At 62.7% G+C, this 57,313-nt stretch carries 47 protein-coding genes; 28 read left to right on the top strand and 19 right to left on the bottom strand.

Features of this window, described 5'->3' with window-relative positions; genetic code table 11:
• Positions 1-191 precede the first annotated feature (191 nt).
• Positions 192-2,069: a sigma-54 interaction domain-containing protein gene (locus tag ACQRA4_RS09385; RefSeq protein ID WP_427822815.1), complete on the top strand. Its 1,878-nt coding sequence runs from the start codon at positions 192-194 to the stop codon at positions 2,067-2,069.
• A gap of 9 nt (positions 2,070-2,078) precedes the next feature.
• Here ACQRA4_RS09385 and ACQRA4_RS09380 read toward each other — a convergent pair whose 3' ends face one another.
• Both ACQRA4_RS09380 and ACQRA4_RS09375 read right to left on the bottom strand, forming a co-directional pair.
• Positions 2,079-3,434, bottom strand: coding sequence for an aspartate aminotransferase family protein (locus ACQRA4_RS09380; protein ID WP_427822814.1), 1,356 nt, complete (start codon positions 3,432-3,434; stop codon positions 2,079-2,081).
• A gap of 253 nt (positions 3,435-3,687) precedes the next feature.
• Complete coding sequence (locus tag ACQRA4_RS09375; protein ID WP_427822813.1) at positions 3,688-3,885, bottom strand: NAD(P)(+) transhydrogenase (Re/Si-specific) subunit beta; 198 nt, start codon at positions 3,883-3,885, stop codon at positions 3,688-3,690.
• Positions 3,886-4,545: 660 nt separating this feature from the next.
• On the opposite strand from ACQRA4_RS09375, the gene ACQRA4_RS09370 reads away from it, so the two are divergent.
• The 7 genes from ACQRA4_RS09370 (at position 4,546) to ACQRA4_RS09340 (ending at position 12,057) form a co-directional block, all read left to right on the top strand.
• Positions 4,546-5,601, top strand: a complete 1,056-nt coding sequence (locus ACQRA4_RS09370; protein WP_427822812.1) for an RluA family pseudouridine synthase — start codon at positions 4,546-4,548, stop codon at positions 5,599-5,601.
• A gap of 60 nt (positions 5,602-5,661) precedes the next feature.
• Positions 5,662-7,023, top strand: coding sequence for a ribosome biogenesis GTPase Der (gene der / locus ACQRA4_RS09365; RefSeq protein ID WP_427822811.1), 1,362 nt, complete (start codon positions 5,662-5,664; stop codon positions 7,021-7,023).
• Positions 7,024-7,147: 124 nt separating this feature from the next.
• Complete coding sequence (locus ACQRA4_RS09360) at positions 7,148-8,278, top strand: branched-chain amino acid ABC transporter substrate-binding protein (protein ID WP_427822810.1); 1,131 nt, start codon at positions 7,148-7,150, stop codon at positions 8,276-8,278.
• A 169-nt stretch (positions 8,279-8,447) separates the two neighbouring features.
• Positions 8,448-9,356: a branched-chain amino acid ABC transporter permease gene (locus ACQRA4_RS09355; protein ID WP_427822809.1), complete on the top strand. Its 909-nt coding sequence runs from the start codon at positions 8,448-8,450 to the stop codon at positions 9,354-9,356.
• Position 9,357: 1 nt separating this feature from the next.
• On the top strand, positions 9,358-10,578 hold the full coding sequence (locus ACQRA4_RS09350) for an ABC transporter permease subunit (protein WP_427822808.1): 1,221 nt from the start codon (positions 9,358-9,360) through the stop codon (positions 10,576-10,578).
• Positions 10,575-11,360: an ABC transporter ATP-binding protein gene (locus ACQRA4_RS09345; RefSeq protein ID WP_427822807.1), complete on the top strand. Its 786-nt coding sequence runs from the start codon at positions 10,575-10,577 to the stop codon at positions 11,358-11,360. Before ACQRA4_RS09350 ends, ACQRA4_RS09345 begins: the two co-directional genes overlap by 4 nt.
• Positions 11,353-12,057: an ABC transporter ATP-binding protein gene (locus ACQRA4_RS09340; protein ID WP_427822806.1), complete on the top strand. Its 705-nt coding sequence runs from the start codon at positions 11,353-11,355 to the stop codon at positions 12,055-12,057. Before ACQRA4_RS09345 ends, ACQRA4_RS09340 begins: the two co-directional genes overlap by 8 nt.
• Positions 12,058-12,234: 177 nt before the next feature.
• Here ACQRA4_RS09340 and ACQRA4_RS09335 read toward each other — a convergent pair whose 3' ends face one another.
• Positions 12,235-14,238, bottom strand: a complete 2,004-nt coding sequence (locus ACQRA4_RS09335; protein WP_427822805.1) for a sigma-54 interaction domain-containing protein — start codon at positions 14,236-14,238, stop codon at positions 12,235-12,237.
• Between the two features lie 309 nt (positions 14,239-14,547).
• Between ACQRA4_RS09335 and ACQRA4_RS09330 the strand changes: the two genes are divergently transcribed.
• The 6 genes from ACQRA4_RS09330 to ACQRA4_RS09305 all read left to right on the top strand — a co-directional run bounded on the left by ACQRA4_RS09330 (position 14,548) and on the right by ACQRA4_RS09305 (position 20,740).
• Complete coding sequence (locus tag ACQRA4_RS09330) at positions 14,548-15,633, top strand: mandelate racemase/muconate lactonizing enzyme family protein (RefSeq protein WP_427822804.1); 1,086 nt, start codon at positions 14,548-14,550, stop codon at positions 15,631-15,633.
• A 102-nt stretch (positions 15,634-15,735) separates the two neighbouring features.
• Positions 15,736-16,743, top strand: coding sequence for a TRAP transporter substrate-binding protein (locus ACQRA4_RS09325; protein WP_427822803.1), 1,008 nt, complete (start codon positions 15,736-15,738; stop codon positions 16,741-16,743).
• Between the two features lie 184 nt (positions 16,744-16,927).
• Entirely contained in the window at positions 16,928-17,452 is a 525-nt protein-coding gene (locus ACQRA4_RS09320; protein ID WP_427822802.1) for a TRAP transporter small permease, read from the top strand.
• Position 17,453: 1 nt separating this feature from the next.
• The gene (locus ACQRA4_RS09315; protein WP_427822801.1) at positions 17,454-18,743 is read left to right on the top strand and encodes a TRAP transporter large permease; all 1,290 of its coding nucleotides are present in this window, start codon (positions 17,454-17,456) and stop codon (positions 18,741-18,743) included.
• Between the two features lie 9 nt (positions 18,744-18,752).
• The gene (locus tag ACQRA4_RS09310) at positions 18,753-20,024 is read left to right on the top strand and encodes a dihydroorotase (RefSeq protein ID WP_427822800.1); all 1,272 of its coding nucleotides are present in this window, start codon (positions 18,753-18,755) and stop codon (positions 20,022-20,024) included.
• Between the two features lie 17 nt (positions 20,025-20,041).
• Positions 20,042-20,740 (top strand): AroM family protein, encoded by a 699-nt coding sequence (locus ACQRA4_RS09305; protein WP_427822799.1) that lies wholly within the window; start codon positions 20,042-20,044, stop codon positions 20,738-20,740.
• Between the two features lie 65 nt (positions 20,741-20,805).
• On the opposite strand, the gene ACQRA4_RS09300 is transcribed toward ACQRA4_RS09305, so the two are convergent.
• Positions 20,806-21,891, bottom strand: a complete 1,086-nt coding sequence (locus ACQRA4_RS09300) for a glycosyltransferase family protein (RefSeq protein ID WP_427822798.1) — start codon at positions 21,889-21,891, stop codon at positions 20,806-20,808.
• 123 nt (positions 21,892-22,014) lie between these two features.
• Between ACQRA4_RS09300 and ACQRA4_RS09295 the strand changes: the two genes are divergently transcribed.
• The 4 genes from ACQRA4_RS09295 to ACQRA4_RS09280 all read left to right on the top strand — a co-directional run bounded on the left by ACQRA4_RS09295 (position 22,015) and on the right by ACQRA4_RS09280 (position 29,160).
• On the top strand, positions 22,015-23,028 hold the full coding sequence (locus ACQRA4_RS09295; RefSeq protein ID WP_427822797.1) for a glycosyltransferase family 2 protein: 1,014 nt from the start codon (positions 22,015-22,017) through the stop codon (positions 23,026-23,028).
• A 67-nt stretch (positions 23,029-23,095) separates the two neighbouring features.
• The gene (locus ACQRA4_RS09290; RefSeq protein WP_427822796.1) at positions 23,096-23,686 is read left to right on the top strand and encodes a tetratricopeptide repeat protein; all 591 of its coding nucleotides are present in this window, start codon (positions 23,096-23,098) and stop codon (positions 23,684-23,686) included.
• 204 nt (positions 23,687-23,890) lie between these two features.
• Positions 23,891-25,171, top strand: a complete 1,281-nt coding sequence (locus ACQRA4_RS09285; protein ID WP_427822795.1) for a metallophosphoesterase family protein — start codon at positions 23,891-23,893, stop codon at positions 25,169-25,171.
• On the top strand, positions 25,171-29,160 hold the full coding sequence (locus ACQRA4_RS09280) for an AAA family ATPase (protein ID WP_427822794.1): 3,990 nt from the start codon (positions 25,171-25,173) through the stop codon (positions 29,158-29,160). The genes ACQRA4_RS09285 and ACQRA4_RS09280 overlap by 1 nt, the downstream gene beginning before the upstream one ends.
• A gap of 522 nt (positions 29,161-29,682) precedes the next feature.
• On the opposite strand, the gene ACQRA4_RS09275 is transcribed toward ACQRA4_RS09280, so the two are convergent.
• From ACQRA4_RS09275 to ACQRA4_RS09260, 4 genes are all read right to left on the bottom strand, one after another.
• Complete coding sequence (locus ACQRA4_RS09275; RefSeq protein ID WP_427822793.1) at positions 29,683-29,994, bottom strand: hypothetical protein; 312 nt, start codon at positions 29,992-29,994, stop codon at positions 29,683-29,685.
• Between the two features lie 91 nt (positions 29,995-30,085).
• Positions 30,086-30,676 (bottom strand): DUF4881 domain-containing protein, encoded by a 591-nt coding sequence (locus ACQRA4_RS09270; protein ID WP_427822792.1) that lies wholly within the window; start codon positions 30,674-30,676, stop codon positions 30,086-30,088.
• A gap of 10 nt (positions 30,677-30,686) precedes the next feature.
• Positions 30,687-31,748, bottom strand: a complete 1,062-nt coding sequence (locus ACQRA4_RS09265) for a sulfite exporter TauE/SafE family protein (protein WP_427822791.1) — start codon at positions 31,746-31,748, stop codon at positions 30,687-30,689.
• A gap of 18 nt (positions 31,749-31,766) precedes the next feature.
• Entirely contained in the window at positions 31,767-32,072 is a 306-nt protein-coding gene (locus ACQRA4_RS09260; RefSeq protein ID WP_427822790.1) for a DVU0150 family protein, read from the bottom strand.
• A 226-nt stretch (positions 32,073-32,298) separates the two neighbouring features.
• Here ACQRA4_RS09260 and ACQRA4_RS09255 point away from each other — a divergent pair, with 226 nt between their 5' ends.
• From ACQRA4_RS09255 to ACQRA4_RS09245, 3 genes are all read left to right on the top strand, one after another.
• The gene (locus ACQRA4_RS09255) at positions 32,299-34,878 is read left to right on the top strand and encodes a sigma 54-interacting transcriptional regulator (RefSeq protein ID WP_427822789.1); all 2,580 of its coding nucleotides are present in this window, start codon (positions 32,299-32,301) and stop codon (positions 34,876-34,878) included.
• Positions 34,878-37,448 carry a PEP/pyruvate-binding domain-containing protein gene (locus tag ACQRA4_RS09250; RefSeq protein WP_427822788.1) on the top strand — a complete coding sequence of 857 codons (2,571 nt, stop codon included), beginning with the start codon at positions 34,878-34,880 and terminating at the stop codon, positions 37,446-37,448. The genes ACQRA4_RS09255 and ACQRA4_RS09250 overlap by 1 nt, the downstream gene beginning before the upstream one ends.
• Positions 37,449-37,616: 168 nt before the next feature.
• Positions 37,617-38,837, top strand: a complete 1,221-nt coding sequence (locus tag ACQRA4_RS09245; protein WP_427822787.1) for an MFS transporter — start codon at positions 37,617-37,619, stop codon at positions 38,835-38,837.
• Positions 38,838-38,908: 71 nt separating this feature from the next.
• Here ACQRA4_RS09245 and ACQRA4_RS09240 read toward each other — a convergent pair whose 3' ends face one another.
• The 3 genes from ACQRA4_RS09240 to ACQRA4_RS09230 are packed head-to-tail and all read right to left on the bottom strand — an operon-like array spanning position 38,909 to position 41,402.
• Positions 38,909-39,568, bottom strand: a complete 660-nt coding sequence (locus tag ACQRA4_RS09240) for a hypothetical protein (RefSeq protein ID WP_427822786.1) — start codon at positions 39,566-39,568, stop codon at positions 38,909-38,911.
• A complete protein-coding gene (locus ACQRA4_RS09235) occupies positions 39,565-40,146 on the bottom strand; it encodes a bifunctional adenosylcobinamide kinase/adenosylcobinamide-phosphate guanylyltransferase (protein WP_427822785.1) in 582 nt (193 codons plus the stop codon). Before ACQRA4_RS09235 ends, ACQRA4_RS09240 begins: the two co-directional genes overlap by 4 nt.
• The gene (locus ACQRA4_RS09230; RefSeq protein ID WP_427822784.1) at positions 40,143-41,402 is read right to left on the bottom strand and encodes a hypothetical protein; all 1,260 of its coding nucleotides are present in this window, start codon (positions 41,400-41,402) and stop codon (positions 40,143-40,145) included. The genes ACQRA4_RS09235 and ACQRA4_RS09230 overlap by 4 nt, the downstream gene beginning before the upstream one ends.
• Positions 41,403-41,884: 482 nt before the next feature.
• Here ACQRA4_RS09230 and ACQRA4_RS09225 point away from each other — a divergent pair, with 482 nt between their 5' ends.
• The 5 genes from ACQRA4_RS09225 (at position 41,885) to truA (ending at position 46,806) form a co-directional block, all read left to right on the top strand.
• The gene (locus ACQRA4_RS09225) at positions 41,885-43,321 is read left to right on the top strand and encodes a carbon starvation CstA family protein (RefSeq protein ID WP_427822783.1); all 1,437 of its coding nucleotides are present in this window, start codon (positions 41,885-41,887) and stop codon (positions 43,319-43,321) included.
• 135 nt (positions 43,322-43,456) lie between these two features.
• The gene (gene thiD / locus ACQRA4_RS09220; protein ID WP_427822782.1) at positions 43,457-44,257 is read left to right on the top strand and encodes a bifunctional hydroxymethylpyrimidine kinase/phosphomethylpyrimidine kinase; all 801 of its coding nucleotides are present in this window, start codon (positions 43,457-43,459) and stop codon (positions 44,255-44,257) included.
• Between the two features lie 152 nt (positions 44,258-44,409).
• Positions 44,410-44,847 (top strand): flagellar export protein FliJ, encoded by a 438-nt coding sequence (gene fliJ / locus ACQRA4_RS09215; protein WP_427822781.1) that lies wholly within the window; start codon positions 44,410-44,412, stop codon positions 44,845-44,847.
• Positions 44,804-46,033, top strand: a complete 1,230-nt coding sequence (locus ACQRA4_RS09210; RefSeq protein WP_427822780.1) for a hypothetical protein — start codon at positions 44,804-44,806, stop codon at positions 46,031-46,033. Before fliJ ends, ACQRA4_RS09210 begins: the two co-directional genes overlap by 44 nt.
• On the top strand, positions 46,033-46,806 hold the full coding sequence (gene truA / locus ACQRA4_RS09205) for a tRNA pseudouridine(38-40) synthase TruA (RefSeq protein ID WP_427822779.1): 774 nt from the start codon (positions 46,033-46,035) through the stop codon (positions 46,804-46,806). The genes ACQRA4_RS09210 and truA overlap by 1 nt, the downstream gene beginning before the upstream one ends.
• Before the next feature lie 76 nt (positions 46,807-46,882).
• Here truA and ACQRA4_RS09200 read toward each other — a convergent pair whose 3' ends face one another.
• The 8 genes from ACQRA4_RS09200 to ACQRA4_RS09165 all read right to left on the bottom strand — a co-directional run bounded on the left by ACQRA4_RS09200 (position 46,883) and on the right by ACQRA4_RS09165 (position 53,710).
• On the bottom strand, positions 46,883-47,299 hold the full coding sequence (locus ACQRA4_RS09200) for a hypothetical protein (RefSeq protein WP_427822778.1): 417 nt from the start codon (positions 47,297-47,299) through the stop codon (positions 46,883-46,885).
• 354 nt (positions 47,300-47,653) lie between these two features.
• Complete coding sequence (locus ACQRA4_RS09195) at positions 47,654-48,670, bottom strand: hypothetical protein (RefSeq protein ID WP_427822777.1); 1,017 nt, start codon at positions 48,668-48,670, stop codon at positions 47,654-47,656.
• A gap of 72 nt (positions 48,671-48,742) precedes the next feature.
• Positions 48,743-49,378 (bottom strand): HAD family hydrolase, encoded by a 636-nt coding sequence (locus ACQRA4_RS09190; protein WP_427822776.1) that lies wholly within the window; start codon positions 49,376-49,378, stop codon positions 48,743-48,745.
• Positions 49,379-49,402: 24 nt separating this feature from the next.
• Positions 49,403-50,014, bottom strand: coding sequence for an acyltransferase (locus tag ACQRA4_RS09185; protein WP_427822775.1), 612 nt, complete (start codon positions 50,012-50,014; stop codon positions 49,403-49,405).
• Positions 50,015-50,785 (bottom strand): 3-deoxy-manno-octulosonate cytidylyltransferase, encoded by a 771-nt coding sequence (locus ACQRA4_RS09180; protein ID WP_427822774.1) that lies wholly within the window; start codon positions 50,783-50,785, stop codon positions 50,015-50,017. It abuts the gene before it with no gap.
• A 237-nt stretch (positions 50,786-51,022) separates the two neighbouring features.
• A complete protein-coding gene (locus ACQRA4_RS09175) occupies positions 51,023-52,009 on the bottom strand; it encodes a glycosyltransferase family 8 protein (protein ID WP_427822773.1) in 987 nt (328 codons plus the stop codon).
• The gene (locus tag ACQRA4_RS09170; RefSeq protein WP_427822772.1) at positions 52,002-52,916 is read right to left on the bottom strand and encodes an NAD-dependent epimerase/dehydratase family protein; all 915 of its coding nucleotides are present in this window, start codon (positions 52,914-52,916) and stop codon (positions 52,002-52,004) included. The genes ACQRA4_RS09175 and ACQRA4_RS09170 overlap by 8 nt, the downstream gene beginning before the upstream one ends.
• On the bottom strand, positions 52,913-53,710 hold the full coding sequence (locus ACQRA4_RS09165) for an HpcH/HpaI aldolase family protein (RefSeq protein WP_427822771.1): 798 nt from the start codon (positions 53,708-53,710) through the stop codon (positions 52,913-52,915). The genes ACQRA4_RS09170 and ACQRA4_RS09165 overlap by 4 nt, the downstream gene beginning before the upstream one ends.
• A 274-nt stretch (positions 53,711-53,984) precedes the next feature.
• Here ACQRA4_RS09165 and ACQRA4_RS09160 point away from each other — a divergent pair, with 274 nt between their 5' ends.
• Positions 53,985-55,964 (top strand): molybdopterin biosynthesis protein, encoded by a 1,980-nt coding sequence (locus ACQRA4_RS09160; protein WP_427822770.1) that lies wholly within the window; start codon positions 53,985-53,987, stop codon positions 55,962-55,964.
• Between the two features lie 306 nt (positions 55,965-56,270).
• Complete coding sequence (locus tag ACQRA4_RS09155; RefSeq protein WP_427822769.1) at positions 56,271-57,182, top strand: EamA family transporter; 912 nt, start codon at positions 56,271-56,273, stop codon at positions 57,180-57,182.
• Positions 57,183-57,313 lie beyond the last annotated feature (131 nt).

The raw sequence follows: 57,313 nt of genomic DNA, 5'->3' as shown, positions 1-57,313 counted from the left end.
GCAGGGTGCTTCCGTTTCGGTTTTTGGGAGACCTAGCAAGAACCATGCCTTGGGGACGGTATGGATAACCCATTGAAATAACAGCGTGATTGACAAAAGACATAGCTAATACTAATGCAATTATGGTTTGTTCAACAAGTCATCTTCCCTATACAATGCAAATATGAATTACTTTTGCGTTGAGGAAGTCTATGAATACCCTTTTTGCATCCCTGATGCCCCTGTTTGATCTGCTGCCCCGCCACGTCTGCCTGCTGCTGTGTGAGGGCGAAGACTGGCAGGTGGAGGCGCATACCACGTCCTTTGCCAGCCTGACGCAACGTCTTGAAGCGGACTGCACGCCCCGTGGACTCCTCCTGCGTCACTGGCTGACCAGGCACAGCGCGGGGCAATTCGTACCCGACACCCCCGGAGGACAGCTTGACCTGTGGCTGGCCAATTCCCCCTGGCATCTGGCCTGGCGGCCGACGGGCCCTGACCAGCGCTGCATTCTGCTCTGGGAAGATGTTGAGAATATAGATATGCAGGCCATGGAGAGTTTCAGCCAGGAGCTGTTTGCCATCACCAACCATATGCATGATGGGCTGTGGGTCATTGACGGGCAGGGCATTACCCTGCATGTCAACGAGGCCCTGCGCCGTATTGCGGCCATTGACCCACAGGAAATGATTGGTAAATCGGTCAGTATCCCTCTTAATGAGGGCAAATTTTCTGCGGCAGTTACACTGGAGGCCCTTGAGCAGAAAAAAATTATCACCCGTTTTGATGACTACCCCAACGGCAGCCGCTGCCTTAACACAAGCACTCCCATCTTCGACAAGCAGGGCAATGTCTGGCGGGTGGTGGCCTGCATTCGCGACATCAGCGAACTGGAATATCTTCAGAGGGGACTGGCCGATGCCGAACGGCTGGGCTACCTGCAAGGCAAAGCCGGTGATTTTTATCACGATGACGAAGATCGCCTGATCGCTACCAGCACTATCATGCGCCGCTGCATGAGCGGACTGGACAGGGCGGCCAAATCCCCTTCGGGTATCCTCATTCTTGGCGAGACAGGTACGGGCAAAACTTACGCTGCCTCGTGGATACACCAGCGCAGTAACCGCGCCGACGGCCCTTTCATTGCCGTGAACTGCGCGGCCATCCCGCCGTCGCTCATAGAGTCGGAACTGTTCGGCTATGACAAGGGGGCTTTTACCGGGGCTAGCCGCAACGGGCGCAAGGGCTATTTTGAGCTGGCCGACAAGGGAACGCTGCTCCTGGACGAGATAGGCGAACTGCCTCTGAATATGCAGGCCAAAATCCTGCATGTACTGGATGGACAGGGCTTTCGCAAGATAGGCGGCGAAAAGGAGATACGGGTGGATGTGCGCATTATCGCCGCCACCAACCGCTCACTTGACCAGCTTGTCAACGAGGGGAGATTCCGGGCCGATCTCTACTACCGTCTCCGTGTTCTGAGTATTCAAATGCCCCCCCTGCGCGAACACCCCGAAGACATTGTGCCGCTGATGATGTTCTTCCTCGGCAGGACGTGCAGGCGGTACAAGATTAGCAAAACTTTCTCCCCCAAGGTCATTGAGTGCTTTTGCAGACATCCCTGGCCGGGCAATGTGCGGGAGCTGAAGGCTGCCGTGGAGTTTTTGGCCAGCATGAGCGAGGGCAGCCTCATCTCCCTGCGTGACCTGCCGTCCTATCTGATGGGCGGGATGAAGGATGTCCGCCTGTCGGAAGAAGAGGTGGACACGAGACAGAGTTGCGGAGAGAATGACGGCAAAGGATGTCAGGCGTCCGTTTACGGCAACACGTCTGCGGCTGCACAGGAGGATGGTGCCCCCGGTCCGCCCGCGGGGGGCTTCCGCCAGGCTGTAGAAGAGCTGGAGCGCAGCCTTATTTCTCGCGCTCTGCGTGAGACGGGCAGCACATATAAGGCGGCGGCACGGCTGGGCATCAGCCAGTCCACGGTCGTCCGCAAGGCCCGGCAACTGGGCGTCAGATTGCACGAGATAAAGACCGGCAACGGCAAAACCGGCGACGTTGCCGCCGCCGGTTCAGACAATGCTCCGTGATGAAAGTACCTAGCCCAGCACTTCTCTGATGGACTCGTCAAGAGCGTTGACGATGATGTCCACTTCGGCTCTGGTGACGATATAGGCCGGGGCCAGGTTGATGATATTGTTACGGCCCGCAAAGCTGCGGTTTGTGCGTCCCACGAGAACGCCACGCTTGGCCATTGCCCCGCAGATGGCGATGATCTTTTCTTCCGGCAGCGGGGTCTTGCTGGCCTTGTCTTCTACAAATTCCACGCCCTGCAGCAGCCCCTTGCCGCGCACATCGCCTACATTGGCATGGGCCAGCAGACCACGCAGTCCTTCCTGCGTATAGTCGCCCATAGCCACAACGTTATCAAGCAGGTTTTCTTCCTCAATTATCCTGATATTTTCCAGAGCCGCCGCCTGGGCTGCCATGCAGCCGCCAAAGGTGCTGATGTCGCGGAAGTAGGCCAGCTTGTCGCCGCCCGCCTGCAAATCTTTGAATATCTCTTCGGTTGTCACCGTACAGGAGATGGGCATATAGGCACTGGCAACGCCCTTGGCCATGGTCACGATGTCGGGCTGGACGTTGAAATGCTGATAGCCGAACCACTTGCCTGTCCGGCCAAGGCCGCAGACTACTTCATCCATGATCAGCAGCAGTCCGTACTTCTTGCAGATTTCGCTGATGGTTTCATAATAGCCGTCCGGCGGCACGATGATGCCGCCACCCGCAGTGATGGGCTCCACAATGACGGCACCCACAGTGTCGGGATCTTCCTTCTGCACCACAATCTCAAGTTCGCGGGCAAATTTTTCGCCTAAGTCAGGTGTACCTTCGGGATAGGGCGAGCGGTAGGCAAGACAGGCCGGGAACTCCACAAAACCGGGAGTAAAGGGGCCGTATTGCTCACGGCGTTCCTCCTGCCCGCAGGAACTCAGGGTACTGATGGTGGTTCCGTGATAATCGCGGTTACGGTAGACGATCTTGTATTTTTTACCGCCGTGCTTGAGCTGCGAAATCTGGCGCACCATTTTATAGGCTTTTTCATTGGCCTCGGAGCCGCTGCTGGAAATATAGACACGCGAAAAGCCAGGCATGTGCGAAAGCAGCTTTTCCGAGAAATCAATGGTAGGCAGGCTGCCGCAACTGGCGGCATAGAAGGGGATCTTCTTCATCTGTTCGGCTGCGGCATTGGCAATACGCTCACGCCCGTAGCCCACGTTGACGCACCAGACACCGCCGGAGGTGGCGTCAAGATATTCCTTGCCGTTGATGTCCTTGATATAGAGGCCCTTGCCCTCGGTGACAATCATGGGCGCGTTGCCCTGATGCAGCGTGAGGTGATGCCAGACATTGGCTATGTCGCCGCTGACATAGTCTTGCGTGCTTTTGGACATGGGCTTTTCTCCTTGGGAATGGGGGTTGCAGTGGTGCCGCAAAGGGCTTGCCGCAAGAAAAGCAATATCTATGCCACGCATGTAACATTGTGAATAAAATATATTTTTTATATGTACATCCTGGCAGCGATGCAAAATAAACTTGTCGTGGACGCAAACAGGGCGTACCGCCTGTGGCGGGACGCCCTGTTCTTCTATCTGGCCTGGCTGTTCACCAACGTGCCGACAGCATCCAGCCTTAGGGCATTTTACTCTATCCCCTGGCCATCTGCACCAGCCGTCCCACGCTGGTGGAGGCATCGCCGGTCATCAGAATAGCATTGTCACGGGTGTAGAGGGGATTGGGAACCCCGGCATAGCCCGGTCTTTCATCATAGTTGCAAATGATGATGTTTTTGCGGTCCTCCTCCCCACACGAAGAAAACCGTACAGGGCGCAGCCATGCCTTCACCAACTTGCGCTCTCAATGCCAAAGACGTGCCAATACCTCCAATCTTAATTGAAACAAGTGTCTTCAAGGATATATGCGCCTTTGCAGCCCGTGAGCGACAAGATTTGTTCCGAATCAGCAATGCAAAATTGCATTGTTCTGCTCAGACAGCCCTGCATGAACCAAAAACGGTTTGTTAGACTGTTTGCCAAAGTCGACCATTGGCGATATGAACAGGATATGTCTCTGAACATTGCACTTGTGGCGCTTGCCGCCGCCCTGCTGCACGCCCTCTGGAACATCATCGTCAGGGGTGGCGGGAACAAAGCTCTATGAAACAGGACTCAACGCCCCTGGCGGCGGGCTGGGGGCCCTGTTTCTGCCCCCGCTGGCTGCACCGCTGTCGGCAGCGGCGCGGTCGTGGCCGGGCGTCTCCCGTCTTTGCCATTTTACCTATTATCTCTGTGTGGCCGCAGCCTACCGACAGGCAGACACCTCCTTCAGTTATACCATCATGCGCGGTTGCGCCCCTCTGCTGACCTCATTGATCATGCTGCTGGCGGGTACGGGCCTGAACTTCTCGTCCTGGTGTGGAATTCTGTTACTGTGCTGTGGCATCCTCTGCCTAGCCGGAGGCGGACCCTCTTGACGGCAAGCGCGCCTTTGGGCCACAATCCGCTTATGCCATCGGACGATCTTCCTCCAGACCCCGCCCAACAGAATATCCCCGTGGTGGGAGAGGCGGAAAGCGGTCAGAAAATACTTCAGTTTCTGCAGCGGCGGCTCAATCTGCCGCCCGCCCTGCTGCACCGCTGGATACGCACAGGCCAGGTGCGGCTCAACGGCGGTCGCTGCAAGCCGTTCGCGCGCGTCCAAACGGGCGATATGCTCCGCCTGCCGCCCTTTGCCCTGAAAATGGCCGCCCAAAGCGGGGCCGCGCCGACCACGGCGGCGACCCAGGCCCCACCTCCGCCCGAAGGGGATCAGGGGCGCATCCCCCCCCTGCCGCCCGTGGTGGGAACGGCAGGGGCCATCTGGGCCCTGCGCAAGCCCGCCGGCCTGCCGACCCATCCGGGCACCGGCCACAGCGACAGTCTGGCCACCCGCCTTGCCGCCCGCTACGACCAGGCGGCCTTCAGGCCCACCCCCGCCCACCGACTGGACAAGGATACTTCCGGCGTCCTGCTGGTGGCCGCCAGCTTCGAGGCCTTGCGCCGGCTTCAGGAAGCCATTCGCGAACGCGCCCTGATCAAGGAATATGTGGCCTGGGTGCGCGGGGGCTGGCCCTGGGCTGAAACCCGGCTGCTGCGCCACCATCTGCGCAAGGAAACCGCGCGCGGCTATGAAAAAATGCGCGCCGTAAACGCGAACGGCGCGGCCCGCGAGGCCCTCTGCCTGGTCCGGCCCCTGCGCGTCCGCGCGGGCGAAAGCCTGTTGCTGATCCGCCTGTTCACAGGCCGGACGCATCAGATCAGGGTGCAACTGGCAAGCCTGGGGCACCCGGTGCTGGGCGACGCCAAGTACGGCCCGCAGGCCCGGCCCGCCGAATCGGGCCCCATGTACCTGCACGCCCTGCGCGTGATCCTGCCGGGCGGCCGCGTGTTCGCCTGTCTGCCGGACTGGGCCGGGGAACATGCCGTGAGCGTGCTGCCGGAAGTCATGGCCGCCCCGGCGAACCTGCCCCCGGAAATTCCCGTGGCCGAAAGCTTTCCTTTGGCCGGAAATGAAGCTATATAATTCCCTTTGCACCGTAACATCCCGGCGGTCGTCAGCCCGCCGCGCCACCAAGGGAACGCCGTGTCCGACTCTCTTCCGTATATCGTGCTGGTGGGCCGCCCCAATGTGGGCAAGTCCACCTTGTTCAACCGCCTGATACGCAGCAACCGGGCCATCACCCATGACAGGCCCGGCGTCACGCGCGACCGCATGGAAGGTCTGGTGCGCCGCAAGGGCCTGCCCCCTTTTGGCATTGTGGATACCGGCGGCATCACTCTGGACGCGCACGCCGCCGTGGCTGAAGGCCCCGAAGGCATCCGGGGCTTTGAGCGGGATATCCTGGCCCAGGCCGAGGCCGCCCTGGCCGGAGCCGCCGCGGCGGCTTTTGTGGTGGACGGACGCGACGGCCTTTTGCCGCTGGACGAGCACCTGGCCGCGCATGTGCGGCGTATGGGCCTGCCCACCCTCTGCGTGGTCAACAAGGTGGACGGCATGGAACGCGAAGACGAGCAGATGGCCGAATTTCACCGGCTGGGCTTTCCGCTGCTGCCCGTCTCGGCGGAGCACGGCTACAACATCAACGCCCTGTGCGAAGACCTGGCCGCCCTGCTGCCCGAAGACGCCGCCGCCGAAGCTCCGGCCCCGCCGGTCTTGCGACTTGCCATGCTGGGCCGCCCCAACGCGGGCAAGTCATCCATGATCAACGCTCTGGCCGGCGAGGAACGGATGATCGTTTCCGATGTGGCCGGCACCACCCGCGACAGTGTGGACGTGCGCTTTCATCTCGACGGGCGGGACTATGTCTTTGTGGACACCGCCGGGGTTCGCCGCCGCACCCGCATCACGGACAGCGTTGAAAAATTTTCCGTCAACGCGGCCATCAAGTCCAGCACCAAGGCCGACGTGACCCTGCTCATCCTGGACGCCACCGAAGGTGCAAGCCAGCAGGACAAGCGGCTCATGGACATGCTGGACACGCGCAAAACGCCCTTTATGGTTCTGATCAACAAATGCGATCTGGCGCCGCGCGGCGCACTGGGCACGCTCAAGGCAAATGTGGCCGAGACGCTGTCATTTTGCAGGCATGTGCCCGTTCTGGCGGTTTCGGCCCTGACCGGGGCGGGGCTCAGAAAAATCCTGCCGCTGGCCCGGCAAATTCATGAGGAATGCCAGGCGCGCATTCCCACAGGGCAGCTCAACCGGGCCATGGAAGAGGTGCTCGCCAGGCATCAACCGCCGGTGGTCAAACGCGTGCGGGCCAAGTTTTTTTATCTTACGCAGGCCGAAACAGCGCCGCCGACCTTTGTCTTTTTTGTCAGCGACGCCGAGCGCGTGCCGGAAAGCTATACCCGCTACCTGGAACGCGCGTTGCGCAAAATCTTCGGCATCAGCCACGCGCCCATGCGCATCCGCCTGCGTTCCAGCCACAAAAAGAAAAGCTGAGGCGACGCGTTACGGAAAAGCCGCGCGGCGTCCGCATTGACAGCATACGCGCAATAATGCAATAGAAAGGCCCTATCCATTCGCGGAGCGCGCTCCGCATGCACATTTTTCGGAGGAGGAGCAGATGAAAAAAGGCATGACCTGGCTTGCGGCAATGGCTTTCTGCGTGACGCTGACCGCGCCCGCCCTGGCCGCGGAGTCCGTTAAAATCGGCGTGCAGGGAGCCCATTCCGGCGACCTCGCCTCCTATGGCGTTCCCAGCCTGAACGCCGCCAAGCTCGTTGTGGATGAAGCCAACGCCAGGGGCGGCGTCCTCGGCCAGCAGGTGGAGGTCATCTCCCAGGACGACCAGTGCAAGCCCGAAATGGCCACCAACGCGGCCACCAAGCTGATTTCCGACAAGGTCGGCGTGGTCATCGGCCCCATCTGCTCCGGCCCCACCAAGGCCGCTCTGCCTCTGTTCCAGGAAGCCAACCTTATTTCCGTCTCTCCCACGGCCACCACGCCCGGCCTGACCGAAGACGGCAAAAATCCGCTCTTCTTCCGCACTGTGGCCAACGACAACGCGCAGGCCAGGCTGACCAGCGACTTCATGCTCAACAAGCTGCACGCCAAAAAAATCGCCTATCTGCATGACAACGGCGACTACGGCAAGGGCTTTGCCGACAACAACCGCGCGCTGATGGAAAAGGCCGGCGCGGAAACCGTGCTTTTTGAGGCCGTCACCCCGGATGCGGTGGACTTTTCCGCGGTGGTGCGCAAGCTGCGCCGCGCCAAGCCCGACATCGTGGTATTCGGCGGGTATCAGCCCGTGGCCTCCAAACTGATCCAACAGATGCGCCGGGATCGCCTGACGACCCCGTTCATCGGCCCCGACGGCGTGAAGGACGAAACCTTCCTGAAAATGACCGGCAAGGACAGCGAAGGCGTCTATGCCTCCTACCCCAAAGACACCAGCACCCTGCCCGAATACAAGAAGGCGCGCGAGGCGCACGTCAAGGCCTACGGCAGCGAACCCGGCTTTGGCTACTACAATGCCTACGCCGCCGCCCAGTGCCTGCTGGCCGCCATTGAAAAAACGGGCGGCACTGACACGGCCAAAATCAAGGAAGCGCTGCGCGCCAACCCGGTGGACACCCCGCTGGGCAAGATCAGCTTCAACGAAAAGGGCGACGCGGCCGGTATGGCGCTTTCCATCTATCAAGTCAAAAACGGCAAGTTTGTGGAGCTGGATCACAGCATCACGTTGCAATAACACTGGCGGGGACGCGGCGGACGCCGCCTCTCTTTTTCGCCCCGCGGCGGCGCGGCGGCCTTCGGGCCATGCCGCGCCCGCCGCGCGGTGATTGCGCGCGATTCACATTTCGGGCGTTTTGCGGCATTCACCAGGCATCCGGCGGGCCAATGCCCGCGCGCGGGTAAGCATGGACATCCAATTTTTTGTAGAGCTCTTTTTCGGCGGGCTGACCCGGGGCAGCATCTACGCCCTGATCGCTCTGGGCTATACCCTGGTATACGGCATCATTGAGCTCATCAACTTCGCTCACGGCGAAATCTATATGCTCGGAGCCTTCACGGCCCTTCTGGTGGCCGGGGCGCTGGGCATATACGGCTTTCCGGCCGGGGGCATTCTGATCGTGGCCGCCCTGTCCGCCGTGATCTGGTGCGCCGCCTATGGCTATACGCTGGAAAAGGTGGCCTACAAGCCCCTGCGCGGCGCGCCGCGCCTTTCTCCGCTGATTTCGGCCATCGGCATGTCCATCTTTTTGCAGAATTATGTGCTGCTGGCCCAGACCTCCGACTTCGTGCCCTTCCCCCGCCTGTTGCCTGAAATGGAATTTCTGGAATACGTCAACTACGTCATGGGGCCCAGCGACTTTCTGATTCTTCTGGTCAGCACGCTGGCCATGGTTTCCCTGTCGCTTTTCATCCGCTACACCCGCATGGGCAAGGCCATGCGCGCCACGGCCCAGAATCGTAAGATGGCCCTTCTGCTGGGCATCAACGCCGACAGAATCATTTCCCTGACGTTCATCGTCGGCTCGGCCCTGGCCGCGCTGGGCGGCGTGCTGATCGCCTCGCACATGGGTCAGGTCAACTTCGGCATCGGTTTTCTGGCGGGTCTCAAGGCGTTCACGGCGGCGGTGCTCGGCGGCATCGGCTCCATCCCCGGGGCTATGGTGGGCGGGCTTGTGCTGGGCCTGGCCGAGAGCTTCACCACCGGCTATTTCTCCGGTAACTATGAAGATATTCTGGCCTTCGGCATTCTGATTCTGATTCTGATTTTCCGCCCCGACGGCATTCTGGGCAAAGCCAAGGTACAGAAGGTGTAGCATGCGGCGCGTATTCAAGGCTGTGCTCACGGCCATCTGGTTCATGGCGCTGACCCTGCCGGTCATGGGCGTCAAGCTGAACACGCTTGACCAGACCGTGCATTGGCGTTTTGACCGCATTCTCTGGCTGGGCGCGGGGGTTTTTGTGCTGGCCGTCATCTGGGACTGGTGCTTTTCGCGCAAGGCCAGGGGCCTGCCGCTGCTGCGCCTGCCGGAAGGCTTTGGTGCGGGCCTGCGGAATTTGAGCGGGCGGCCCCGCCTCAAGGCGGGCGGCCTGGTTCTTCTGGCGCTGTTCATGCTGAGCATGCCCCTGATCAGCTCCTTTTACCAGACCAATATCATGATTTCGGCCCTGCTGTATGTCATGCTGGCGCTGGGCCTGAACATCGTGGTGGGGCTGGCCGGCCAGCTGGTACTGGGCTATGTGGCGTTTTACGCCGTGGGGGCCTATGCCTACGGCCTGCTTTACCAGTTTCTGGGCTGGGGCTTCTGGGCCTGTCTGCCTGTGGGCGGCATGCTGGCCGTACTTTTCGGCCTGGCCCTGGGCTTTCCGGTGCTGCGCCTGCGGGGCGACTACCTGGCCATTGTCACCCTCGGCTTCGGCGAAATCGTGCGACTGGCCCTCCAAAACTGGACCAGCCTCACCGGCGGCCCGCGCGGCGTCAGCGACATCCCCCGGCCCGGCTTTTTCGGCCTGGAAATGGATATCAACGCCTCCACCATCTATGTTTACTATCTGGTGCTGGCGGCGGTGGTCGTCACCATCGTCATGATTTCGCGCCTCAAGAATTCGCGTGTGGGGCTGGCCCTGCAGGCCCTGCGCGAGGATGAGATCGCCTGCGAGGCCATGGGCATCGACATAACCCGCGTCAAGCTTTCGGCCTTTGCCCTGGGTTCCTGCTGGGCCGGTTTCGCGGGCGTCATTTTCGCGGCCAAGACCACTTACATCAACCCCTCCAGCTTCACCTTCATGGAATCGGCCATGATTCTCTCCATGGTGGTGCTGGGCGGCATGGGTTCCATTGCGGGCGTGGTTATTGCGGCCATGATTCTGATTCTGGCTCCGGAATATCTGCGCGCCTTTTCCGAATACCGTATGCTGATCTTCGGCGCCATCATGGTGATCATGATGATTTTCCGGCCACAGGGCCTGATCAGCGGCGAACGCCGCCGCTACAGGATCAGCGCCCTGCACGGGGCCCACACTGGAGGCGGGGCATGAGGCCGGTGCTGGAAGTTTCGGGTCTTTCCCAGGATTTCGGCGGTCTGCGCGCCCTGAGCGATCTTGACCTGCGCGTGAACGCCAATGAGATTGTGGCCCTCATCGGCCCCAACGGCGCGGGCAAAACCACGTTTTTCAACTGCGTCACCGGCATCTACACGCCCACCGAGGGCAAGATGTTTCTTTATGACGCCAATAACGAAAAGCATCTGCTCAATGGCAGAAAGCCGCATATCATCACCGCCATGGGCATGGCCCGCACCTTTCAGAACATCCGCCTGTTCAGCGACATGACCGTGCTGGAGAACGTCATGGTGGGTCGCCACTGCCGCACCCGCGCGGGCATCTGGGGCGCGCTTTCCCGTGACGGCCGCACCCGCCGCGAGGAACAGGAAAGCATTGACATCAGTTATGCCTTGCTGGAGAGCCTGCATCTGCAGGGGCTCTGGAACGAGAAGGCCCGCAATCTGGCCTACGGCGCCCAGCGTCGCCTGGAAATCGCCCGCGCTCTTGCCACCGAGCCGCGCATGCTGCTGCTGGATGAACCCGCCGCGGGCATGAACCCCCAGGAAACTCATGAGCTGGAAATTCTGGTGCGCGGCATCCGCGACGCGCGGAACCTCTCCATCCTGCTCATTGAGCACGACATGAGCATGGTCATGTCCCTTTCGGACCGCATCTACGTCATGGAATACGGCTCTTGCATCGCCATGGGCAAACCTGAGGAAGTGCGGGTCAACCCGCGCGTGATCAAGGCCTATCTGGGAGAAAGCGATGCTTGAGCTCCGCAATGTGGACACCTATTACGGCAACATTCAGGCCCTGCGCGGGGTTTCCCTGCGCGTGAACGATGGAGAGATCGTCACCCTGATCGGCGCCAACGGCGCGGGCAAGTCCACTACCCTGATGACCATTTGCGGCATCAACCGACCGCGCCAGGGTGAAATCATCTGGAACGGCGCCCCCATCCACGAGCTGCCGCCGCATGAAATCGTGACGCTGGGCATCTCACAGGTGCCGGAAGGCCGCCTGATCTTCCCGGATCTCAGCGTACGCGAAAATCTGGATCTCGGCGCGTTTCTGCGCCGGGACAGCCAAGGCGTCAAAGAAGACATGGACTATGTGTTCAGCCTCTTCCCCATTCTGGCCGAACGCCGCCGCCAGGCGGGCGGCACCCTTTCCGGCGGCGAGCAGCAGATGCTGGCCATCAGCCGCGCGCTCATGGGCCGCCCCAGGCTGCTGCTGCTGGACGAGCCCTCGCTGGGCCTCGCGCCCATCATCATCCAGCAGATATTTTCCATCATCCGCAAGGTCAACGCCGACGGCACCACGGTTTTTCTGGTGGAGCAGAACGCCAACCAGGCCCTGCGCATCGCCCATCGCGGCTATGTGATGGAAAACGGTCGCATCGTCATGGAGGACACGGCCGCCAATCTGCTGCAAAGCAACGAAGTGCGCAGCGCCTACCTCGGCATATGACGCGAGTTGGCACGGAGCCGGGCGGGACAGCGCCGCGACATCGGAGCGGCCGCAATGCGCTCTGCGGCGTCGGCTCCGATGGAGGCGTGAAACCCGCGGGTCAGCACACGGGATTCTGGCTGCTGGATATTTTCAAATGCAACATGCTCTGACACCGGCCGTTTCTTCGCGGGCCGCTCACTGTACATCCGCCGGGTCATTGCGGCCGGCGCCCAGCAAGCGTCTGAAGGTGGTGTAGCTCAAGCCCAGTTGCCGGGCGGCGCGCTTCTGATTGCCGCCGCAGACGGCCAGCGCCTCCCGCGCCATGTCCAGACGAATCTTCGCCAGCCGCTCCTTGAAGGATTGCGGCGCGCCAGGCGACGCCGCCACGCCGGCGGCGTGTTCGGATGCGGCGGGCGCGGGAAGGGGCCGGGGGCAGGGCGGCGACGCCGGGGGCTGCGGGGCGGGCAAAGCCTGACCGGGGCTGCCCCAGCTGTCAAAGACCTCGAGAAAGCACTGGAGGTCATGCTTTCTTTCCCCCAGAAGGATGGCGTAGGTATCCATTACCGCCATGAGCTCGCGCACATTGCCCGGCCAGTGATAGCTCATAAGCCGGGCACGAATTTCCGGCAAAAGGGCGGCCTCTGTTTTGCCTCTGCGCGCCAGCGCGCATCGAGCCAGGCGCAGAATATCCTCCCCGCGCTCCCGCAAGGGGGGCAGACTGAGGCTCAGACCTTTCAGGCGGTAAAAGAGATCCGCCCGAAACTTGCCCCGCGTGACCAGCTCATGCAGCGGCGTATGCGAGGCGGAAATAATGCGCACATCCACGGGGATGATTCTGTCGCCCCCGACGCGCATGATCTCCTTGGCCTCCAGGACGCGCAGCAGGCGGGCCTGCATGGCCAGCCCGACGCCGCCTATCTCGTCCAGAAAAAGGGTGCCCTTGTGGGCCAGCTCAAACAAGCCTTGCTTGCCGCCCTTGCGCGCCCCGGTGAACGCGCCTTCCTCATAGCCGAACAGCTCGCTTTCCAGCAGATTTTCGGGCAGGGCCGAGCAGTTGATCGGCACAAAGGGTTCGTTGTAGCGCGGGCTGGCCATGTGCAGGGAATGGGCCACCAGTTCCTTGCCGCTGCCTGTTTCGCCCAGGATGAGCACGGGCACGTCCGTGGCGGCGTACATGCGCACTTTTCGCTTCAGCAGCCGCATGGGGGCGCAGTCGCCGTGCAGGTCATCGAGGTCATGCTTGGCGATGAAGCCGCGTTCATGCAGGTCTTTGCGAATCTTCAGGTGCATTCCCTGCAGCGATTCCACATCATGAATAAAAACGACCACGCCGCGATTTTCGGCGCTGATGTTCACCGGAAAGCTGGAGATGAACATCCTGCGGTTGCGAATGTCCACCAGAACATCCTCGCGCGGCCGGGCGTCGGCCAGCACATCCGCCACAAGCAGCTTTTCAAAAAAAGGGGCAAGGGCGTCGCCGCTTTCCACATTGAGCAGGCGCAACGCCACCGCATTGGCGAACAACACCTTGTTATTCTTGCCGATGAAAAGCATGCCCTCCTTGGAGAACGCCAGCATGTCCTTGAGGCTGTCGATCCAGTTCTGCTCCATCCGGCGCGAACGGGCGAGGGCCAGCGCCCGCGCGAAGGCGTTGCGGATATTTTCGGGCCGGGGTTCGTCCAGAAAGGTAACGCCGCCAAGACGGGCCATGGCAAGGGCCGTGGCCCCGCCCCCCACCGCCACGCGCACCCCCTTCTTGATGAGAGCCGCCAGCTTGCGCTCAAGCGTGCGCTGATCCATATAGCGCACGTCATGGATATGCATGCCGGTGAGCGACTCCATCAGGGCAATGTCGCGGCGTTCCGCCTCATGCGCGGTGAGGATGACCTCATGCGTCTCTTTGCCGGCCTTGAGCAGAGCCTTGAGCAAATCCATATCCGAGCGCTCGATGAAGACTGTCTGCTGGCTGTGCTTGCAGTAGACGGCCTCACGCGACCCGCCGTGGCAAACCAGCACTTCACAGCCTTTGGCCAGAAGGGCCGCGGCGTCATCCAGCGCGCTCTCATGCGTAGTCACGCAAATATGGCAGGCGATCCCCTCCCGCGCGGTGAAATCGCGCACAATGGCGGCCACGGAAGCGGAGTGAACCATAACGCCGAAAAGAGCGCCTTCGTCTGATTCATAAGCGTTTTTGCGCATAACATATCCATTTTTGTCGTACCGAATATCTAAAAATAACCTACCCTTCTTTTTGCGTCAACGGCAATACACCCTTAACATATTGATATAAAAAATTATTCATATACTGGTATGTTCTGTGCAAACATTCTCATGCAGTCTGCAATCCGGAGTCGGCGGACTCAGGAAGTCATTTCACCGCGCGCTGAGCCGGCGCGGCGCGAAAAACGCCGCGCATGAGCCAAAAACCCGCTTTGGGGGCGCGTGCGCTTCACTGTTCAGCCCTTGGGTTGCACAGTGGAACGAGTTTTAATGAAAAAGGAAGGGCAGATGATCGTTTCCGTGGATCTCTATGATTTGCGCTTGCCGCTGAAGGTGCCTTACGGCAATTCTCTTGGCGTCCTGCGGGAGTTTAACACCTTTCTGACCGTTCTCACGGATGACGACGGCCGGGTGGGCATGGGCGAAGGCACGCCGGCGCAACCCGGCTACCAGTGGGAAACGCCGGAAAGCATTTGGAGCTTTGTGCAGAGCAAGGCGTCCGAGGTGCTGGGCAAAAGCGCCGATGAGGCGCACGCGCTGCTGCTCGGCTCGAAGAACGAATTTCCGCTGGCGTGCACCAGTTATCTGACCGCTCTTGAAGAATTGCGGCAAGTCCCTGTGCTGACAATGCCGCAGGAAGGCATCCGGCTGCCGCTGGTGGGCATTGTCAACCCTCCTCAGGGTTCAAGCCTTGAGAGTCATCTTGAAGAGCGTCTGCGTCAGGGCTTCACCACCCTGAAAGTCAAAGTGGGCTTCGCGGTGGATGAAGATATTCGCAAAGTGCGGAAGATACAGGATGTGGTGGGCCATGCCGCCCAACTGCGGCTGGACGCCAATCAGGCCTATACGCCGGAAGAGGCTTTGCGCTTCGTCAACAGCGTCAAACCCGACAATATCGAATTGCTGGAGCAGCCCTTTGCGGCCAGGCAGTGGGAACCCATGCGGGAGTTGGCCCCCCGCTCGCCGCTGCCTCTCATGCTGGACGAATCCATCTTCAATGAAGAGGATGTCAGGCTCACAGGCCAATACGGCTGCGCCCAGTTCATCAAGTTCAAGCTCATGAAGTCCGCCAGCGCCGTCAGCATGCGGCAGCAGATGGAAATGGCGCGCGGCTACGGCATCAAGGTGCTCATCGGCAACGGGGTATCCTCCGACCTGGGCTGTTACCATGAAAGCCTTATCGCGGCGCGATGCGGCGTTACTTTCGCGGGCGAGCAAAACGGCTATCTCAAGCCGGCGCGCCCCCTGTTCAGGGAACCGCTGGGCTTTGCCGACGGGCATATCCGCATCCCGGCAGACTACAGGCGGGAGCTTGATCCAGATGTCCTGCAAAAATACAGCCGTGAACAGCGGCATCTGAGCCGGATGTCCTGAACGCGCCGCAATGCCGGGCGCAAAAATAAAGACAGCGGCGAGCGACCGCAATGCCGGCTCCGCCGCTTTTTGAAAAAACCCTCAAACACGGAGACGGGTCAGATGAAGAAATTTGCTCTGTTGGCGGCACTGTCCATGTTTTGCCTGGCGGCTCTTGCGGGACAGCCCCACGCCGAGGCGCGGCATGTCTTGCGGATGCACGTCAACCAGCCTGTGGCGGATACCTCGTATCACTATATCTACGCCCTGCAGCTGGCGGAAAAAATAACCGGCGAGACGCAGGGGGCGGTCAAGTTCGACATCTATCCCGGCGCCCAGCTCGGCCCCGACCCGCAGGTGCTTCAGCAGGTGGCTGCGGGCGCGATTCAGACGGCCTCCCTGCCCTTCACCAACATGGTCAACATCTATGAACCGCTGAATGTTTTTACCCTGCCTTTTCTGTTCAATGATTTCAGGGCGGCCTCCCGCGCTCTGAACGGCCCCACGGCCGCCAAAATATACCAGGATTTTGAAAAGGCGTCCGGCGTCAAGATTCTTGCCGTTTACAACGGCGGCGCCAGAGGCGTCACCAACAGCAAAAAGCCCATCAATGCGGTGGCGGATTTCGCGTCGCTCAAGATTCGGGTTCCCTTCAACCCCATTCTGGTTGAAATGATCAAGGCCTTTGGCGCCAACGCCACCACCATGGACGGCAATGAGGTTTTCACCGCGCTGCAGCAGCGGGCCGTGGACGGGCAGGAGTCCGCCATCGCGTGGAGCTACGACCAGGGCTACGGCGAAGTGCAAAAGTACCTGACCATCACCAACCACGGTTTTACCCCCACCTGCTTCGTCATCAACGCGGCCTGTTTCTATTCCCTGCCTGAAGACGTGCAGAATAAGCTGACCAAAGCCGCCAAAGAAGCCGCCATCTATGTGGACGGCTTTTGCGAAATGTACGATCTGGCCGTCATCGACAAATATCGCGCCGCGGGCCTGGAAGTCACCAGGGTCAAACCTGATGAACTGCGCCCCCGGGTGAAAGACATCTGGGCGAAGATGGCTGAAAAGATCGGCGGCATGGATATTATCAACGGTCTGATCAAGGATGGAGAAAGCAAGCTGAAGTAAGCGGGGCGACGCTTCCTCCGACCGCGGCGGCGGGCCCTCCGCATGGGGCGGAAAGCCCGCCGCCGCGCCATACACAGCCGGCTCGCCCTCCTTTGCGCCGACGGAGAGGCTGAGCATGAACAGGCGGCCTGAGGCGCGGACTGCACCGGCGCAGTGAACAATCCATTCGGAGATGTGTGAACGTATGGCGACCCAACAGAAAAAAAGATTCCCAAGCGTACGCGACGTACTGCAAAATCTGGATTATTATGTTGCGGCCGTATGTATGCTTATCGTTACGGCATACTGTTTCATCAATGTGATTTCGAGATTTATATTCGGCAAAACATCTGCCGAACTGGATGAGTTAAATATTATTATTTTCATATGGTTTTTATATGCATCAATAACATATTGTGTTCGCATAGATAAGCATATCAGGGTTGAATTTCTTGACGCCTACATATCTGAAAAATGGAAAACAATCTTGCGAATTGTTGCTGATACGGTATGGGTTGTCTTTTCTCTATATATCACTTATGCCGGCATTCAGCTGATAATATTCAACACAAAGTTTATCGCCAGAACATCCATGCTGCAAATACCTGTATTTATTATTTACTCCATTATTTTCATTTCTTTCCTTGCCATGTCTGTTTTCCTGGCGCGGAACATTTACGCCAGTTTCAAACACCTGCGACAGCTTATGCTCCGCAAGGGAGACAACTGATATGAGTATAGCCATAACCCTTGTCGGCCTGCTGCTTTTCCTGATGTTCATTCAGGTGCCCATCGGGTTTGCCCTGGTCATTTCAAGCGCCGTTGCCTTCACAATCTACAATGTTCCCATTCATATCCTGGCCCAAAACCTGTACACCGGCGTCAGCTCGTTCACCTGGATAGCCATCCCCATGTTTATTCTCGCCGGCAATCTGATGTCGCGCGGCGGGCTTTCACGGCGGCTGGTAAATTTTTCAGAAGCCATTCTGGGCACTATCCGCGGCGGCGTCGGCATGACGACCATTTTCGCCTCGGCCTTCTTTGCCTCCATTTCCGGCGCGTCGCCGGCAACCTGCGCGGCCATCGGCTCTGTCATGGTGCCTGAAATGAAGCAGCGCAACTACCCCGAAAAATTCGCCGCGGGCATCGCCGCCTCAGGCGGCGTGCTGGGGGTGCTCATTCCGCCAAGCATCAGCTTTGTGGCCTACGGCGTGCTGGCGCAGGTTTCGGTCGCCAAACTTTTTCTGGCCGGCATCATACCCGGCATCCTGACGGCCATGGTCATGGTTGTCGTCACCTATCTGCTTGCCAGAAAATATCTCAAGGACGGCGCGGGCAACAGCAGCAAGCGTTTTTCGCTCAGGCAGATTTTTCAGACCGGCTGCCAGGGCTTTTTTTCGCTCATGGCTCCGGTGCTCATTTTGGGCGGCATCTACATGGGCGTTTTTACTCCCACCGAATCGGCCGTGGTGGCCGTCTTTTACGGACTGGCCGTGGGCCTTTTTTACAGGGAGCTGGACTGGGAAGGCTTTTGGGAGTGCGTGCGCGCCACCGTGACGACCACCGGCACGCTGGCCATCATCTGGGCGGCGGCCGCCAGCTATTCATATATCCTGACCATCAGCAACGTGGCGCAAAACACGGTTATCGCCTTTCAGGGCATTTCAAGCAGCCCCATTGTTGTGGTCTTGCTGCTGTCGGCCATCGTTGTGGTGCTGGGCTGTTTTATCAACTCCATGGGCATGATCATCCTGCTGACCCCCATTTTTGTGCCCATTCTGAAATCCGTGGGCTTTGACCCCCTGGTGTTCGGCATTCTTTTCGTGCTGCTCTGCGAAATCGGCTATCTCACGCCGCCAGTGGGCACAAACCTCTTTGTGGCCCGCGCGCTCGTTCAAAAGGCGGATGTGCTTGAGATAGCCACGGTCTGCATCCCGTACATGATATGTCTTTACGCCATGATGCTGTTTTTCCTCTTTTTTCCTGAAGTGGTGTCATTCATCCCCAATCTGACGGACTAGGAGCGTAGCATGAAAACCATCCTGAAAAACGGACGCGTCATCGACCCCGCCAGCCGGTTCGACCAGATTGCCGATGTGCTCATCGAAGACGGCAAGATACTGGGCGTCGGCAGCTTTGAGGCCGCCGGCGCGGACCGGCTCTTTGACTGCCGCGGCATGATGGTTGCTCCGGGCATTATTGACGCGCATGTGCACCTGCGCGACCCCGGCCTCACCCACAAGGCCACCATTGCCACCGACAGCTACGCCGCAGCCAAGGGCGGCGCCACCACCATTGTGGCCATGGCCAATGTCATCCCTCTGCCGGACAATGTGGCCGTGCACCGGATGATTACCGAGCGGATGAAAAAGGAAGCCCGCGTCAAGGCCATACAGGTGGCAAGCCTGACAAGGAGCATCCAGAGCAGAAACCTCATCAGCAAGGAGCTCAGCGATATTGACGGGCTTGTCGCTTCCGGCGTGGAAATTTTTTCTGATGACGGCAATGTGCTGATGGACATGACCGTTCTTTACAACGTGCTGATGAAAACCAAGCAACACAATATCATCATCCTGCTGCACGAAGAAGACGAAAACATGAAATGGCACGCGCCGACGGCCTTTCTGCCCTCGTCTGAAAGCTCCATCCTCGCGCGCGACCTTGAGCTGATCAGGGACGTGGGCGGCAGGCGCGTCCATTTTCAGCATATCAGCACCAGACGCAGCGTGGAGCTTATCCGGCAGGCCAAGGCGGACGGGCTGCACATCTCCGCCGAAACCTGCCCCCATTATCTGCTGCTGACCCGTGAAGCCAGAGACGTTTACGGCCCCAACGCCAAGATGGCCCCCTGCCTGCAAACGCAGGACGACATTGAAGCGCTGATTCAGGGCCTGGACGACGGCTCCATTGATATCATCGTTTCCGACCATGCGCCCCACACGCGGGAAGACAAGAACACGGAGCTGGTCAAAGCCCCCAACGGCATCATCGGCGTGGAGGTGATGTTTCCGCTCCTTCTGCACGAGCTGGTGCACAAGAGAGGCTTTTCGTATTCATGGCTTCTGGAAAGGCTCACCATCAGGCCCGCGAGCCTCTTTGGCCTGCGGGGCGGCACTCTTGCCCAGGGGCAGGCCGCCGATATCTGCGTTTTCTCGGATCGCCAGTGGACCATCCGGGCCGAGGAATTTGCCTCCATTTCGCGCAATACGCCCTATGACGGCTGGGAAGTCAGAGGTTGCGTGGAAATGACCATGGTGGACGGCAATGTGGTCTACTCTTCCGGCCAGGTCGAAAAGCAATGAACGGCAAGGGGCAAAACATGAAAAAACGTCTGGCTATCCTCTCCGCTCCCCCCATCTCTCCTGAAGGGCTGGCCGATCTGGAACCCATCTGGGCGGGCCAGGCCGAAGTCAGCCTGCATTCCGTCCTGCCCGACCTCTCGCCGGCCAGCGTTCAGCCCTATGCGGCGCGCGAAGGCGAAAAAGCGCTCATGCTGGGGCTGAACAGCGCCGCGCCCACAGCCATCAGCATCGACAGGCTGGTGTCGCCCCTGGAAAAACTGCTGGCCCGCCTGGAGGGGCGCGCTGATTTCGCCTTTTTTTCCTGCGCGGGCGACTTCCCGCCGTTACAGACGCCTCTGCCGCTCATTCAGCCCAATCTGGTCTTCCGCAGCATGGTCAAGACCCTGCTGCACCCCCGAATGAAGCTGGGGGTCGTGACCCCCGGCGCCCCGCAGGTGGGGCATGTGCGCGCCTCATGGCTGCCTTATGCGGCTGAGGCCGGTCTTGCGGCAACGCAGCTGGAGGTGGACTGGGCGCCGCCCTCCCCGGAAGCGGCCGCGCGCTGCGCCCGGCGGCTGGCCGCCAAAAATATCGACCTGCTCGCTGTGGAATGCCTCGGCTTCAGGGAACCGTTGCGCGGGCTCATGGCCGCGGAACTCGGCAAGCCGGTCATTCTCGTGCGCACAGTGGCCGCCCAACTGCTCAGGGAACTGGTTGGAAGCGCCGAAGCCCGCTGACATTTCGGGCAGGGCGGGGCAGGCGGGACAAATGCGATACGCGGCCTGAAGCGGCCCGCCGCGAGTCAGCTTTCCGCCACTGGCGGCGCGCCGCGCGCCGGCAGGCTGCCGTGCCGGATAAAGTGATCCACCAGACCAAAAACCATTTCATTGCCACAGAAATTCCCCGTCGCAATGGCGGCTCTGAATTCCGGCAGCCTGGCCTCGAAACGCCGCAGCAATTCCGGCTCCAGGCTGAGCATGTCAGCCTGCATGCCGTACCCCAGGCGCTCCACATACAGCGCATTGAAGCGCTGTTCCACCATAGCCTTGAGCGGCAGGGTCAGAATGGGCTTGCCCAGGTAGAGGGCTTCGCCCATCAGGGTATGCCCGCCGCCCTGAATCACATACGAGCAGCCTTCCAGCAGGCGCAAAAAGCCTTCTTCGCTCTTTTGCATGAAAACCACATTGCCTTCGCGCCCTTCGGTACGGTCATAGCCGTAGACATAGCAGGTTTTATCCGTGGCCGCGCGCAGAAAATCCACAAGCCTCCTGTGGGTGGAATTGCTCTGATAGACCAGCACATGCCCTTCGTCGCGGGGGCGCAGGCCCAGCACGCTGTCGCGCAGGATAGGCGGAGCCACGCGGGCCTTGTAGCGGGGCAATACCGGCGGGGCGTAAAAAGAGATGATCAGATTTTCCGCCGTGGGCCGGAAGAGATAGCGCGGGGTCAGCCCCTGCACAAAGGCGTCTCCCCACATGTCCGGCGGCAGGTTGTGGCGGCAGCAGGTGATGATGTGCTGATGGTCCAGCGTCAGGCAGGGCAGACCCGCCCGCTCCGCGGCGCGCGGCACGAAGTATTCCAGGTCTGTCATGCAGACGTCGGGCCTGAACTCGTCCATGAGGCGCAGCACCTGGTCGATATAGCGCCGCCGGCGCAAAAGCAGGGGCACGGCGCGGGCGATGGTGGCCCCCAGATCCACCTTGTAGTTTTTGAACACCGTGCCCAGATTGGGCAAGCGACGGACGGGAAATTCCGCTTCCAGCACCTTGGGGGCGTCGTCATCGCCCACAAAAAGAAATTCATGACGGGAAAGCCGGCGGGCAATGGTCAGTCCCCGCATGGCGTGCCCGTGGCCGGTGCCGTGAATGCCGTAAAGTACGCGCGCCATACCGCTCCTTTTTTGGAAGATATCGCGCCTAGATGTAGCAATGGGAAAAAGGCGCGTCAATCAGGGGCGCGCTTGACGCCCGCGAGCCTTCTTTCTACCATTGCAAACCGCACAGGAGCAAACATGGAGCAGGACTTCCAGAGCCATCCGGCCGGCGTCGCGCCCTTCTGCAACGTGACTATTCCGGTCTTCAACCGTCCGCGCGCCACACGCGAGACGATTCTTGCCCTGCGCCGCACCTCGCAGGAAGTTCCCTTTGACATCACCGTGGTGGACAACGGCAGCGACCCCGCCCAGGTCGAAAGCCTTCTGGCGCTCAAGGCGCGTGGCGTCATCGACCACCTTTTTCTGTTGCCCCGCAACATGGGCGTGGCCTGCGCCGCCAATGTGGGGTGGGAGCTGACGCCCGCGCCCGTGTATATGAAACTGGACAACGACACGGCCATGCGCCGGACGCGCTGGCTGCCCGGCCTGCTGGCCCTCTGGCGGCACGGCAGGCCGCAGTCCAATCTGGGCGGCGCTTTCAACGCGGACATGCTGTACCGGCATCCCGGCGGCATAAACACGCCGGAAGGCGTGCTGGGCGTCTGCCCCGACAATCTGCCGGGCCAGGCCGTGCTGATTCCCAGGGCTGTTTCGGACGAGCTGGGCTTCTGGAATGAGGAATACGGCCTCTATGGCGGCGAAGACGGCGATTACGGCCTGCGCATGACCTGCGCCGGCTTTCCGCAGTATTATTATCACGGGCCGGACTATTTCGAGAATTTGCCCGAAGAGGATCCCCAGGCCACCTATGCGGCCAGAGGCATCGACAAGCGGCGTTTGCACCGGGAACTGGTGGTCACGGACAATCTGCTGCCGGGCAAGCTCTTTCTGAACAAAATTCTTTACGCGTCGGGTGTGCGCTCGCTGAAACCCATGCGCCGCTATGAAATTCTCGACGTGTCTGACAACTGCCGCGTCACAGTGGCCGAACGCAAGGAATACCGCGAATTTCGGCGCGACCTTGCCCCGCATCTCGCGGCTGTGAACCGCCGCTTCAGAGAGCACGTCATGTCCTTCCGGCCAGACGCGGTCGTCACTCAGGCCCTCAGGGCCAGCCTGGCCCGGCATGGGCAGGAGGGGACGCCCCGGTGACGCGCTCCCCTTGCCTTTGGCGGACGAATCAGGCATAACGGCGAGAGAGGTAGCCTGAAAATTCGCCATGAATGCACGCAAAATCCGTGAAGACCTGGGCCGCGCCAAAACCAGTTGCCAGCGAAACGACCTGTCGCGCGCCATCTATCTGACCATCTCCGCCTTCAGGGAGCTGGGGGGGCAGAATGCGCCCACTGATCTGCGCGGCGACTTTCGCACCACACTCGCCGCGCTGGCCTCGGACCCGCAGTATAAAAAGGAATGCGGCCAGGCCCTGGCCTACCAGCCGGGCAAGGAGCGTGAGCTGCTCGCTCTTCTCATCAATGTTTACAAGGAACTGCGGGGCCAGGAAGACCAAGAGGACTACGAAACCACCCTGCAACGCAAGCTCAATCTGGATCGCTGCCTCAAAGACGGCAAGCTCTTCCTGAAACAGGGCAAGCCCTCCGAGGCCGACACCTGTTTTGCCGAGGCCCTCAAATATTATAAAAACGAATACGCGGCCTTCGCCGTCATGGCCAGGGCCATGCTGGAGGCTGGCGAGTATGTCCGCGCCCTGGGCCATGTGCGCCGGGGGCTCAAGGTACGCCCCGAAGACGCCGAGCTGCGCCATCTGGCCGAAGAATGCCTGCGCCTGCGGGCCCAGGCCGGCCGATAGGCGCGCCGGTCGCTCCCGCCGCTCTCCGCCCCAGGTCCAGCGCCTGGGGCTCTCCCTTTATCCGTGAATTTTCAAAAAACCGCCTGACGAATGCCTGTCGCGCTTGTCATGATGCTTGAAAAAGTCTAGCCTTTCAAGGCTATCCTTTTCCATAGCGTTGCTCATATCGTTATCCGTATCTCATCCGCAAGCGAGGCTTTGCGCATGGACGCCATCCGCTACATCCACGCGGCCGATCTGCACCTGGACACGCCTTTTCAGGGGCTTTCGCGCGAGACTGCCCAAGGTGGGCATCTGGCGCGACTGCTGCGCGACGCCACCTTTACGGCTCTGGAACGCCTGTTCCGCCTCTGCGAGTCTGAAAAGCCCGACTTTCTGGTGCTTGCCGGCGACATTTATAATCAGGAAAATTACAGCGTCAAAGCACAGCTTCGCCTGCGCGACGGCTGTGAACGCCTGAACCGGCTGGGCATCCGCGTTTTTCTGGCCCACGGCAATCATGATCCGCTTGATTCGCGGCTCAACGCCGTGGAGTGGCCGGACAATGTCACGGTTTTTGGAGCGGAGCCGGAGCAGCGCCTGCTGGAAAAGAACGGCCGCCCTCTGGCCGTGGTGCACGGCATCAGCCACGCCAAAGCGCGAGAGGGCCGCAACCTGGCCCGCGTCTTCCAGCGTGACGCGCGCCATGACTGCTTCCAGTTGGGCGTGCTGCACTGCACCGTGGAAGGCGAAAGCAAGGCCGACCGTTATGCGCCCTGCTCGCTGGACGATCTCAAATCCGCGGGCATGGACGCCTGGGCCCTGGGGCATGTGCATGAACGCCGCGTGCTCTCGGAAACGCCTTTTATCGCCTACCCCGGCAACGCCCAGGGCCTGCACGTCAATGAACCGGGCCCGCGCGGCTGCCTGCTGGTCACGGCAACGCCCAAAGGAGGCTCCTACGTCTGCGACGCCGCTTTCCGGCTTTTGGGGCCTGTGCAGTGGGAAAAGCTTGAGCTGAACCTGGACGGCGTGAGCCATCTGGATGAGGTGGAACGCCGCCTGAATCAACTCCTGGAAGATACGGCGCACGCCGCGGACACCGCCTGCGAGGCCATCATGGCCCGCGTGACGCTGAACGGGCGAACCACGCTGGACGCCATGCTGCACGATGCCGCCAGTCAGGAGGATCTGGCAGAACGCCTCCGTCATCTGAGTTCAGGCATGCCGGGCGTCTGGCTCAAGGATCTGCGGGTGGAAACACGCCCCCTCACGGAACATTCAGAATACCTGCAACGCGAGGATCTGCTGGGCGAAACCATGCGCCTGGCCGGGCGCATGCGCGAAAGCGGAGAAATCATGCAGGAGATCGCCGGCCCGGCCCTGGCCCCGCTGTTTGGCCACACGCGTCTGCGCAGGGTTCTCACCCCGCCCGACGAATCGCAAATGCAAGCCCTGCTGCAAGAGGCCGAACGCCTCTGCGTAGATCTGCTGGAGGTTCGCTGATGTATATCGAATCTTTCCGCATCGACGGCTTCGGCATTTTTTCCGGCGTGCAGGTGGATAATCTGCCGCCCGGCCTGTCCATCTTTCTGGGCCGCAACGAGGCCGGCAAGTCCACCTGTCTGGAATTTCTGCGCGCCATACTCACAGGCTATCCCGATTCCCGCAGCCGCGAGGCCCGGCGCAGTTACGCCCCCCTGCGCGGCGGCCAGCCAGGCGGCGGGCTTGTGCTGCGCGCGGATGGGCGTGAGCCGCTGCACCTGACGCGGCGGCCCGGCGCGAACGGCGGCCTGCTGACGCTGAGTGAAGCGGACGGCGCGGCTCTGCCGCCGGAGCTTCTGCGCCAGCTGCTCTTCGGGGTCAGCCGCGAGGTCTACCGCAATGTCTTCGGCTTCAGCCTGAGCGAGCTGGAAAATTTTGAAAGCCTGAGCGCCGAAGGCGTGCGCAATGCTCTCTATGGCGCAAGCTTCGGCCCCGGCCTGCGCGCGCCCGGCGACGCTCTGAAAATTCTGGAACGCCAGGCCGAGGATATTTTCAAAAGCGGCGGCAGCAAGCCCGCCCTGAATGCCGCCATCCGGCAACTGGAAGAACTGCGCGCCAAAATTGAGGATGTGGCGGCGGAATGCGCGGGTTTTGACGGCATGGCGCTGGAACTCTCGCGCAAAAAAGCGTCTCTGGCCGACCTGCGCCGCCGCAAGCGCGAGCTGGAGGAGGAACGCCGCCTGCTGGAGCGCCGTCTGGGCGTCTGGCGGCAATGGGATGAGTGGCGCATGGCCGGCATTCGGCTGGATCGTCTGACCCCGGTGGGCGAGAGCTTTCCCGAGGACGGGCCCGCGCGTCTGGCGCGCCTTCAGGAAGCCCGCGAAACGTGCGAACGGCAGTTGGCGGCCCACAGGGAAAAAACAGCCCGCCTGCGCGAACGTCGCGACGCCGTGCTGGTGGATCAGCCCCTGCTGGACGCCCTGCCCGAACTGCGCCGCCTCTCCGAACGCAAGAGCGGCTATCGACAGGCTTGCGGCCTGCTGCCCGGTCAGGAAGACAATTGCCGCCGGGCCGAGGCGGATCTGACCCGCGAGCTGACCCGGCTGGGGCCGGACTGGAACTGCGAGCGCATCCGAGCCACTGACCGCTCTCTCTTCGCCCGCGAAGACCTGGAAAAACAGGCCAGAGAAATGGCGGCGGCGGGCTCGGCCCATCAGGCGGCTGTGGACTCGCTGACCAAGGCCAACCGCGATGTGGAAACAGCCGAGCGCGATGTGGCCGCCGCCCAGAGCGCCCTGGCCCTGCTGCCCGCGCCGGTGGCCGCTCTGGGCGAAGAGGCCCGCGACGAACTGCGCCAGACCCTGGCCCGGCTGGAGGAAGGCCGCCGTCAGATGCCGGGCCGCCAGCGCGCCGCGCACAATGCGCACACAACTTTTGCCAGAGCCTATGACCCCCTGCGCCTCGCCGCCCCCGGCAGGACATCTGGCAATGGCGGCAATGCCGGGCCGCGCGACATCCTTGACGGTTTGCTGGCCCGCCAGGACGAAGCCCTGGCCCTGGCCGGCGAGGTGCAGGAGCGCCTGCGCGAAGCGGGCGAAGCCTCGCAGGCCGTGCAGCAGGCTGAAGATCAGGTGGAAGCCGTCAAAACCCGCATGGATGAACTGCGCGAGGCCCAGCGCAACGCCAACGGCCCCAGCCGTGAGGCCCTGGACGCGCGCGCGGCGGCCCTGCGCTCCCTGCGGGCGCTGTCCTCCAACATGAGTACGGAGCGTGAGCGCCTTCAGGAACTGGACAACAGAATCAACACCGAACAAGCGCCCTCGCCGGTCAAAAGCCTGCCGCTGATTGTGGTGGGCGCGCTGCTCATCGCGGCGGGCCTGGGCATTCTGCTGGCCTACTGGCGCTGGGGGCTGACCAGCCTGCCGCTCACCGAAACGCTGGCCCTGCCCGTCAGCCTTTGGTCCGGCTATCTGGTGCTGGTCTGCGGCGTGGGCTTTCTGGCTGGCGGTCTGCCGCGCAGCGGCCCCGAGGCCAAACGCCACCAGCGCGAGATGGCGCAACTGCAGAATCGGCGCGAAACCTGCGCCCTGCATGTGGCCGAACTGGGTGAACAGGCCCGCCAGCTCTGCGCCGCCGCCGGCGTGGACAGCATGGATCTTGTTACGCTGGAAGCCACGGAAATGCTGCTGGAGCGCGAGCGTGAGCAATGCTTCAATGAAGAACGCTCCCGCCGGGATATGGAAGGGCTGAAACGTGAAATGGGCCTGGCCAAAGCCCAGGTGGGCGCGGCCCAGGCCAGGGCGCATGAAACGTCAAGCGTGGTCCAGCAGACCCGCCGCCGCTGGCATGAGCTCATGCTGGCCCTGCGCGTCAGCAATGTGCCGTCGCCGGAAAGCGCGGCCGCCTTTTTCGCCAGGGCCGAATCCGCCAGCCTGGCTTTTGGCGGCGTAACCGCCGCGGAGGCCGAACTGCGCGCGCTGGAAGAAGAGCTGCAAGAACTGGAAAGGCGCATGCGCGCCGTGCCCGCCGTGGCCGAGCGCCTGACGCCTGATGCCGACTGCGCGGCCCTGATGGAATGCGTGCGCCAGGTGCTGGAATCCTGCCGAGAGGCCGATGCCGCTCGCGAACAGCGCATCAAGGCCGCGGCCGCGCTTCAGAATCACGAAAACGAGCTGGAGCGTGCCGGAAACCGCCAGCGCGAAGCTTCAGAACAGTTGCGCGCGGCCGAGGAACGTCTGACCACGGCTCGTGAATCCTGGAGTCGCGGCCTGCAGGGCCTGGGCCTGGGTGAAGAGCTTGATCCTGAAACCGTCCGCGAGGCATTCAAGTATATGGAAAACTGCCTGGCCGCCGAATCCGCGCTGGAGCGCGCCCGCACCGAGCTCGCGCAGGGCCGCGCGGAGCTGGCCGCCCTGCGCGAGCCGCTGGCCGCCCTGCTGGCCTCGCTTTCGCGGGATACGCCGCATGACGCGGACGGCGCGCCGGACTGGCTGGCCGCTCTGGATGCGACTCTGGCCGCCGCGGAAGCCATGACACAGTCTCAGGATGAGCGCAACCGCCTTTCCGGCCTGCTGGCCGAGGAGGAAGACGAAACGCGCGCGGGCGAAGCGGCGCTCAATGAGGCCCGCAACAACGAGCGCAATCTGCTGGCCCTGGCCGGGGCGCATGACGCCGAGGACTTTCTGCGCCTGGCCGCTCTGCGCGACGAGCAGCACGCGCTCACCCGACGCCGCCAGGATTTGGAAGACGCCCTGCGCCTGGCCGCAGACACCCTGCCGTTGCCGGAATTTCTGGAATCCTTCCGGGAAGAGGAGCAGGAAAGCCAGGAAAAGCGCAGCGCCGCCATTCAGGAAGAGCTCAACGGCATTCTTGACGAAGAGCAAAATCTGGCCACCGCCGTGGCTGATCTGAGCGCCAGGGTCGCCGCGCTGAGCCGAACCGACGACCTGGCGGAGCTGCGTCAGCAGGAAGCCATGTTGCTGGAAAGCATGGAACGCATGGCCCTGGCCTGGAGCCGCCGCGCACTGGCCCGCGAAATTCTGCTCAACGCCAAACGCACTTTTGAGCGTGAGCGCCAGCCGGAGGTCATCCGCCAGGCGTCGGACATCTTCGCCCGCATCACAAACCGCCGCTGGCGGGGCATCAGCGCCTCACTGGAAGATTCCAGCCTGAGCATCCTGCCGGATCAGGGCGAGGCCGTGCCGCCGGAATCCCTGAGCCGCGGCACGCAGGAACAGGCATATCTGGCCCTGCGCCTGGCCTATATCAAAAATCACGCGGCCCACGCCGCGCCGCTGCCCATCATCATGGACGAGGTGCTGGTCAACTTTGATCCAGAGCGGGCCGAGCGCACGGCGCGGGCCTTCGCGGAACTGACCGACGGCAGGGAAGGCCCGGCCCATCAGTTGCTCTACTTCACCTGCCAGCCGCATATGGTGGATGTGCTGCGGGCCGCCGAACCCGGCGCGGCTCTGTTCAGGGTGGAAAACGGCGCCATTGCGGCCGATTGAAACACGGCATCTCATTGACGGCCTTTTCTGAAAACCTGCTGTCGCTTTCCGTGGCGACCGCGGCCCTCTCGCAGGAAGCGCGGGCGGGGATGCGCGTCAAAAGCCCCTGATCGGCAACCGTGAGCGCCGTTCAGGGCTTTCTTTTTGCGAAAAACAGACGCCTTGTGATTCGCCGCGCGGCATGAGGGATATTCAGGCTCATGTCAGGTTCACGCCGAACGCTCTGACAGTTTCTTCCGCATCGCGCCCGCTGGCCTTTTTGCCCATGGCCTCTTCAATCAAGTCAAGTAGCGCCTTTGCCCGACCAGTGATGAATTTGCCAAAGTCGTCCGCGCGAAGGTTTGACGGATCAATAAGGCGCGATTGAAGATGCTCATCGGGGGCTGCCGCGTTTACGCAGGCTTGCGATCCGATTCAGATAGCCGGATGGAGCCTCCATCCATTTGCCTGTGAAAACCGGCTGAATATAATCTGCGGGCAGAGCTGGCGCCGCAGACGGGCAAAAGGCAAAGTGCGACAGCCTTAGCGGAAAAGCAGAGTCGGACGCTCGGCCTCGGTCAAGACGCGCCACCGTACCAGGCGGCGGCCCAGCCTGGGCAGATCCACCAGGCTTTCCTGTTCCGCCGGAAAACGGCGGGCAATCTGGCGGGTCAGGAACAGCGCGCCAATCCAGAGGGGGATGGTGATGCCGAAAAACCAGAGGCAGAATGTGGACAAAGACGAGGCGGGGCTGTGCCCGGCCTGGTACATGGCCAGAAAAACGGCTCCGAGCATCAGCAGGTTGGCAATGATTCGGGTCACGCTGACATACAGGCTGCGTTTGTAGCTGTTCATCACGGCTCCCTTGAGATCAAAAGACGCGTTGCGGCGCATGATCGGCCGGGACGGCGCATGTTCGCCGCCCCGGCCGAATTTTGTTCAGAACCTAGCGCTTGAAGATGTTGGTCTTGCTGATGTTCATGAAGCGCAGGGCCTGGTGCTTGGCGTTTTCCTTATAGTAAAAACGCACTTCGTCGCCCGCTTCCCAGGTTTCCGGCGGCAGGTTGAGCTTGTCCGCGGGAACCTTGAAGGTCACCAGCGCCTGCAGGCGTCTGGAGTATTCGGTGACGGTCTGCTTTTCCATGTCGATGACAGGGAACTTCTTGCCAGCCACCATGGGGTGCGTGGGTCTGATGTTCATCTGCTTGTTCACAAATTCCACATTCAGCACTTCCAGCGACTTGCTTTCAGGCACATAGATGGTGACGGTGCTCTTTTCCAGATCAAACATCACGCGACCGCCAGGCATGGGCAGGGGGCCGATTTCAGTGGGTTCGGCGGGCAACAGATAGGTGGCGACGCCGCCATTGTAATGCGGGTTGCGCTGATCGTGATTGGTGTCCAGCACAATGGTCACGCTTTTGCCGGCGGGATCAAAGGCCACGCAGCGTCCTTGTTCCACCTGGCCGAAATCGCAGGCCGCGAGGGCGAGGGAAAGGGCCAGTACCAGCATGAGCAACAGAGTACGTATTTTCATGTTTTGCCTCCTAGCTGCCGGCCTGTTGCTTCTTGGCGGCCAGTTCCGCCTTGGCGCCCTGCACCATGCGGATGGTGATGTAGATGGAGATGGCGCTCACGAAGCCCAGCACCACCACGGTAGCCACGCCATTGATGAAACCGCTGTGGGCGGGGAAGTACGGCTGGATCAGCTTGAGCACAACGGAGCACAGACAGCCGATGACGGCCAGACCGAAGGCGATGCGGATGCCGTAACCCTTGATGTACTTGGTGGCCACAGCGCCGATCTGCGCGCCCACGGCAGCGCCGATGAGCATGATCAACGCGGCGACCAGTTCGGTGCGGCCCTTGAAGGTATAGGAGGCCGCGCCGTACAGGCCCGAAATGGCCACTTCAAAGAGGTCAGTGCCCACGGCCACATGGGTGGGGCAGCCGACCAGGTAAACCAGGGCGGGCATGCGGATCAGGCCGCCGCCGATGCCCAGAATGCCGGCCAGCCAGCCGGTGGCCAGGCTCACAAAGATGGGCAGCCACGCCGAGCAGGTGATGCCGGCGGCATGGAAGTGCATCATGGGCGGAATTTTGATGGCATGCAGCTTGGAGGCCCAGTCGATGCCGGTGGCGTCCTTGGCGAGCTGCTCGCCGCGGGCGGCGGCTTCGCGCTCCTTCCTGCGCCGCAGGGCCACGTCATGGAAGACCATCCAGGCGATGGAGATCAGCAGCGCCACATACAGCCAGCGCACAACCTTGTCCACGGAACCGATGCGCTCCAGCCACATGATCATCTGGGCGCCTATTTCCACGCCCACGATGGTGCCCGCCAGCATGGTCAGGCCCAGTTTGTAGTCCACATTGCCGAACTTGCCGTGCCGCATGGTGGAAATCAGGGATTTGCCGGCCATATGGGCCACGTCGGTACCGATGGCAAAAGCCATGGGAAAGCCCAGAATGTTCAGGCCGGGGGTCACCATCCATGCGCCGCCCATACCGAAGAAGCCGCCGATAATGCCGACGCCCAGCCCGAGAATGATCAGTCCGGGCCAGAAAATCGTCACGCCGGAAATGGGCATCAAGACATACAACCAATCCATATCTGCCTCCTTTCCGGCCTAGTGCTCGGCCAGTTCGCGATGTTTGAGGTCAATGCCGATGTGCGACATGACGATGTCCGCCAGCACGCCGAAAATACAGCCGGTGATGGGAATGATGATGATCGTCAGAATGGTGAAGTACAGATGGCTGTCATTGTACATCTGCGCCCACCACAGCATAATGCCGTCCAGCCGTCTTGTGTCGGCCACAATGACGACGTTGGCGGCGGCTTTCTTGGCGGCCATAGCCACTGACGGCATAAACACGAGCAACGTCAGCGCGCACCCTGTGAGCCAGCTCCATAAACTGCGCATTTTTTTCATGGCATCCTCCACATTGTTTTGTTCCTTTTCCAGGCGGACAAACCGCCGGGCAAACCACATGCCGCTGCAATTTGTGAAAAGAATAGCAAATGCCGTGCCACTGCGTGATTTCAAGGTTTTTTGCGTATTATTTCACAGGATACCCTTTATACTCTTGTCAAAAAAATATTTACTCTTTATACCTGAATCAAGGCTTGCGCTTTTTTGCGCAATCAAGGGGAGGGACATGCGCTTTTTCGGCTACCTCGTCGGCGGCAATTCGGTGGAAACCGCCTCCTTTTTTGTAAATCGCAGCCTGACAAGCCGCATGTTGCTGCTGGGCCTGCCGCTGCTGGCGGCTGTTCTCGCGCTGATTTTTTTCGTGACGGGCGGCAGTCTCGCAAACGTCGTCAATCGCGCAATAGCGCGCAACGCAGAGTTGCAAACCCAGGCCATGAGCCTCGCGCTGGAGCAGACTCTGGTGGAAACGCGCAACCAGCTGCTGATTCTGGCCGCCGGCTCCATGGACAGGCAGGAAATGGCGCGCCGTCTCAGATTCCGCTCCCGCGCGGACGGTCTGCCCTACCGCGAAGTGGCCTTCATGGGCCTGAGCCCTGAAAGCCGCTACCTTCTCTTGAGCTACGGCGGCGAGATTATCTCCGTGCCTCCCCGCATAGCGCTGGACGCCCCGGCCGGCCCCTTTCACAACATCAGTCCGGGCCAGCGGCCCGGCCATGTGAATGTAAGCCAGCCCCAGGAAGTGGTCTATTCCATGGTGCCCATTGACAAGTCGCTGCAAAGCCTGTCCTTTTATGTACTGCGCTTTTCCACCCCCATTTATGACGCGGCCGGTAATTTTCAGGGCATCCTGATTCTTTCGCTGGATCTTACCGCGCTGCGCGACACCATGTCGCTCTACTCCTCGCCGGAAGCGCCCATCAGCGCGGGGGAAAAAACCCAGGCGCTCAGTCTTTTTTTCGATCAGGAAGGCTGGATGCTCTTTCAGTCTGAACCTCCCGGCGACAATTCCGGTGAAAAAAGCCTGCGTTCCGACGCTGTGCGGGCTGGTTTTCGCGGCGATTTCGGTCGCCCCGGTTTCAGCGCGGCCTTCCGCCCCGGGCCGGAGCATCTCAATTACTGGAGCATGGTGGCCGAAGTGCAGGCGGGGCGGCCAGGCCGGCTCCAGCTTTCAGAAGCCGGTGCGGCCTGGAATAACGGCCAGGTGCAGGTGGAAAGCGTCAGCTACGCGCCGGTGACCTTCATGCCCAACCCTGAAGGCCCGCGCGTGGTGGTCGGCGGGCTGGCCATGCTGGACGGCAGTTTCGCATCCACACATGCGGGTATGCGGCTATTGAGCATTTATGCCTTCTGTTTTCTGGGCGGGCTGCTTCTGCTGGGCCTGAGTCTCTGCTGGCTCGCCCGCAACATGGGCGGAAGCCTCAATTTGCTTTCCAGCGAGCTGCGCAGCCGCAATGAAGACGGCAGCGCCGAGGCCCTGAACCTGCCCCCGCTGCCGCTGGAACTGGAAAAAATCAGACAGAATGTGGACATGCTGCTGGAACGGCTGCGCACGGCCAGGGCCGACCAGATATCCCAAGCGGCGGCACGGAACGCGCAACGGCGGAAGGAGCCAGTGGAGGATCTGCCCGATCCGGCCGACCTGCCGGCCCGCGGCCTGGTGGGAGCCTCTCTGCCCATGCAGGCGCTGTACGGGCAGATTCGGAAAGCTTCCCAGGTGCTGGCCGATGTGCTGATCGTGGGCGAGACAGGCACCGGCAAGGAACTGGTGTCCGAATCCATCCACAGTCTGAGCGCCCGCGCCGACGGCCCTTTCATCACCATCAATTGCGGCGCGCTGGACGAGGCATTGCTCATGGATACCCTTTTCGGCCACGTCAAGGGCGCCTTCACCGAGGCCAGACAGGCGCGCAAGGGGGCCTTTCTGGCCGCCGAAGGCGGCACCCTGATGCTGGACGAGGTGGGCAATGCCGCCCCCAAAGTTCAGCAGGCCCTGTTGAGGGCGCTCTCCACCCGGCGCATCCGCCCCCTAGGTTCGGATCACGACGTGCCTTTTGACACCCGAATCATCGCGGCCACCAACGCGGAACTGCGGGGCGACGGGCGGGATGGCTCCTTCCGCGACGACCTGTACTACCGGCTGGCCGTCATCACCATCCGCACACCTCCCTTGCGGCAGCGTAAAGAGGATATTCCTGCCCTGACGGTTCATTTCATGCGCGAGGCCGTGAACACCGGCGAGCCGGGCATGCCCGTCGCCATTCCCCGCATCAGTCGCGGCGCGCTGGAAAAACTCATGCGCCACCACTGGCCCGGCAATGTGCGCGAACTGAAAAACACCCTGACCAGAGCCTTGACCTTTTGCGACGGCAATCTGATTCTGGCGGAGAACATTCAGCTCGCCCCCGGCGGCCAGCAGGCGGAAAGCGCGCCGGGCGACAAGCATTCGTGGGAAAATGAAACTCCGGCAAAAGCGCACGCGGAGGAACGGAGCGCGCGCCGGGATTCGACGGCGCATCCGCCTCCGCTTTCAACGCGGGACAGGGATGCGGCGTCGTCCGCCTCGCCTCCGGGGCAGCTCAACCAGCGCCAGCGAGAGCTGCTGCCGCGCCTGACGGCCCTGGGCAGCGTGAGTCGCCAAGAATATCAGAACCTGGCGGGCAAGGATATTTCCATGCGCACGGCGCAATACGATTTGCGGCAGATGGTGCGGCTGGGCCTGATGCGCAAGGAAGGACGCGGCCCGGCCCAGCGCTATGTGATCGTGCAGCCCGGCGGGCAGACGCCGGCCGGCAAAGGACGCGCCTGATGAATGCCGTACAGACATTGCGAAAACTGCTGGGCCTCGCGCCGCGCATCAGTCGCGAGCAGGCTATGGCCGCCTTTACCCGTCGCTACGCCTCCTTCAAGGAATTATTGCAGGCCAATGCCGATCTGGCCGGCATTCTGGCCGGCCTGAACGCGGCCCAGCGCGGCGACCGCAGTATGGAAACCATGCAGGTGCGCAAGGAGGCGCGCCGCGCCGTCCTTCAGTGCGAACGCATGGCGGCCTGCCTCAACGATATCTCCAACCAGCGCCACAAGGCCCTTGTCGCCGCGGTGGAAGCTCTGGGCGCACGCATTGAACGCGAACTGGAGCAGCACACGCGCGGCGACGTGACCTCGCTGACCCTGCCTCTCAGCGAGGTGGACGCCAGCATGGCCTACAGCGTGGGCGGCAAAAACGCCAATCTGGGCGAATTGCGCAACATGCTGGACATGCCCGTGCCGCGCGGTTTCGCCATCACCATCAAGGCCGGCGCGCTCTTTCTGCTGCGCAGCAGCGGTCTGTTCAGACAGATTTACGGCCAGTTGCGTTCGGTGGACGCCGAAAAACCCTCCACCATCAGCGCCGCCTCTCGCGAAGTGCAGCGCCTCATCATGGAAGCCCCGATGCCCGACATGGTGAGCGGCCCCATGCTGGCCGCCTGGGATGAAGCTTTCGGCGCGGAAAGCGATATTGTGGCGGCCCTGCGTTCCAGCGCCATCGCCGAAGACGGGGTGCAGTCCTTTGCGGGCCAGTACCGCAGCATTTTGGGCGTCAGGCGGCAGGATTTGCTTACGGCCTTCAAAAAGGTGATGGCCAGCCTCTTTTCCGAACGCGCCCTGACCTATCGGGCCGCGCACGGCTACGCCCTGGACGCCATGGGCATGGGCCTCTGCTGTCTGGAGATGGTCAGGGCCAAGGCCGCCGGCGTGGCTTTTTCGCGCCATCCTGTGGACCTGCGCTCCAACTGCGTGCTGATCAACGGAGTCTGGGGGCTGGGGGAAATGGTGGCGGACGGTTCGGGCACGCCGGATCAGTGGCTGGTTTCGCGGGCCACCCACAAAATTACCCAGGCAACCATTGCCCGCAAGGAAACCCGCCTGCAACTCGCGCATACCGGCAAGGGCGTGGAAAGCGCGCTCGTGGACGTGCCGGCGGAACTGCGCGAGGTGCCCTGCCTCAGCGACGAGCAGGCGCGGCGGCTGGCGGAAATGGCCCTGGAACTGGAGCGCCATTACCAGTACCCGCAAGACCTGGAATGGGCCGTGGATGAGGATGATCAGATTGTTCTGCTTCAGACCAGGCCCATGGGCCTGGACAGCACGCCGGAAGAAAGCGCGGTTCCGCCCCTGAAGCACATGCGGCCCCTGCTGTCCGGCGCGGATGTGGCGGCCAAGGGCGTGGGCTGCGGCCCGGTGGTGCTGGTGCATCCAGATGAGGATCTGACCCATTTCCCGGAAGGCGCGGTCATGCTGATGCAGCACTCCTCGCCCAATGCCATGACCGCCATGCAGCGTGCCGCGGCCATCATTGCTGAAACCGGCAGCCTCACCGGCCATATGGCGTCCATCTGTCGCGAATTCGGGGTTCCCACGCTGATGAATATGGCCGGGGCCACCAGCCTGCTTACGCCGGGCCAGGTGGTGACGGTGGACGCCCTGTCGGGCCGGGTGTTTGACGGCGAGGCGCCTGAGCTGCTGGCCCTGCGCCTGGCCCGCCGGCGCCCCGGCGTGAATACGCCCGCCCTGGTGCTGCTGCGGCGAGTGGCCCCGTACATTCTGCCGCTGCATCTGGTGGACCCGCATTCAGCCCTGTTCAGCCCGGCCAACTGCACATCCCTGCACGATGTCATGCGTTATGCGCACGAGTTGAGCTATTCAGAGATGTTTCTGCTCTCCGACAGCCTTTCCGAAAGCGGGGCGGGCGGCGCGGCCAGCCGCCTGGTCTGCCCCGTGCCGCTGGATCTCTACATCATTGACCTGGGCGGCGGCCTGAAACATCCCGAAGCCCCCACAGCCAGGCCCGAAGACGTGACCAGCGCGCCCTTCAGGCATGTGCTCAACGGCATGCTCAATCCCGACGTGCAGGCCAAGGGCCCACGCCCGGTGAACATGCGCGGTTTTCTCTCGGTCATGAGCCAGAGCATGATCGGCGGCAACCAGCAGGGCGGCCAGCGCTTCGGCGACCGCAGTTATGCCATCGTTTCTGACCGCTACCTCAATTTTTCCTCGCGCGTGGGCTACCATTACGCCATTCTGGATACATGGTGCGGCGATACTCTGAGCAAAAACTACATCCGCTTTGAATTTGCGGGCGGCGCGGCGGGCAGCGAGCAGCGCGCGCGGCGGGTGCGCTGCATCGGGCTGATTCTTACGGAACTCGGCTTTACCGTCGAGGTCACGGGTGATAGAGTACGCGCGCGCTACCAGAAATATCCTAGGCTTGAACTGTGTTCACGCCTGGATCAGCTGGGACGCCTGCTGATCATGACCCGCCAGATGGATATGCTCATGGTTAGTGACGAAGCCGTCCAGGGGTACGCCGCCAAATTCCTCAACGGCGAATACCACTAGACCATTTTCTGGCGGCGGGGGCTGGCAGTCGCCGCCGCGCCAACGCTCGCGCGCCTTTGAGCCTTGGCTTTTGCAAAGTCCAGGTTGATTTGCCCCAAAGCGAAGGCTTTCACGCCGGAAAACAATGAGGCCCCCATGCCCCCCTTTGCCGGACCGCAGGAACCGCCCATGCGCTGGGACACCCCCTCCGAGCCGCCGCGGAAGCTCCTGAGCCGCGACTTTATTCTGCTTTTTTGCATGGCCATGTTCAGCAACAGCTACATCGCCGTGTTCTACTGCTTCGAGCAGTGGCTGGAAGGGCTCGGCATCAGCCCCAACTGGCGCGGCGTGCTGCTGTCATCCCTCTTCGCCATGGTGCTGCTCTTCCGCCCCCTGGCCAGCGTGCTGCTGCTCAAGCGCGGCAAGCTGCCGGCCATGCTGGTTTCCATCATAGTTTCCAGCTGCGTCATGCTGGCCTATCCGTATGTCCGGGGAGAGCACGCCATCGGCGCCATCTGGCTGTTGCGCATCATTCAGGGCGTCGCCCTGGCCGTCTATTCCAGCTGCACGGTGGCTGTGCTGGTCAGCTGCATTCCCAGGGGGCAGAGCGCCAGAGGCTTCGCCCTCTTCTCCCTGACCATGCTGCTGCCCTATTCGATCATTCCGGCTCTGGCCGAGCGCCTTTTGCCCGTTCTGGGCGGCGAGCCCCGCTTGTTCGCCCTCACGGCCGCGCTGGGTCTGCCCGCGCTGGCCATGCTGATTCCCCTGGCCCCGCGCTTGCGAAGGCCGGAAATGCCCGCACAGGGCGCGAACAGCCTTTCGGGCCGCGCCCTGTGGCAGGCCGTAAGCCACTCGGGGCTGTTTTTTGTCTATATGGCCTGCCTGAGCTTCAGCATCATGACCGTGCTGGCCATTTTTTTCATGAAAGGTCTTTGCGCGGTGACCGGGGCGCAACCCGCCTGGTTTTTCTCCACCTATACAATGACCATTATTCTGGTTCGGCTGTTCGGCAGCCACCGGCTGGACACCCTGCCCCGCTATCGGGTGACGACGCTCTGTTGCGCGGTGCTGGCCTGCTGCATGCTGGGCCTGGCCTGGGGGCCGCTCTGGGCGTTCATTCCCCTGACCTGCATCTACGGCCTGGGGCTGGGCCTGCTTTATCCCCTGCTGGCCGCCGCCGTGTACGACCGCTCCACGCCGAGCACCCGCTCCATCAACTCCAATGTGATGATGGCCACTTTTGACTCCAGCGCCATGCTGGGCCCCCTGCTGGGCGGCCTGGTTATCCATGCGGGTTACGGTTATCGCGGCGTGTTCACCGCCACCGCCGTCAGCGTGCTCATTTGCGGCGGCTGCATGGTAATCGACAGGGTACGGATGCTGCGACGGGAGAAAACGCGTTCACGCTGAAGCGCGCCGAAAAAAGGCCGCGAAAACCGCCAGAACGGGAGGGGACGAAGCCCGGCGAGAAAAGCGCGCCGCTATTGCCCGGCATTCAGGTTTTCCGCGCGCAGGCGGGCCAGCAGGGCCTCCAGATTTTCCACCGAGGTCAGGCGAAAGCCGTTTTCCGTCGGGCTGACCCGGCCAAGCACCTCATAGCTTTCGTCGTTGCCCGCGTCATGCACGACAAAGGGCACCAGCCAGCCCTGATTGTCTGGCCTGGCCTGACCGATCCGCCGGATTTCCTTGCGGCCTGTGGACGCGTCCGCAAACAGCGGGGCCAGCAGGCCCTGAGCGCCGCCGCTGGGCGCGCGCCCGGCAAAAGCCCCTGAAGACACGCCGTTGATCACAAAGGCGCGGGCCTCACTGAACAGCAGCGTGCGCAGATTATTGCCGCCAGAGTCGCCCGAGGCCGCCTGCGAAAACATGACAGCCAGCAGGGGCGGCAACTGGCCGGCAATCTCCGGTTTTTGCGCATCGCGCAAAAACAGCGTCAGGGCCTCATCCAGAATGGCATCCACATCCACGAGGCGTTCAAAGGCGGCGGCGTCCGCCGCGTCAATGGCCCGGCCCGCATCGGCCACGCACTGACGCGGATCAGCGGCGCGGACAGACGCGACCGACAGCAAGGCAAGAAACACCAGAAGCGAAAGCGCGCGCCACAGCGCGGCCCTGCTGAGACATGGCCCGACACAACTCATAGCCCCTCCGGCAGCGGCCCTTTAAGCGCCAGCGGCAGGCCGCAACTGACAAAAACCACATGGGTGCAGACGGCCGCCAGCGTCTGATTGACCAGCCCCAGCGCATCCCGATAGACGCGCCCCAATGGTGTGGCGGGCGCGATGCCCAGCCCTGTTTCAGCGCTGACCAGCGCCGCCGGGAGGGCGCGCCCGCAACGCGCATCCGCCAGACCGGCGGCCAGGCCCGCCGCCCGCTCCTGAATCGCGTCGGCCGTCAGCCCGGCGGCCAGCAGGTTGGCGACCCAAAGGCTGACGCAGTCCAGCAGGGCCACGCCTGCCGCCCCGCCGTCGCCACCGGCGGTTCCGGCCCAAAAGTTTTTCAGCGCGGCCAACGGGTTCAGGGGTTCTTCCACGCACAGCCAGCCCGCGCCGCGTCCGGCCTGATGCCGGGCCACGCGCGCGGCCATTTCAGCATCATCCTCCACCCGGCAGGTAGCCAGAAAAAGCCGCCGCGGGGCCTGAGCCTCGGCCCACCGCTGGGCCAGCGCGCTCTTGCCGCTGCGCGTGCCGCCCACAAAGAAAACCAGAGGCGCGCTCACCGGCCCTGACCGCCCGCCTGAGCGGGCGTCGGCACAGCCAGAGGCTGCGCGGACGCGGGCTGACCGGCCATGCCCGCTCCGGCCTGGGCGCAACGCCGGGCCAGATCACGCAGCACGCTGGCGGCGCTTTGCACGGAAGCCGCGGCCTGTGGCCCTTCCTGCATGCGCCTGTCCACCCAATAGGCCACAAACAGCAGAGAATCGTCGTCCAAAGCCTGGCCGCCGCCCTTGCGGACAGCCGCCACCAAAGCGCGTTGCGCCGCCCCGCGTTCTTCCAGCGCCCGCCGGTAACGGGCGCTCAAGCCGTCCACACGCAACTGCGTCGCGGTGATTTCGGACTGAGAGGCGCTGTTTTCGCGCAACTGATCCAGGTCAAAAACCGCGGTGGTCATCCGGGCGTTGATATCCAGCGCATTCTGGGAAATCTGCTCCAGCCCCTTGATCCGTTTCCTCATGTCAGGCGTCGAGGCCACGCCTTCCAGCGCCCCCGCCAGCGTCACGAAGCGGCCCGCAAGAGCCATGTGCATCTGCCGGTTCTGCTCCGCCGACAGGGATTTGGCCGTCGCCTCGCGATCCAGCGCCGCCATGAAGCGATCCACATAGAGCGCATACAGGCTCTGGAGCATGGTGGGATGAAAAACATAACGCAACAGGCCCGCGCGCCCCCCCCCAGCCTCGCCGGCCATCTTGACGCCATAGCGCTGATTGACGCCCTGCACGCTGACGTTCAGCGAACCGCCGCGCGGGCCGGGCCTGTAGCGCGAAACCAGATAGGCGGCCAGGTCTTCCACAAAATCCGGGCGCAACCGGCTGTCTGCCGTTACTCTGGAGGCCACGCCCTCCTGCCCGGCCTGACCGGGCAGACCCGTGCCGTCCGCAAGGCCGCTCTGCCCCGGCGGCAGGCTGGTATCCACCGGCGCGCCCACCGTGCCCTGGACATTCTGACCGGCCAGCGTGCCCGGCGCGGTGCTCGGGCTGGTCACCGAAGGCGGCGGGGGCGGAGGCCCCTCGCGCAGCAGATCGCCCACGCCGGCCAGCGGCGTGCCGCTGGTGGCGTTGTCAATAACGCCGGCGGCCTGCTCCCTCCACAAATTACGGACAGACGGCTCGCGGGTCAGCCAGAAGGCCGCGCCGCCCACCGCCAGCGCCGCCGCCAGGGCCAGCACTCCGGCCTTGCGCCCGCCGCCCTTGTCGGGCCGGGGCTTGGGGAGGTTCATGACGTCAGGCACTTCAGGCTTTTTCTTTTCCAGTTTCATGCGGCTCTCCTCGGGCTTGTCCCGCCGTTGCCGGCGGTGCTTTTCGCCTGCGGCACGATATCATTGCTTTTTTCGGGTGTGAATACTTTTTCCAGACTTTGTCTTGAAACGCCTCCAGGCGCGGGCGCGGCGAACTTGCCGGAATCGGCCGGCACGCCGCCTGCCGCGAAAAGCGCGTTCTTTCCGCGCGGGCAGCTCCCGCCTTGCGGCAGTCATGGGAGTTGCCCTGAATATGCGCCAACGGATATTGCCGTCGCGCGCAGTGCGGGCTCCCCCTGGCCGGTCCTCCTCAGGGCGCGAGAGGCGCGCCCCATCCCCGGATAGTCCGCCGGGCAAAGGTTTTCTTTTTTCCCTAATGGCGATTTTATATTGACGCCAAAGCGCCTTATGATTTACTTGCAACATGTCGCGAGTCCGCAAATCCGTGCAGTGGAAGCACGGATTTTTAAGTGCTTCAGTCACTTTTACATACAGGGAGAACTATGCCGAACTCCGTTTATTTTCTCTTGTCCGTGGCCGCGTTGATTGTCGGCTATATCATTTACGGGAGCGTCGTCGCCAAGGTTTTCGGCGTGCAGCCCAACCGCGCCACGCCAGCCCACACCCATGCCGACGGAGTGGACTATGTGGAAATGCCGGTCTGGAAAGTCTGGCTGGTTCAGTTGCTGAACATCGCGGGCGTGGGCCCGGTGTTCGGCCCCATTCTGGGCGCGCTGTGGGGGCCATCCGCTCTGGTCTGGATCGTGATCGGCACCATCTTCGCGGGCGCTGTGCATGACTACATGGCGGGCATGCTTTCCATTCGTTACGGCGGGGCCAATGTGCCCACTTTCGTAGGCTACAATCTGGGCAACGCCGCCAAACAGATCATGCGCGTCTTCGCCGTGGTGCTGCTCGTTCTGGTGGGCGTGGTTTTCGTGGCCGCCCCGGCCGCGCTGCTGGCCAAGCTGACGCCCTCCTGGATGAACCTGACCTTCTGGGTCTGCGTGATTTTCGCTTATTACTTCCTGGCCACCATCATGCCCATCGACAAGATCATCGGCCGCTTTTACCCCATTTTCGGCACCATTCTGATCTTTATGGCCGTGGGCATCACCGTGATGATGTTCGTCAGCGGCACGGAATTTTACAACTCCGCCCAGTGGACCAACCAGAATCCCAAGGGGCTGCCCATCTTCCCGCTGGTGTTCATCACCATTGCCTGCGGCGCTCTGTCGGGCTTTCACGCCACCCAGTCTCCGCTCATGGCCCGCTGCATGGCCAATGAAAAGCTGGGCAAGCCCGTCTTTTACGGCAGCATGGTGGCCGAGGGCTTCATCGGCTTGGTCTGGGCCACTGTGGGCATGAGCTTCTATCACGGCCCCGACGCGCTGGCCGCGGCTCTGGCCGCCGGCGGCCCGGGCAATGTGGTGACGGAATCCTCCCTTGCCCTGATGGGCGCCGTGGGCGGCGTGCTGGCCATTCTGGGCGTGGTGGTGCTGCCCATCACGTCGGGCGACACGGCTTTTCGCGCCGCGCGCCTGACTATCGCCGAAACCTTCAACTATTCCCAGAAGGCCGTTTCCCCGCGTCTGCTCATTGCCGTGCCCATGTTCGTCATTGGCGTGATTCTTTCGCAGGTGGACTTCAACATCATCTGGCGCTACTTCGGCTGGGCCAACCAGTCCCTGGCGACCATCGTGCTCTGGGCCGGGGCGGCCTATCTGATCCGCAGAGACCGCTTCCACTGGATATGCACCCTGCCCGCCGTCTTTATGACAGCGGTCTGCGTCTCGTATATCTGCTACGAGCCCTCCATGGGCTTCGGCATGGGCATCAGCGTCTCCAACATCATCGGCGTGGTCGCCGCCGTTGTGGCCTTTGCGGCCTTTATGGCCCTGGGGCGCCGCCCCGTGGCCGGAGCGCCTGAAAACGTCTAGCGCCGGCGCGCCTTGCGCGTCCGTCCGGCACGGGCTATAAGAGTGACGCCGGACAAAATGTCGCAACATTCCGGGCAGAGCCTCACGGCTCTGCCCTTCCTTTTCTCAACCGCAGCAAACTGTGACGGAGCGCATATGCCGACCCCCCCCAACATTCTGAGCATTGCCGGTTCCGACTCCGGCGGAGGCGCGGGCATTCAGGCCGATCTGAAAACCATCATGGCCCTGGGCGGCTACGGCATGAGCGTCATCACCGCGCTGACGGCCCAGAATGGTCAGGGCGTCACGGGCATCCACGCGCCGGACCCCGACTTTGTGGCTCTGGAGCTGAAAACCGTCCTGGAGGGCTTTCCCGTGGCCGCGGCCAAAACCGGCATGCTCTTTTCCGCCGACATCATCCGCGCGGTCAGCCCCATACTGCGCCAGCGCGAATTCCCTCTGGTGGCGGATCCCGTGTCCGTCAGCCAGAGCGGAAGCCGCCTGTTGCAGGAAGACGCGGTGACGGCGCTGAAAGAGGAAATCCTGCCCGGCTGCGACCTGCTCACGCCCAACCGGCCGGAAGCCGAAATGCTGACCGGCCTGAACATCACCAGCGTGGAAGACGCTTTCGCGGCCGGCGAAAAACTGCTCGGCATGGGCGCCAAAGCCGTGCTTATCAAGGGCGGGCATATGGAGAGTTCCATTGTGGTCACCGACTGCCTCTGCCTGCCCGGCCAGGCCCCCAGGGCGCTGCCCCAGGCCAAGGTGGAAACGGCAAACAATCACGGCACGGGCTGCACCCTTTCGGCGGCCATCGCCACGGGTCTGGGCAAAGGGCTGCCCCTTCAGACAGCCGTGACCAAGGCGCAGGAATTTCTCAACCTCGCCTTGCGCAAAAGCTACAGCCCCGGCAAGGGCTGCGGGCCGGTGAACCACGCGGCGGCCCTGAACGTCTGAGCGGAGCACGCGGGGGGGGGCGCTTTCCCGATCTCTTCGGGGGCAAAGTTCTGAGGCGAGGCGGGCCGGGCCAGAACCATCAGGCTTTTGGCCCGCAGATTGCACTTCCCCTGACGATTCAGAACAGGCGTCAAAAACAAGGCGGAGCTTGCATGCCTTTTCGCTTCAAGATGCAGAAAGTGCTCGACTACAGGGAGCAACTGGAGGAAGAGGCCAAGGCGCGCCTGGCCACGGCGCAGCGCCGCCATCAGGAGGCCCGGGAGCAGCTGGAGCAGCTTCAGGTCGCATTGCGCCATGCCCAGGATCGCCTCTGTGACGAAGCCTTGATGGACGCCGCCGAACGCTGGCTGCTGGAGCGGTATGCCAAAGGCTTGCGCGGCGACGTGAGCGCCGCTTCCCTGCAAGTGCGCATGCTGGCCCAGATGGTTGAGGAAGCCAGAAACCTGCTGGCGGCCCGGGCTATGGATAAAAAACTGCTGGACAAACTCAGGGAACGGCAGAAACGCCACTATGCCCGCGAAGAACAGTTGAAGGAGCAACGCTTCAATGACGAAATCGCGACACTCCGCTACAAGGCTCCGTCTTTCTAGGCTCTTCCGCTGGCTGGCGGTATTGTGCTTCATCAAACTTGCCATGCTGGGCATGCTCATGCTGGACATGCCTACGCCGGGCCGGCCTGACGGGGCTTCGCGCGACATGGCGCAACAGGATGCGCGCGAAGCCTCCGGCGAGCCCGCCTCTCTCTCGGTGGCGCGCGCGCCCGCAAACAGCGCCTCCTCTGAAGAAAATCCTTCCGGCAAAAACCTTCAGCGAGATGCCGCGGCCACTTTGCCTTCCGACGATGCGCCCCAGGGCGCGGCGGCCGCGCAACTGGCAGCGGCCGCAAAACCCCGCCGCCAGGCGCGGGACGGAACGGAAGCCGCTCTTCCCGCGCCCCCGCTCCCGGGCGGGCGCGCCGCCGTATTCAGCCCGCCGGCCCTGCCCGCTCCCGCGCCATTGGGCGCGCCTGCGGCAGAAGCCGGAACTCCGGCCCCGGACGCAAGCGCCGCGCCCCTGCTGGCCGCTTCCGCGGTTCGCCGCGCGGATCACGACGATGGATTGCTGGATATGCTGGGTCTGAAAAATCTGCCCATTCCGGGGCTGGGCAGCGTTCAGGCCGCGCATGCCGCCGCGCTGGACATGCCCGTGCCCCAGACGCCGCCCAGCGTGTCGCCCTTTACCCCGGCGGAACAGCAGGCTCCCACGAGCATGCCGGGCGCGCCGGACATTCCGGCCAATATTCCGCGCGGCCAGGGCGCTGACGGCGCGCCCCTGCCCCCGCGCGGCGTCGGGGCTTCCTCGGCCACGCCCTCCCTGCCGCAACGCGGACAGGCCGCCATGCCAGCGCCCGCGCCCAGAGTAACGGCCAATATTCCGCCTGACGACCCCAACAACAAGGCGCAGGAACTGGCCCGCCAGCAGCAGGATATTCTTATGCTGCGCCAGCAGATGGACCAACGCCTGAAAGACCTGCAGGACGCCGAACGGAAAATGAAAGACATGATCCGTGAAGCCAAAGACCTGGAGGACAAGAAAATCCGCAGTCTGATCCAGATGTACGCCAACATGAAGCCCCGCACGGCGGCAAAAGCCCTGGAGAACATGGACGAGCGGGTAGCCATCCGTATTTTGTCGGGCATGGCCCCCAAACAGTCCGGCGAAATTCTGACATACACCAATCCGGCCAAGACCGCCAAATTCACCGAGCTGATCACCCGTATGAGGCTGCCCGACTGATGCGTCTGAAATTGTTGCTGGCCTATGTGGGCGCCGGCTACAGCGGCTGGCAGATACAGGAAAAGCCCTCGCCGCCGCCCACCATTCAGGGCGAGCTGGAGGCCGCTTTGCGCGTGCTGGCCGGCGCGCCTGTGCGGGTGCATGGTTCGGGCCGCACTGATGCGGGCGTGCACGCCCACGGCCAGGTGGCCCACTGCGACGTGCCTGACGCCAGGGCCGACCGGCCCTGGCGACGCAGCCTCAACGCCCTGCTGCCGCCCGCAATCCGCGTGCTGGCGGCCGATCCCGCGCCGCCCGGCTTTCACGCCCGCAAGGACGCCCTGCACAAGACCTACGCCTACCAGTTCTGGCAGGAACGCGCCTTTACGCCGCCGCAACTGCATCCTTTTGTCTGGAACTGCGGCCCGCTGGATGTGCGGGCCATGCGCGCCGCCCTGCCCCACCTGCTGGGCGAACAGGACTTTGCCGGGCTGCAGAACGCGGGCACTGACATGGAAAGCACGACGCGACGCGTCGTCGCCGCCACGCTGGACGTTTTACCGCCCCGCGAATTTTATCCCCCGCACATGCCCCTGCTGCGCCTGACCGTCACGGCCAACGGTTTTCTCAAGCAGATGGTGCGCAATATGGCCGGCCTGCTGGCGGCCTGCGGGCAGCGCAAAATCCTCCCCGAAAGCATCCCGGCCCTGCTGGCGGCCCGCGACCGCCAGGCCCTGCCCTCGGTCACGGCTCCGGCCGGGGGCCTGGCGCTGGTTCGCGTGGAATACCCCTGAGCGGGCCGCTCAACCCGCCCTGAAACGCGAAAACCGCCGGTAACGGCGGCTTTTGCGTTTTTTGCCGGGTCAGCGCTCAGATCATGTCGCTGTTGGGCTGTTCCCGTTCTTTGAATTTCTGCTGAAGCATCAGCGGCAGGGCGTCGGGGTCCGCCGGGTCGTATTCAAACATGACGGCCGTGCCGAAGCAGGAGAAATATTTGCTGCCGTCGGGATGAAAGGCCACGTTTTCGCTGTAGCCCACAATAGCCTGTGCCCCCTTGTTCATGGCGCGGCCCGCCATGCCGAAGAAGGCCTCGTCCGAATCATAGCCGCGACAGCAGACCAGGCCCAGCACCTTGGCGATGCGGCGTCCCTCCACCTGATGGGTGGTCACCACGGGAAAGCGCCCGGCCAGAAAGATATCACGCACGCAGGCGGTGCTATCGGACATCCGCGTCCGTTTTTCAGACTTGCGGACTTTTTTGTCATTGCCTCCCAGCAAAAAAAACATGGTGAACCTCCGGCGGCGAAATTAGCGCGCTTGGCGCGGATGAACCTGTCACGCCCCAGAGCGTTTTCCGATTGAAACAGAGAGCGTTTCAATGCTTGCGCGGCCTTCGTCGCGCGGAAAAACGCGGTTTTTCCGCCTGGCTTCCGGCGCGGGCGGCCGCTCTTGCGGACGCCGGCGTGAACGCCCTTTTCAAGGGCCATTGCTCTGAAGCGGTCATGAACAACTTCCGCCTCTGCTTTTGCAAAGGGCTTGCCAATGCTGTTTTTACTATCAATATCAGTATATTAAATAAAAAATGCCGGCAATCGTCAACAAACTGACTCTTGCCGGAACCAAACGCGGCGCAAAGCCGTCTCATGACCCATTGGCCGCCCGCGCAAAACCATTGTAGGCATTGCGGCTGCGCGCGGCAATGCCGTTCAGCTTACGCCGGAGCGGGCTGTAAAAACCTTCCGCAAGGCCACGCGCAAGGCCCTGTGGAAACAGGGCCGCTTCCTTGAGAAAGGCGCGGTAGCTTCGCTCCAGCTCCGGCGACGCCGGAAAAGGCGGCCGCCCGGCCCTGGCGAGGACAGATTCCAACTCCCGCCGCAATGTTTCCAGGGCTTCCCTGTCAGGTTTTTCCGGCCCCAGCAAACCGGCGGCCTTGCGGAAAAGAGAAAAAATCTTTTCCGCCGCCGCAATCTGGCGCTGAAGAGGATGGTCGCGCAACAACACATCCTCGGCCCGCGCGGCGCGCGCCTCCACAATATCCAGATAAGCGCCGCGGGCGGTCATGAACACGGCATGGGACGCGGCCAGGCTTTCCGTCAGTTTTTTGCCCAGAAGTCCGTCATCCATAATGCTGTCGTCCTTCACATAGCGGCTCAGAGCCCTGTAGTCCGCCAGCATGGCGTCCAGAGCCTTATCCATCTCCCGCACCCGCTGGGCCAGCCGCGCTTCCTCCTCCGCGGTGAAAAGCCCTGTGGCGGGCGCAAGAGCGCGCGCCGCCTCCCCGCGCGTGCCGCGCGCGGCGGGCCGGGACGCCAGCCGCCAGTCTTCCAGATAGGCGCGCGCATTATTCAGCAGAGCGTCGGGCAGAGCGTACCAGCCGTCAGACAGGCTTGCGGCGGCGGTATTGTAAAAATCCACCACCCTGTCGGCCCGGGCCTTTTCTTCGGGCGTGACCGGAGGCGGGGGGAGAGCGTCTGCAACGGCGGACGCCGTCTCCACCTCGCCGGGAGCGGAAGACGGCGATGCGGGTTGCGCCGTGGCCGGGGCCGCGCCCATGCTCTCGCCGGCGCTTTTTTCGGGCGCATCCCTGTCGTCGGAACCGCAGGCCGTCAGCATCAGGGCCAGCCAGAGACAAAAAAGCAAAAAAAGAGCTTTTTTCATGGCAGAAAAGAAGGTCGTCTCCCACAGGCGGCTTTGCCCGGCGGGAGAAGGGAATATGCGTGGGGAAGCGCGTCAGACTCTGGCCCGAATCCAGTCGTTGAGTCCGGTCAAATCCGCCCCCCAGGGAAAGGGCCCGCCCTTGAGCTCCTGCCCCACCCCGTAAAACAGGGCACCCACATGTTCCGCCGCATCGCGGTCCGTCACGGCATCGCCCACCATCAGGGCGTTTTCAGCCTCCACCCCGGCGTCGCGCATGATGCGTTCAAGCACCTGGGCCTTGGCCGGGGGCGAGCCATGTATGCCGGTAAAATACGCTTCCAGTCGCCGCTCGCGCAGCACCAGACGCAATTCCTCTTCCGGCGCGCCGGAGCAGACATAGAGCGGCAGGCGACCGCTCCAGGTTTTCAGCACCTCCGACACGCCGGGAATCAGCGGGCAGCGGCGCACCTCATCCAGCGCGTATTGCGCGAAAAGGCGACCCCACCGGGCGGACTCTTCTTCGCTGATCTCGCGGTTCAGCACTTCGCGGAAGAACCATTCAAACTTCTTGTAGCGGCTGACCCCGCCATGCGCCGTATGGTACATGACGAAACGATCCCGCGCTTCCGGGCCGAACGGTTCCGCCAGACGGGCGAAAGCCCGCGTCTTGACCGGCACGCTGTCCAGAATCACGCCATCGCAGTCAAAAACCAGGCATTGTAACGACATATATGTTCCCTGTGGCAACAGACCCTATGCGCGGCGGCCGATCTCTCTGGCCGGCACCCCGCCCACAATGGAAAAGGGAGCCACATTGCGCGTGACCACCGCGCCCGCGCCCACCACCGCCCCGCGTCCGATGCGCACATTGGGCGTAATGACGCAGTTGGCCCCGATCCAGACATCATCCTCAATAAGCACTTCACCCGGCTGATGGCCCTGGCGCATGATGGGCAAATCCTGTCGCTCAAAGCGGTGGTTGGCCGCGCGGATCACCGTGCCCGGCCCGATGGCGGCGTGCGCGCCTATCTCGATGCGACCGCCGTCGGCCCCCAGATGCGCGCAGGGCGACACGGCCACATTGTCGCCCAGAATCAGGCTGCCGCCCCCGGCGGTCACAAAACAGCCCCGGCCCAGGCGCACGCCATTGCCCAGGCGCATATTGCGGCACGCGGACAGTGTAAGCCCCGTGCCAAAGCGCACCGAGCCGCAGGCCGCGAACAGCCAGCGCCAGGCCAGCAGCCGCAGCGCCACGCCCAGCGGCGTGGGCAGCCAGGCGAAAAGCGAAATCCACAATTCCTCCAGCGCCGCGCCCAGGCGGGAGCATGCGGAAGGCGCGCCGGCGGGGCGAAGCGGACTGCCCATTTACTTGCTGTAGACCTTCATCAGAGCATCGCCTTCCATAAGCCGGGTCACCCGCGCCAGATCCTCGGGCGTGTCCACGCTCCAGGTGCGGCAGTCTGTGGGCACCATGCGGACTTTTTCGCCGTATTCCAGAATGCGCATCATGTCCACGGATTCATATATCTCCAGCGGGCTTTCCTCCATTTCATTGAAACGGAGCAGATAATCGCGCCGGAAGGGGATGATGCAGACCTGCTTGCGCATGGGCACCTTGTCCGCCCCCTTTTTACGGGAAGGAATAGGCTCGCGCGAGAAATACAGGGCGTTGTCAAAGCGGTCCACCACCACCTTGACTTCGTTGGGGTCTTCAAATTCCTCCAGGGTGTCCATGTCGGCCATGAGGTTGACCACGTTGATGGACGGGTCGTCCAGCATGGGCCGCACGGCGGCGTCGATCATCTCTGGCCGGACCATGGGCTCGTCGCCCTGCACCATGACCACAATGTCGGCCTTTTTGCCCGTGGCGGCCTCAATTTTGAGCAGAGCCTCGGCCGTGCGCGTGGAGCAACGCACATGATGGTCGCCGGTCATCACGCACTTGAGGCCCGCGTTTTTGCAGTAATCCTCAATAATGCCGTCGCAGGTGGCCACATAGGTGTCGGACAGCGCCGCGCTCATGGCCGTGCGAAAGGCCACGTGCCCCACCATGGGCACATTGTGAATCAGGGCCAGCGGCTTGCCCGGATAGCGGCTGGAACCCATGCGCGCCGGGATGATGGCGATGATGTTCATATTTCCTCTCCTTGGAGCAGATTGCCTTTATAGAGTACAGACGGCCGGAACACAATGTTCCAACCGGCAGGTTTCACGCCGTCGGAGGTCTGTGCCGCAAGCGCGCAACGCCCGCTCCGGCGACGCCTTCAACCGTTCGGGCGACGCCAGTTACGGATGAAGAGGGCGGGAACGCTCTCCTTTCGCCCGACTGCGCAAGCAATTTCTACTGAAATTACCCCTGGAAGATAAAAAACGCTACGCGCTCGAACGCACGCGCTTCAGCAGGGCTTCCAGTTTTTCCCGCATGGCGCTTTCCGCGGCCAGCCGCTCTTGCAGCGCGTTCAGGGCCCGCTCGCTCCTGCTGATGGTATCAAAGAACCCGCGCAAAAGATAGAAGGCCCCGTTCTCGCCGTAGGCCGCGTTTTCCACCGGCCCGGCATAGGGGCTGCCGCCCCGGCGCAGCCAGCGAGCATAGTCTCGCTGCCATTCGGGAAAGCAGGCGGCGGTAAGCCCGTCGTTCCAGAGCTTGTACGCGCCGAAGGCATGCACCACCGGCGCATATACGGCCGCCGGATTGCGCGGATGGCAGTTGAAACGCAACGGCAGCTCGGCCAGTTCGCCGGGCCGCTCGACGCGCATCCATTGGGCCAGGGCGTTGAGGGCCGCCTGATCCGGATAGCGCAGCCGGGGGCCGTGCTCCCGCAAAAAATCCAGGCAGCGCCGCTCCAGCGCCTCGGGGTCACGCAGATCGCGCCGCCAGACAATGACCCCGGAGTTCAGATTGGGCGCGTCCCCGTCCAGACCGGGCACATCCCCATGCCAGTTGACGCGGGCCGGGCTGGTGTGGCCTTCGCCGGCAAATTCCGGGTCCTCCACGGCCAGGGCCAGGGGGCCGCAACGCCAGATGTCCTCCAGGCTGTCCTGGATCAGCAGATCCGAATCCAGCCAGAGCACGCTTTCATAGTCGGCCAGCAGCCGAAAACAGGCGAACTTGGCCAGGCAGAGCGGCGAAAAACGTCGCGCCGCCTCGGGGCGCAGGCCGTCACAGGTCACGGCGAAAGGCTCGCAACGCGCCCCCAGACCTTCCAGCAGGGCCTCGTCGTGAAACACAAGGATATCCGCGTCCAGTCCCGGGTTGTGTCGTCGCAGGGCCGACAGCAGCGTGCCCGCCGCGAAGGCCCAGCCGCCGGTGACGCCCAGGGCCACCAGGCGGGAGGAACGACCCGGCGCGGCGCTAGTCATCAGTCGGGACCAGATAGCCCCCTTCGGTCTGCAACTCCGGGTGCAGGGCCTTGTGCTCTTCTTCCATAACCCGCAGTATGCCCTGCCCCAGGTCCACGGTAAGCGGCGGCACCAGCTTGCGGCCCATCTTGGGCATAAAGGCGTAGGGCGTGATCTGGTAATGGCCGCTGTTGGGATCGTTCTGGTAATTAATGGCCAGCTCCTTGCCGAGCATTTCGCCGATCATCTTGAACAAATCCCCCACCCGCATGGGCTGGTTGCCGGAAATGATGATGTTCTGATTCTCGAACTCCGGCTCCAGCACCGCCAGAGTGGCCGTGGAGGCGTCGTCCACATGCACGTATTCCCGCAGGGCCGTGGGCGCGCCGTAATAGGTGATCACGCCCGTGGTCAACGCCTCGCTGACAAAGCGCTCAATGGCGTTGCGCTTGTCCGCGCGCGGGCCATAGAGCGAACCGTAGCGCAATATGGTATACGGCAGATTGTGCATGGCCTGATAGTTTTCGATATAAATCTCGCAGGCCTGCTTGCTGCAACGGTAAAAACCGCCGGACTTGCCGTAGACATACAGGGACGAGGCGAAAACATAACGCCTGACCCGCTCTCTCCGGCAGGCTTCGAGAATCATCACATTGCCCAGAACATTGATGCGCGCCGTGTCCACGGGCCGGTTATTGGCCTCGCCAATGTCCGCGATGCCCGCGTAGTTGAAGACCATGTCCGCGCCTTCCACGCCTTTGCGCACGGTTTCCTCGTTCAGAATGTCGCCCGTGAGCATATTCTGATCCGGTCGCAGCCAGGGCGAGGGATGCAGGTCCACAATAGTCACCGCGTGTCCGGCCTCGGAGAGCTTGTCGCAGATATGCGAGCCCAGAAAGCCGGAACCGCCGAAAACAGTAATCTTCACTGCCGGTTCTCCACACCAGGGCGCTGGGCCCCTTGCCATAAAAATACCGAGTCAATGCCATAGGCGATGAAGCGGCAGCCCGCCGCCGCCTGCCGGGCCAGCTCCGCCGGGTCGGGCTGCACGATATGCAGGCCCATGCGCGCCCCGTGCTTTCGGCAGGCCGCCTGAATACGCGACATGGCCGCCTTGAAGTCTGGGTGCTCAAATTGCGCGGTCAGGCCCATGCTGCCCGAAAGATCATAAGGCCCGACCATAATGGCGTCCAGACGGGGATGGCTCAGGATGGCGTCCAGATTGTCCACGGCCCGGATGTGCTCTATCTGGGCCGCCAGAAAAAGCTCGGGGGCGCGTTTTTGCCGGTACTCCTCGAAGTTTTTGCCGAAAACATTGGCCCGGCAGTAACCCACGCCCCGATATTCCGCCGCCGTTTCACCCGGCGCGCGCCATGTGTCCTGGCCGGGATACACGGCCCAGTCAATGGCCTTGTCGAGCTGTTCGCGGCTTTCAATCATGGGAAAAATCAGCCCCTGCGCCCCGGCTTCCAGCGCGGATTTGATCTGCGTCTTGCCCGCTTCGGGCAGACGGGCAAAGGGCGCGGCCCCGCCGCATTCAATGGCCCGAAAAATATCCGGCAGACCGGTGCGGCCGAAGGAGCCATGCTCCATATCCACAGCCACCCAGTCGTACCCGGCGCGGGCCATGAGCTCGGCCACGTCCGGTGAGGGCAGTTGCAGCCATGTGCCCACGGTGGGCCTGTCGCGGGCCAGCAGAGCGCGGATGTCATGTACGGTCATAAGATAACGGCTTGCCGCCGGGGGTTGGGGTTGCGAAACAATGCAGCATAGCGCCTGGCGGCCCCGGACGCAATATCCCGGCCTGGGGGCAAAAGCGCGCGGGGCAAGCGCCCCGCCGCGCCTGCCCGCGTTTCCGGCATGACGAGGGCCGCGAACGGCCAGCCGCCGCCCCCGGACGCCCTGAAAACAGGGCCCAGACCCGCGGTGGGCCGTTTCTTTTCCTTTTTTGCCTAAGCGGCTATGCTGGTTCAAACGCATCAGCCCAGGAGAGCCCATGTCCTTCAAACGCAATGTCTACCTGAAAACCCTGCCTCTGCCCGAAGCCGCGGCCAGGGTGCTGGACGCTCTGGCCGCGCTGTCCTCCCGGCGCGCAAAGCAGGGCGAGGCCCGCGCGCTGCTGCCCGGCAAAGAGCTTTGCCCCGCGCAAGAGGCCGTGGGCCGGGTTCTTTACGAGGCCGTGCATGCCCGTTATTCTTCACCCACCTGCCACGCGGCGGCCATGGACGGCTTTGCCGTGCGCGCGGCGGACACCTTTGCGGCGCGCGAGGGCGAACCGCTGCTGCTGCGCGAAGGCGAAACCTGCTTCGCGGTCAACACGGGTCAACCCCTGCCCGCAAACTGCGACGCCGTGATCATGATCGAGCATGCGGCCCTGGACGGTCAGGGCGGCGCAAGCATTGAGGCGCCGGCCTTTCCGTGGCAGCATGTGCGGCGTATCGGCGAAGATATTGTGGCTACCGAGCTGCTTTTCCCCCGCAACCACCAGATCAGGCCCTGCGATGTGGGCGCGCTGCTTTCCGGCGGTATCTGGGAAGTGCCGGTCTGGGAACAGCCGCTGATTCGCATCATCCCCACGGGCGACGAAGTGCTGGACTTCGAGCAGCGCCCCGACCCGGGCCGGGGGCAGGTGGTGGAATCCAACTCGCAGGTGCTGGCGGCTCTGGCCCGCCAGCTGGGCTGCCGGGTGGAGCGCGTCAGGCCCGTGCCGGACCGGCCCGACCAACTGCGCGCGGCCCTGCTGGACAGCCTGGAGGCCGGCGCGCATGTGGTGATATTTTGCGCCGGTTCCTCGGCGGGCAGCAAAGACTACACCCGCTCTATCCTGGAAAGCGAAGGGGAAGTCCTGGTGCACGGCATCGCGGCCATGCCCGGCAAGCCCTCGCTGGCCGCCATCTGCCGGGGTCGGCCCGTATTTGGCGCGCCGGGTTATCCGGTGAGCAGCCTGATCTGCTTTGAAGAACTGATCACGCCGGTCATCTGCCTGCTGGCGCACCGCCCCCTGCCCGACCGGCCCGAAATAGACGTGGAGCTGACCCGCAGCCTGACTTCGCGTCTCGGACTGGAAGAATTTGTGCATCTGGCCGTGGGACGGGTGGGAGAAAAGGCCGTGGGCATTCCCCTCAACCGGGGGGCGGGCAACATCACCACAGTAACGCGCGCCCAGGCGGTCATGCGCATTCCGGCCGAAGCCGAGGGCATCGCCGAAGACAGTCTGGTGCGGGCGCGCCTCTCCGTGCCGCCGGCCCGGCTTTATGACAATCTGATCTGCGTGGGCAGCCATGACAATGTGCTGGACCTGCTGGCCGATGAGCTCATGGGCCTGCCCCGCGCCTTTCGCCTGATTTCCGCCCATGTGGGCAGCATGGGCGGCATAGCGGCCCTGAAAAAGGGCGTCTGCCATATGGCAGGAATGCATCTGCTGGAAGAAGACAGCGGCGACTTCAACTTCGCCTTTCTGCGCAAATTCTATCCTGAGGGCAGAATCGCGCTGCTCAACCTGGCCATCCGCCAGCAGGGTCTGATCGTCCCGGCGGGCAACCCCAGGGGGGTCAGGAGCGTGGAGGATATCAAGGGCAAGGGCCTGCGCTACGTTAACCGCCAGCGCGGCGCGGGCACGCGCATTCTCTTTGACTGGCATCTGCGGCGCGCCGGCCTCAGACCCGCGGATGTGGACGGCTACGCCAAGGAGGAAAACACGCATATGGCTGTGGCCGTCAATGTGCTGACCGGCGCGGCGGACTGCGGCATGGGCATTTACGCGGCGGCGCGCGCTTTGGGGCTGGATTTCGTGCCTCTGGCGCGCGAACGTTATGATTTGGCCATTCCCGAACATTTCTGGGAAGAGCCGCGCATTCTGGCCGTGCGCGACATGCTGCAACGCGAGTCCTTCAAGGCCCGCCTGAAAAACCTGGGCGGCTATGAAACCGGACTCACCGGGCAAATCATGCAGCCGGGCGTCCGGCTGGGGGAATAACGCCTTTTCACAGAAACCCGCCTCTGTTTTCAGACCATGTCCGGCAGAATCCCGCGCGCCTGGCGGCATTGTTCATGCCGCCAGGCGGAACGGGCGCGCAACGCCGGATTCTTTGCTTCAGCCCTGGCTGACGGGCGTCGGGGTCGGCCTTGCGCGGCGCTTGCGGCGGCTTGACAGAAGATACGCGCCCGGCTAGAGCCTGTCTGGCGGTTCCCCCCCGTTTTCCGTCCGGGATCACAGCGGCGCGGCGACCCCGCGCGGTTCCGCACGGATGGCGGAACCGCCCGAGCGTCAAGGAGAACCGCCGTGCGCCTGTCCCCTCTGAATCTGAAAATCCTGCTCAATCTTTTTCTGGTTTATATCTCCTGGGGTTCCACCTATATAGGCTTCAAGTTCACTCTGGAGGTGCTGGGCCCCTTTCTGGCCTGCGGCGCGCGCATGTTTCTGGCCGGGCTGCTGCTCTGCGCCGCCATTACCTGCGCGGGCCGCTGGCGGCGGCCCACGCTCGCCGACTGGCGGCACGCCTGCTGGCTTTCCATATTCATGGTGGTGATGGGCAGCGGTTTTCTGGGCAAGGGGCAGGAATACGTCACCTCCAGCGTGGCCGCCGTGATCACCGGTTCCACGCCTATTTCAATGCTGGTGGCGGCCTGGCTGTTCGGCGGGGAGCGGCGTCCCACGGCCATGCAGTGGCTGGGGCTGGCCGGCGGTTTGTGCGGCCTGGCGCTGCTGGGCGTCAGCCAGAACGCATCCGGCCCGGAACAGAGCAGCCCGGTCGGCATGTTCTGGGTATTCGGGGGCACGCTGGGCTGGGTGGCCGGCTCTCTGCTGACCCGGCGCTTTTCTCCGCCCAGCAGGCTGACGGCCTTGCAGTCCTGCGGCCTTCTGCTGCTTGTGGGCGGCCTGGAAACCCTGCTGCTGGGTTTTGCCTGCGGAGAGGCGGCCATGACCCGCTGGGAAAATCTGCGGCTTGAAGTGGCGCTGGCCTTCGCCTGGATGACCATTGGCGGTTCCATTATCGCCTACTCCAGCTATTTCTGGCTGCTGGCGCATGTTTCCATAGCCACGGCCGTGTCTTACGAATATGTGGTGCCGGTCATCGGCGTCTTTCTCGGCTGGCGGCTGGGCGGCGAAAGCATTACGGGCCGGATTGTCCTAGCCTGCTGCCTGACCGTGGGTTCCGTCTTTTTCGTGCTCTGGCACAAGCACAACAAATAGCGCGGGCAGGCCGCACCCGCCGCCTGCCCGCGCCCTCTGCTGAAAACCGCGTTTTCAGGCGCTTGTTCCGCTCCGCGAAAAAATGCGCCGCCGCTTTTGAAAGGGTAACTCTCAAAAGCCATAACGCATTT

It is taken from the genome of Desulfovibrio sp. SGI.169 (assembly GCF_050313595.1).
In the GTDB taxonomy this organism is placed as follows: Bacteria; Desulfobacterota; Desulfovibrionia; order Desulfovibrionales; family Desulfovibrionaceae; genus Desulfovibrio.
This window is presented reverse-complemented; position numbering and strand designations above follow the sequence as displayed.

Excerpts from the sequence above, each read along its gene's own strand:
- ACQRA4_RS09385 (WP_427822815.1), top strand. The coding sequence starts at position 192 with ATGAATACCCTTTTTGCATCCCTGATGCCCCTGTTTGATCTGCTGCCC.
- ACQRA4_RS09380 (WP_427822814.1), bottom strand. The coding sequence starts at position 3,434 with ATGTCCAAAAGCACGCAAGACTATGTCAGCGGCGACATAGCCAATGTC.
- ACQRA4_RS09370 (WP_427822812.1), top strand. The coding sequence starts at position 4,546 with ATGCCATCGGACGATCTTCCTCCAGACCCCGCCCAACAGAATATCCCC.
- ACQRA4_RS09360 (WP_427822810.1), top strand. The coding sequence starts at position 7,148 with ATGAAAAAAGGCATGACCTGGCTTGCGGCAATGGCTTTCTGCGTGACG.
- ACQRA4_RS09355 (WP_427822809.1), top strand. The coding sequence starts at position 8,448 with ATGGACATCCAATTTTTTGTAGAGCTCTTTTTCGGCGGGCTGACCCGG.
- ACQRA4_RS09350 (WP_427822808.1), top strand. The coding sequence starts at position 9,358 with ATGCGGCGCGTATTCAAGGCTGTGCTCACGGCCATCTGGTTCATGGCG.
- ACQRA4_RS09345 (WP_427822807.1), top strand. The coding sequence starts at position 10,575 with ATGAGGCCGGTGCTGGAAGTTTCGGGTCTTTCCCAGGATTTCGGCGGT.
- ACQRA4_RS09340 (WP_427822806.1), top strand. The coding sequence starts at position 11,353 with ATGCTTGAGCTCCGCAATGTGGACACCTATTACGGCAACATTCAGGCC.
- ACQRA4_RS09335 (WP_427822805.1), bottom strand. The coding sequence starts at position 14,238 with ATGCGCAAAAACGCTTATGAATCAGACGAAGGCGCTCTTTTCGGCGTT.
- ACQRA4_RS09330 (WP_427822804.1), top strand. The coding sequence starts at position 14,548 with ATGATCGTTTCCGTGGATCTCTATGATTTGCGCTTGCCGCTGAAGGTG.
- ACQRA4_RS09325 (WP_427822803.1), top strand. The coding sequence starts at position 15,736 with ATGAAGAAATTTGCTCTGTTGGCGGCACTGTCCATGTTTTGCCTGGCG.
- ACQRA4_RS09320 (WP_427822802.1), top strand. The coding sequence starts at position 16,928 with ATGGCGACCCAACAGAAAAAAAGATTCCCAAGCGTACGCGACGTACTG.
- ACQRA4_RS09315 (WP_427822801.1), top strand. The coding sequence starts at position 17,454 with ATGAGTATAGCCATAACCCTTGTCGGCCTGCTGCTTTTCCTGATGTTC.
- ACQRA4_RS09310 (WP_427822800.1), top strand. The coding sequence starts at position 18,753 with ATGAAAACCATCCTGAAAAACGGACGCGTCATCGACCCCGCCAGCCGG.
- ACQRA4_RS09305 (WP_427822799.1), top strand. The coding sequence starts at position 20,042 with ATGAAAAAACGTCTGGCTATCCTCTCCGCTCCCCCCATCTCTCCTGAA.
- ACQRA4_RS09300 (WP_427822798.1), bottom strand. The coding sequence starts at position 21,891 with ATGGCGCGCGTACTTTACGGCATTCACGGCACCGGCCACGGGCACGCC.
- ACQRA4_RS09295 (WP_427822797.1), top strand. The coding sequence starts at position 22,015 with ATGGAGCAGGACTTCCAGAGCCATCCGGCCGGCGTCGCGCCCTTCTGC.
- ACQRA4_RS09290 (WP_427822796.1), top strand. The coding sequence starts at position 23,096 with ATGAATGCACGCAAAATCCGTGAAGACCTGGGCCGCGCCAAAACCAGT.
- ACQRA4_RS09285 (WP_427822795.1), top strand. The coding sequence starts at position 23,891 with ATGGACGCCATCCGCTACATCCACGCGGCCGATCTGCACCTGGACACG.
- ACQRA4_RS09280 (WP_427822794.1), top strand. The coding sequence starts at position 25,171 with ATGTATATCGAATCTTTCCGCATCGACGGCTTCGGCATTTTTTCCGGC.
- ACQRA4_RS09275 (WP_427822793.1), bottom strand. The coding sequence starts at position 29,994 with ATGAACAGCTACAAACGCAGCCTGTATGTCAGCGTGACCCGAATCATT.
- ACQRA4_RS09270 (WP_427822792.1), bottom strand. The coding sequence starts at position 30,676 with ATGAAAATACGTACTCTGTTGCTCATGCTGGTACTGGCCCTTTCCCTC.
- ACQRA4_RS09265 (WP_427822791.1), bottom strand. The coding sequence starts at position 31,748 with ATGGATTGGTTGTATGTCTTGATGCCCATTTCCGGCGTGACGATTTTC.
- ACQRA4_RS09260 (WP_427822790.1), bottom strand. The coding sequence starts at position 32,072 with ATGAAAAAAATGCGCAGTTTATGGAGCTGGCTCACAGGGTGCGCGCTG.
- ACQRA4_RS09255 (WP_427822789.1), top strand. The coding sequence starts at position 32,299 with ATGCGCTTTTTCGGCTACCTCGTCGGCGGCAATTCGGTGGAAACCGCC.
- ACQRA4_RS09250 (WP_427822788.1), top strand. The coding sequence starts at position 34,878 with ATGAATGCCGTACAGACATTGCGAAAACTGCTGGGCCTCGCGCCGCGC.
- ACQRA4_RS09245 (WP_427822787.1), top strand. The coding sequence starts at position 37,617 with ATGCGCTGGGACACCCCCTCCGAGCCGCCGCGGAAGCTCCTGAGCCGC.
- ACQRA4_RS09240 (WP_427822786.1), bottom strand. The coding sequence starts at position 39,568 with ATGAGTTGTGTCGGGCCATGTCTCAGCAGGGCCGCGCTGTGGCGCGCG.
- ACQRA4_RS09230 (WP_427822784.1), bottom strand. The coding sequence starts at position 41,402 with ATGAAACTGGAAAAGAAAAAGCCTGAAGTGCCTGACGTCATGAACCTC.
- ACQRA4_RS09225 (WP_427822783.1), top strand. The coding sequence starts at position 41,885 with ATGCCGAACTCCGTTTATTTTCTCTTGTCCGTGGCCGCGTTGATTGTC.
- thiD (WP_427822782.1), top strand. The coding sequence starts at position 43,457 with ATGCCGACCCCCCCCAACATTCTGAGCATTGCCGGTTCCGACTCCGGC.
- fliJ (WP_427822781.1), top strand. The coding sequence starts at position 44,410 with ATGCCTTTTCGCTTCAAGATGCAGAAAGTGCTCGACTACAGGGAGCAA.
- ACQRA4_RS09210 (WP_427822780.1), top strand. The coding sequence starts at position 44,804 with ATGACGAAATCGCGACACTCCGCTACAAGGCTCCGTCTTTCTAGGCTC.
- truA (WP_427822779.1), top strand. The coding sequence starts at position 46,033 with ATGCGTCTGAAATTGTTGCTGGCCTATGTGGGCGCCGGCTACAGCGGC.
- ACQRA4_RS09200 (WP_427822778.1), bottom strand. The coding sequence starts at position 47,299 with ATGTTTTTTTTGCTGGGAGGCAATGACAAAAAAGTCCGCAAGTCTGAA.
- ACQRA4_RS09195 (WP_427822777.1), bottom strand. The coding sequence starts at position 48,670 with ATGAAAAAAGCTCTTTTTTTGCTTTTTTGTCTCTGGCTGGCCCTGATG.
- ACQRA4_RS09190 (WP_427822776.1), bottom strand. The coding sequence starts at position 49,378 with ATGTCGTTACAATGCCTGGTTTTTGACTGCGATGGCGTGATTCTGGAC.
- ACQRA4_RS09185 (WP_427822775.1), bottom strand. The coding sequence starts at position 50,014 with ATGGGCAGTCCGCTTCGCCCCGCCGGCGCGCCTTCCGCATGCTCCCGC.
- ACQRA4_RS09180 (WP_427822774.1), bottom strand. The coding sequence starts at position 50,785 with ATGAACATCATCGCCATCATCCCGGCGCGCATGGGTTCCAGCCGCTAT.
- ACQRA4_RS09175 (WP_427822773.1), bottom strand. The coding sequence starts at position 52,009 with ATGACTAGCGCCGCGCCGGGTCGTTCCTCCCGCCTGGTGGCCCTGGGC.
- ACQRA4_RS09165 (WP_427822771.1), bottom strand. The coding sequence starts at position 53,710 with ATGACCGTACATGACATCCGCGCTCTGCTGGCCCGCGACAGGCCCACC.
- ACQRA4_RS09160 (WP_427822770.1), top strand. The coding sequence starts at position 53,985 with ATGTCCTTCAAACGCAATGTCTACCTGAAAACCCTGCCTCTGCCCGAA.